The sequence below is a fragment of the Rhizobium esperanzae genome (assembly GCF_014197615.1).
GTDB classification, from domain to species: Bacteria; Pseudomonadota; Alphaproteobacteria; order Rhizobiales; family Rhizobiaceae; genus Rhizobium; species Rhizobium esperanzae_A.
Map to the genome: position 1 here is coordinate 1 of NZ_JACIFY010000022.1, position 56,047 is coordinate 56,047.

At 61.5% G+C, this 56,047-nt stretch carries 50 protein-coding genes and 4 pseudogenes (1 of these 54 cut by a window edge); 27 read left to right on the plus strand and 27 right to left on the minus strand.

Annotation, left to right across the window (positions count from 1 at the left end):
• Positions 1 to 257: 257 nt before the first annotated feature.
• Positions 258 to 641, plus strand: a pseudogene (gene dnaE2, locus GGD57_RS29320) (error-prone DNA polymerase); the annotation flags it as partial.
• Positions 642 to 674: 33 nt separating this feature from the next.
• Here the strand turns inward: dnaE2 and GGD57_RS24685 are convergent.
• A pseudogene (locus GGD57_RS24685) lies at positions 675 to 848 on the minus strand (acyl-CoA dehydrogenase family protein); the annotation flags it as partial.
• A gap of 26 nt (positions 849 to 874) precedes the next feature.
• On the opposite strand from GGD57_RS24685, the pseudogene GGD57_RS24690 reads away from it, so the two are divergent.
• Positions 875 to 1,435, plus strand: a pseudogene (locus GGD57_RS24690) (acyl-CoA dehydrogenase family protein); the annotation flags it as partial.
• On the opposite strand, the gene GGD57_RS24695 reads toward GGD57_RS24690, so the two are convergent.
• Positions 1,424 to 2,338, minus strand: coding sequence for a LysR family transcriptional regulator (locus tag GGD57_RS24695; protein ID WP_184472845.1), 915 nt, complete (start codon positions 2,336 to 2,338; stop codon positions 1,424 to 1,426). The pseudogene GGD57_RS24690 and the gene GGD57_RS24695 overlap by 12 nt on opposite strands.
• Before the next feature lie 194 nt (positions 2,339 to 2,532).
• Here GGD57_RS24695 and GGD57_RS24700 point away from each other — a divergent pair, with 194 nt between their 5' ends.
• The 4 genes from GGD57_RS24700 (at position 2,533) to GGD57_RS24715 (ending at position 5,271) form a co-directional block, all read left to right on the plus strand.
• Complete coding sequence (locus GGD57_RS24700; RefSeq protein ID WP_184472846.1) at positions 2,533 to 3,102, plus strand: flavodoxin family protein; 570 nt, start codon at positions 2,533 to 2,535, stop codon at positions 3,100 to 3,102.
• 28 nt (positions 3,103 to 3,130) lie between these two features.
• On the plus strand, positions 3,131 to 3,430 hold the full coding sequence (locus tag GGD57_RS24705) for a superoxide dismutase (RefSeq protein ID WP_184472847.1): 300 nt from the start codon (positions 3,131 to 3,133) through the stop codon (positions 3,428 to 3,430).
• Between the two features lie 89 nt (positions 3,431 to 3,519).
• Positions 3,520 to 4,569, plus strand: a complete 1,050-nt coding sequence (locus GGD57_RS24710) for an NAD(P)-dependent alcohol dehydrogenase (RefSeq protein ID WP_184472848.1) — start codon at positions 3,520 to 3,522, stop codon at positions 4,567 to 4,569.
• Between the two features lie 12 nt (positions 4,570 to 4,581).
• A complete protein-coding gene (locus GGD57_RS24715) occupies positions 4,582 to 5,271 on the plus strand; it encodes a type 1 glutamine amidotransferase domain-containing protein (RefSeq protein WP_184472849.1) in 690 nt (229 codons plus the stop codon).
• 192 nt (positions 5,272 to 5,463) lie between these two features.
• On the opposite strand, the gene GGD57_RS24720 is transcribed toward GGD57_RS24715, so the two are convergent.
• On the minus strand, positions 5,464 to 6,387 hold the full coding sequence (locus GGD57_RS24720) for a LysR family transcriptional regulator (protein ID WP_184472850.1): 924 nt from the start codon (positions 6,385 to 6,387) through the stop codon (positions 5,464 to 5,466).
• Positions 6,388 to 6,533: 146 nt separating this feature from the next.
• Between GGD57_RS24720 and GGD57_RS24725 the strand changes: the two genes are divergently transcribed.
• The gene (locus GGD57_RS24725) at positions 6,534 to 7,370 is read left to right on the plus strand and encodes an alpha/beta hydrolase (RefSeq protein WP_184472931.1); all 837 of its coding nucleotides are present in this window, start codon (positions 6,534 to 6,536) and stop codon (positions 7,368 to 7,370) included.
• On the opposite strand, the gene GGD57_RS24730 is transcribed toward GGD57_RS24725, so the two are convergent.
• The gene (locus tag GGD57_RS24730; RefSeq protein ID WP_184472851.1) at positions 7,371 to 8,006 is read right to left on the minus strand and encodes a TetR/AcrR family transcriptional regulator; all 636 of its coding nucleotides are present in this window, start codon (positions 8,004 to 8,006) and stop codon (positions 7,371 to 7,373) included.
• Positions 8,007 to 8,152: 146 nt separating this feature from the next.
• Between GGD57_RS24730 and GGD57_RS24735 the strand changes: the two genes are divergently transcribed.
• A complete protein-coding gene (locus GGD57_RS24735; RefSeq protein ID WP_184472852.1) occupies positions 8,153 to 10,615 on the plus strand; it encodes a beta-glucosidase in 2,463 nt (820 codons plus the stop codon).
• Positions 10,616 to 10,669: 54 nt separating this feature from the next.
• Here the strand turns inward: GGD57_RS24735 and GGD57_RS24740 are convergent, their stop codons facing one another.
• The 11 genes from GGD57_RS24740 to GGD57_RS24790 all read right to left on the minus strand — a co-directional run bounded on the left by GGD57_RS24740 (position 10,670) and on the right by GGD57_RS24790 (position 21,618).
• Entirely contained in the window at positions 10,670 to 11,206 is a 537-nt protein-coding gene (locus tag GGD57_RS24740) for an OmpA family protein (RefSeq protein ID WP_184472853.1), read from the minus strand.
• A gap of 12 nt (positions 11,207 to 11,218) precedes the next feature.
• Complete coding sequence (locus tag GGD57_RS24745; protein WP_184472854.1) at positions 11,219 to 11,896, minus strand: L,D-transpeptidase; 678 nt, start codon at positions 11,894 to 11,896, stop codon at positions 11,219 to 11,221.
• Positions 11,897 to 12,056: 160 nt separating this feature from the next.
• Positions 12,057 to 12,992: a dihydrodipicolinate synthase family protein gene (locus tag GGD57_RS24750; protein ID WP_184472932.1), complete on the minus strand. Its 936-nt coding sequence runs from the start codon at positions 12,990 to 12,992 to the stop codon at positions 12,057 to 12,059.
• Between the two features lie 25 nt (positions 12,993 to 13,017).
• Positions 13,018 to 13,971 carry an ABC transporter ATP-binding protein gene (locus GGD57_RS24755; RefSeq protein ID WP_184472855.1) on the minus strand — a complete coding sequence of 318 codons (954 nt, stop codon included), beginning with the start codon at positions 13,969 to 13,971 and terminating at the stop codon, positions 13,018 to 13,020.
• Positions 13,972 to 14,988, minus strand: coding sequence for an ABC transporter ATP-binding protein (locus GGD57_RS24760; protein ID WP_184472856.1), 1,017 nt, complete (start codon positions 14,986 to 14,988; stop codon positions 13,972 to 13,974).
• Positions 14,989 to 14,996: 8 nt separating this feature from the next.
• Positions 14,997 to 15,914 carry a dihydrodipicolinate synthase family protein gene (locus GGD57_RS24765; protein ID WP_184472857.1) on the minus strand — a complete coding sequence of 306 codons (918 nt, stop codon included), beginning with the start codon at positions 15,912 to 15,914 and terminating at the stop codon, positions 14,997 to 14,999.
• A gap of 19 nt (positions 15,915 to 15,933) precedes the next feature.
• Positions 15,934 to 16,812 (minus strand): ABC transporter permease, encoded by an 879-nt coding sequence (locus GGD57_RS24770; protein ID WP_184472858.1) that lies wholly within the window; start codon positions 16,810 to 16,812, stop codon positions 15,934 to 15,936.
• A 2-nt stretch (positions 16,813 to 16,814) separates the two neighbouring features.
• Positions 16,815 to 17,774: an ABC transporter permease gene (locus GGD57_RS24775; RefSeq protein WP_184472859.1), complete on the minus strand. Its 960-nt coding sequence runs from the start codon at positions 17,772 to 17,774 to the stop codon at positions 16,815 to 16,817.
• A 93-nt stretch (positions 17,775 to 17,867) separates the two neighbouring features.
• Positions 17,868 to 19,463, minus strand: coding sequence for an ABC transporter substrate-binding protein (locus tag GGD57_RS24780; protein WP_184472860.1), 1,596 nt, complete (start codon positions 19,461 to 19,463; stop codon positions 17,868 to 17,870).
• Positions 19,447 to 20,190 carry a FadR/GntR family transcriptional regulator gene (locus GGD57_RS24785; RefSeq protein ID WP_184472861.1) on the minus strand — a complete coding sequence of 248 codons (744 nt, stop codon included), beginning with the start codon at positions 20,188 to 20,190 and terminating at the stop codon, positions 19,447 to 19,449. The genes GGD57_RS24780 and GGD57_RS24785 overlap by 17 nt, the downstream gene beginning before the upstream one ends.
• A 147-nt stretch (positions 20,191 to 20,337) precedes the next feature.
• Positions 20,338 to 21,618, minus strand: a complete 1,281-nt coding sequence (locus tag GGD57_RS24790) for a GGDEF domain-containing protein (protein WP_184472862.1) — start codon at positions 21,616 to 21,618, stop codon at positions 20,338 to 20,340.
• A 408-nt stretch (positions 21,619 to 22,026) separates the two neighbouring features.
• On the opposite strand from GGD57_RS24790, the gene GGD57_RS24795 reads away from it, so the two are divergent.
• Together GGD57_RS24795 and GGD57_RS29550 are read left to right on the plus strand one after the other, a co-directional pair.
• Entirely contained in the window at positions 22,027 to 24,198 is a 2,172-nt protein-coding gene (locus GGD57_RS24795) for a TonB-dependent siderophore receptor (protein WP_184472863.1), read from the plus strand.
• Positions 24,192 to 24,340, plus strand: a pseudogene (locus GGD57_RS29550) (siderophore-iron reductase FhuF); the annotation flags it as partial. The gene GGD57_RS24795 and the pseudogene GGD57_RS29550, both read left to right, overlap by 7 nt.
• 56 nt (positions 24,341 to 24,396) lie before the next feature.
• On the opposite strand, the gene GGD57_RS24800 reads toward GGD57_RS29550, so the two are convergent.
• Positions 24,397 to 26,280 carry a HAMP domain-containing methyl-accepting chemotaxis protein gene (locus tag GGD57_RS24800; protein ID WP_184472864.1) on the minus strand — a complete coding sequence of 628 codons (1,884 nt, stop codon included), beginning with the start codon at positions 26,278 to 26,280 and terminating at the stop codon, positions 24,397 to 24,399.
• A 253-nt stretch (positions 26,281 to 26,533) separates the two neighbouring features.
• On the opposite strand from GGD57_RS24800, the gene GGD57_RS24805 reads away from it, so the two are divergent.
• A complete protein-coding gene (locus GGD57_RS24805; protein ID WP_184472865.1) occupies positions 26,534 to 27,535 on the plus strand; it encodes an AraC family transcriptional regulator in 1,002 nt (333 codons plus the stop codon).
• 28 nt (positions 27,536 to 27,563) lie between these two features.
• On the opposite strand, the gene GGD57_RS24810 is transcribed toward GGD57_RS24805, so the two are convergent.
• The 5 genes from GGD57_RS24810 to GGD57_RS24830 form a co-directional block, all read right to left on the minus strand.
• Complete coding sequence (locus tag GGD57_RS24810; protein WP_184472866.1) at positions 27,564 to 28,094, minus strand: hypothetical protein; 531 nt, start codon at positions 28,092 to 28,094, stop codon at positions 27,564 to 27,566.
• Between the two features lie 149 nt (positions 28,095 to 28,243).
• Positions 28,244 to 28,519 carry a hypothetical protein gene (locus GGD57_RS24815; RefSeq protein ID WP_184472867.1) on the minus strand — a complete coding sequence of 92 codons (276 nt, stop codon included), beginning with the start codon at positions 28,517 to 28,519 and terminating at the stop codon, positions 28,244 to 28,246.
• Between the two features lie 240 nt (positions 28,520 to 28,759).
• Positions 28,760 to 30,727, minus strand: coding sequence for a Fe(3+)-hydroxamate ABC transporter permease FhuB (fhuB, locus tag GGD57_RS24820; protein WP_184472868.1), 1,968 nt, complete (start codon positions 30,725 to 30,727; stop codon positions 28,760 to 28,762).
• Positions 30,724 to 31,557 (minus strand): iron-siderophore ABC transporter substrate-binding protein, encoded by an 834-nt coding sequence (locus tag GGD57_RS24825; protein WP_184472869.1) that lies wholly within the window; start codon positions 31,555 to 31,557, stop codon positions 30,724 to 30,726. The genes fhuB and GGD57_RS24825 overlap by 4 nt, the downstream gene beginning before the upstream one ends.
• Before the next feature lie 32 nt (positions 31,558 to 31,589).
• Positions 31,590 to 32,081 carry a GNAT family N-acetyltransferase gene (locus tag GGD57_RS24830; protein ID WP_184472870.1) on the minus strand — a complete coding sequence of 164 codons (492 nt, stop codon included), beginning with the start codon at positions 32,079 to 32,081 and terminating at the stop codon, positions 31,590 to 31,592.
• Positions 32,082 to 32,246: 165 nt separating this feature from the next.
• Between GGD57_RS24830 and GGD57_RS24835 the strand changes: the two genes are divergently transcribed.
• Positions 32,247 to 32,903, plus strand: a complete 657-nt coding sequence (locus GGD57_RS24835) for a sigma-70 family RNA polymerase sigma factor (protein WP_184472871.1) — start codon at positions 32,247 to 32,249, stop codon at positions 32,901 to 32,903.
• Here GGD57_RS24835 and GGD57_RS24840 read toward each other — a convergent pair.
• Genes GGD57_RS24840 through GGD57_RS24850 form a run of 3 tightly spaced genes read right to left on the minus strand, consistent with a single transcriptional unit; the run spans position 32,794 to position 36,396 of the window.
• Positions 32,794 to 33,981: a PLP-dependent transferase gene (locus tag GGD57_RS24840; RefSeq protein WP_184472872.1), complete on the minus strand. Its 1,188-nt coding sequence runs from the start codon at positions 33,979 to 33,981 to the stop codon at positions 32,794 to 32,796. The two genes, GGD57_RS24835 and GGD57_RS24840, sit on opposite strands and share 110 nt — an antisense overlap.
• A 10-nt stretch (positions 33,982 to 33,991) precedes the next feature.
• Complete coding sequence (locus GGD57_RS24845) at positions 33,992 to 35,410, minus strand: MATE family efflux transporter (RefSeq protein WP_184472873.1); 1,419 nt, start codon at positions 35,408 to 35,410, stop codon at positions 33,992 to 33,994.
• Positions 35,407 to 36,396, minus strand: a complete 990-nt coding sequence (locus GGD57_RS24850) for a GNAT family N-acetyltransferase (RefSeq protein ID WP_184472933.1) — start codon at positions 36,394 to 36,396, stop codon at positions 35,407 to 35,409. The genes GGD57_RS24845 and GGD57_RS24850 overlap by 4 nt, the downstream gene beginning before the upstream one ends.
• A 194-nt stretch (positions 36,397 to 36,590) precedes the next feature.
• Between GGD57_RS24850 and GGD57_RS24855 the strand changes: the two genes are divergently transcribed.
• The 3 genes from GGD57_RS24855 to GGD57_RS24865 are packed head-to-tail and all read left to right on the plus strand — an operon-like array spanning position 36,591 to position 42,169.
• Positions 36,591 to 36,809: an MbtH family protein gene (locus GGD57_RS24855; RefSeq protein ID WP_184472874.1), complete on the plus strand. Its 219-nt coding sequence runs from the start codon at positions 36,591 to 36,593 to the stop codon at positions 36,807 to 36,809.
• Between the two features lie 18 nt (positions 36,810 to 36,827).
• A complete protein-coding gene (locus GGD57_RS24860) occupies positions 36,828 to 40,817 on the plus strand; it encodes a non-ribosomal peptide synthetase (RefSeq protein ID WP_184472875.1) in 3,990 nt (1,329 codons plus the stop codon).
• The gene (locus GGD57_RS24865) at positions 40,814 to 42,169 is read left to right on the plus strand and encodes a lysine N(6)-hydroxylase/L-ornithine N(5)-oxygenase family protein (protein ID WP_184472876.1); all 1,356 of its coding nucleotides are present in this window, start codon (positions 40,814 to 40,816) and stop codon (positions 42,167 to 42,169) included. Before GGD57_RS24860 ends, GGD57_RS24865 begins: the two co-directional genes overlap by 4 nt.
• Here GGD57_RS24865 and GGD57_RS24870 read toward each other — a convergent pair.
• Positions 42,142 to 42,861 carry a 4'-phosphopantetheinyl transferase family protein gene (locus GGD57_RS24870; RefSeq protein ID WP_184472877.1) on the minus strand — a complete coding sequence of 240 codons (720 nt, stop codon included), beginning with the start codon at positions 42,859 to 42,861 and terminating at the stop codon, positions 42,142 to 42,144. The two genes, GGD57_RS24865 and GGD57_RS24870, sit on opposite strands and share 28 nt — an antisense overlap.
• A gap of 391 nt (positions 42,862 to 43,252) precedes the next feature.
• Here GGD57_RS24870 and GGD57_RS24875 point away from each other — a divergent pair, with 391 nt between their 5' ends.
• Positions 43,253 to 45,130 (plus strand): HAMP domain-containing methyl-accepting chemotaxis protein, encoded by a 1,878-nt coding sequence (locus tag GGD57_RS24875; protein WP_184472878.1) that lies wholly within the window; start codon positions 43,253 to 43,255, stop codon positions 45,128 to 45,130.
• 87 nt (positions 45,131 to 45,217) lie between these two features.
• On the opposite strand, the gene GGD57_RS24880 is transcribed toward GGD57_RS24875, so the two are convergent.
• Together GGD57_RS24880 and GGD57_RS24885 are read right to left on the minus strand one after the other, a co-directional pair.
• Positions 45,218 to 45,862 carry an NrsF family protein gene (locus GGD57_RS24880; protein WP_184472879.1) on the minus strand — a complete coding sequence of 215 codons (645 nt, stop codon included), beginning with the start codon at positions 45,860 to 45,862 and terminating at the stop codon, positions 45,218 to 45,220.
• Positions 45,859 to 46,407, minus strand: a complete 549-nt coding sequence (locus GGD57_RS24885) for a sigma-70 family RNA polymerase sigma factor (RefSeq protein WP_184472880.1) — start codon at positions 46,405 to 46,407, stop codon at positions 45,859 to 45,861. The genes GGD57_RS24880 and GGD57_RS24885 overlap by 4 nt, the downstream gene beginning before the upstream one ends.
• A gap of 186 nt (positions 46,408 to 46,593) precedes the next feature.
• On the opposite strand from GGD57_RS24885, the gene GGD57_RS24890 reads away from it, so the two are divergent.
• The 11 genes from GGD57_RS24890 to GGD57_RS24940 all read left to right on the plus strand — a co-directional run.
• Positions 46,594 to 46,842, plus strand: a complete 249-nt coding sequence (locus tag GGD57_RS24890) for a pentapeptide MXKDX repeat protein (RefSeq protein WP_184472881.1) — start codon at positions 46,594 to 46,596, stop codon at positions 46,840 to 46,842.
• Between the two features lie 88 nt (positions 46,843 to 46,930).
• The gene (locus GGD57_RS24895; protein ID WP_184472882.1) at positions 46,931 to 47,773 is read left to right on the plus strand and encodes a cytochrome b/b6 domain-containing protein; all 843 of its coding nucleotides are present in this window, start codon (positions 46,931 to 46,933) and stop codon (positions 47,771 to 47,773) included.
• Positions 47,770 to 48,546, plus strand: a complete 777-nt coding sequence (locus GGD57_RS24900) for a molybdopterin-binding protein (RefSeq protein ID WP_184472883.1) — start codon at positions 47,770 to 47,772, stop codon at positions 48,544 to 48,546. The genes GGD57_RS24895 and GGD57_RS24900 overlap by 4 nt, the downstream gene beginning before the upstream one ends.
• Before the next feature lie 171 nt (positions 48,547 to 48,717).
• Positions 48,718 to 49,476, plus strand: a complete 759-nt coding sequence (locus tag GGD57_RS24905; protein WP_184472884.1) for a FadR/GntR family transcriptional regulator — start codon at positions 48,718 to 48,720, stop codon at positions 49,474 to 49,476.
• A gap of 23 nt (positions 49,477 to 49,499) precedes the next feature.
• Positions 49,500 to 50,474, plus strand: a complete 975-nt coding sequence (locus GGD57_RS24910; protein WP_184472885.1) for a sialic acid TRAP transporter substrate-binding protein SiaP — start codon at positions 49,500 to 49,502, stop codon at positions 50,472 to 50,474.
• Positions 50,475 to 50,751: 277 nt separating this feature from the next.
• A complete protein-coding gene (locus tag GGD57_RS24915; RefSeq protein ID WP_184472886.1) occupies positions 50,752 to 51,324 on the plus strand; it encodes a TRAP transporter small permease in 573 nt (190 codons plus the stop codon).
• Positions 51,325 to 51,328: 4 nt separating this feature from the next.
• A complete protein-coding gene (locus GGD57_RS24920; protein ID WP_184472887.1) occupies positions 51,329 to 52,735 on the plus strand; it encodes a TRAP transporter large permease in 1,407 nt (468 codons plus the stop codon).
• Positions 52,736 to 52,745: 10 nt separating this feature from the next.
• Positions 52,746 to 53,780 (plus strand): L-idonate 5-dehydrogenase, encoded by a 1,035-nt coding sequence (locus tag GGD57_RS24925; RefSeq protein WP_184472888.1) that lies wholly within the window; start codon positions 52,746 to 52,748, stop codon positions 53,778 to 53,780.
• Between the two features lie 189 nt (positions 53,781 to 53,969).
• Entirely contained in the window at positions 53,970 to 54,662 is a 693-nt protein-coding gene (locus GGD57_RS24930; RefSeq protein WP_184472889.1) for a GntR family transcriptional regulator, read from the plus strand.
• Between the two features lie 133 nt (positions 54,663 to 54,795).
• Positions 54,796 to 55,683 (plus strand): dihydrodipicolinate synthase family protein, encoded by an 888-nt coding sequence (locus tag GGD57_RS24935; RefSeq protein ID WP_184472890.1) that lies wholly within the window; start codon positions 54,796 to 54,798, stop codon positions 55,681 to 55,683.
• A 1-nt stretch (position 55,684) separates the two neighbouring features.
• Positions 55,685 to 56,047, plus strand: partial view of an FAD-dependent oxidoreductase gene (locus GGD57_RS24940; protein WP_184472891.1) — the 5' portion only. It continues 984 nt past the right edge of the window; the window shows 363 of its 1,347 coding nt (coding positions 1-363); the start codon lies at positions 55,685 to 55,687; its stop codon lies off the right edge, out of view.

Genomic DNA, 56,047 nt, shown 5'->3' on the forward strand with positions numbered 1-56,047 from the left:
CCTCGGTGAGATCGTCGCCCTCTTCTCAGTCGACGAATGCCTGAATTTCTTCAGAGCTGCCGGATATGAGGCAGAATAAGTGCGACACGCTTTAGGCGAGTTCAAGGAAGGCGGTAGGTTCGATTCCTTTCAAATTCCCGCAACCACTTTGGAACAGCGGGCGGTCGGTTCAGCCACCCAGCGGCCGTGTCTCTCGAAATAAGATCGATCAGCAGGCGCAACGCGGTTGGAACCTGCAGGCGGCTGGAATAGTAAGATATAAGGCCGGCCTTGTCCTCGTCCGCCAGAAGCCAGGGGCGGCCACAGGCGTGATGATCATCACCATCGAGGACGAGACTGGTTTGGCCGACCTCGTGGTCTGGCCAGCGCTTTTCGAAAAACGATGGGTCGTCTTGATTCTTCGATGGTGGCCATCAACGGACGGATACAGCAGTAAAGGGAGGTCGTGCATCTTCTCTCGCAGCAGCTGTTCGATCTGTCCGGCGATCTTGTTGGCCTTGCTGATCGCGACAGTGAATTCAAGCTGCTGGCGGGCAGGGGTGACGAATTTGCGCACGGCGGAGGTCACGATCCACGTGATAACCCGAAGCCGGTTGTGCAGCCGCGGGATATGTGTCCGGGATCTCCACATAGATACCCTTTGGCAGGAGATATCAGCTGCTCTCATAGCCCGCTCCCATCAACCGGAACAGCTCCCGGTCGGTCGCTTCTTCGAGATAGGCGTCCTGGACGCGCGGCAAGAGTTCGGATTCTGCGAAAGCCGCAGCGGACTCGCGGATCATCCGCTCATCTTCGGTCAGCTGGTCGTCGAGCAGAAAAGGATCGTTCCAAGAAAAGGCCAAGTTCATCGTCCTCCCGTTGAGGTTTTCGGCAGGGTGGCTATCGATTGCGCGGCTCGAAGATGTGGATCTCGAACTCGCCGATCGCCGATGTCTTCGTCGTCTGGGCAAAGTCCGAGGCCCATGACAACGATATTCGCGGCTTCGTCCTCGAAAAGGGCATGAACGGCCTTTCGGCTCCGAAGATCGGCGGCAAGCTTTCACTACGCGCCTCGATCACGGGCGAAATCGTGATGGACGGCGTCGAAGTCAGCGAGGATGCGCTTCTGCCCGGCGTTTCCGGTCTCAAGGGACCGTTCGGCTGCCTCAACCGCGCCCGTTACGGCATCTCTTGGGGCGTCATGGGAGCTGCCGAAGATTGCTGGTTCCGCGCTCGTCAATATAGTCTTGCCCGCAAGCAGTTCGGCAAACCGCTCGCGGGCATGCAACTATATCAGAAGAAGCTTGCCGATATGATGACCGAGATCACGCTCGCGCTACAAGGCTCGCTTCGCGTTGGCCGCTTGATGGACGAGCACAAGATGGCGCCGGAAATGATCTCGATCGTCAAGCGCAACAACTGCGGAAAGGCGTTTGAGATCGAACTAAGAGACCTCCTGACCGAACAGTTTCGGCAATTCGCCCGCAAGAGCGTCGATGGCCAGCCGCGACCGCAGCGGCAGATGCTGCGCTGCCGGCCAGACTACGTAAGATTCTACCGCAGCGCTTGGCCGGTCCGCCCAGAGTTCGACCAGATTGCCGGCGCGTATGCGATCGCTGACGAGCCAATAGGGTTGCCAGGCAAGCCCCATGCCCTCGACCGCGGCGTCGGTGATGGCCTCCAGATCATCGAAGCGCAGCCGGGAGGTGACAGGCACATCAATGAGGTTGCCGGCCAAGTCCGGGAGCCGCCACGGCAGTGCATAGTCGTGGCGCCAATAGACGAGCATATCGTGATCCCCGAAATCGCCAAGGGAGTGCGGCTGTCCGCGAGCCGCCAGATAGGCCGGAGAGGCGCACAGCACCTTGCGCTGGCTGACGAGCCGCCGTGCGCGCAGTGACGTTCCATTGCCGAGCGTGCCGTTGCGCACGGCAAGGTCAAAACCATCGGCGATCATATCGACCTGGCGGTCATTGAAGCTGAGCTCGAGTTCAAGTTTCGGATGCTGGCGAGCATAGGCACGCAGGATGGGCGCGACACAGTAGCGGCCGAACAATACCGGCAGCGAGACGCGAAGTTTGCCGACGACCTCGCGCCGCCCGGTTTCCAACAGGGATTCGCCCGTGCGCAATTCTTCGATGGCACGCACGCATCGCTCGTAATATTGCTGGCCGTCTTCAGTCAGACATTGGGTGCGGGTCGTTCGTTGGAACAGGCGCACCCCCAGTCTGTTTTCGAGACGCGCAATGGCCTTGCCGACTGCCGAAGGTGTGAGGGAGAGACGGTCGGCCGCTCTTTTAAAGCCCCCAGCTTCGACGGCTTCGACAAAAACTTCTATCCCGTCAAATCTATCGCGCATCCCAAACCTTTTTCAGACGTTATGATGCGATTGCGGAATTTTAGGAAATAAACAAGTGAAAAACAATCACCACTGCTGAATACAATTCTACGATATTGATCAGCTCAAGCAAATGACATTTTCGGAGTGACCGGGTCAGCCCGACCAAATCGTCCTCCCGTCATGCGCAGTTTCGTTGCAGGAAGGCGATCAAGTTGTTGATTTCAATCGTATATGACAGTGGCTTTGGCCACACCGCACGCGTCGCCGAAGCCGTCGCCACCGGCGTCGGCGAAGTCCAGGTGGCTGAGGCGAAACTTATCGCAGTGGCGGACGGTCCGATGGACTGGGAGACGCTTGAGCGAAGCGATGCTATCATCTTCGGGTCGCCGACCTATAACGGTCTGATCAGCGCCAAGTTCAAACAATTCTTCGAAGATTCGACCAAGGCGGCCTGGTCGGCCCAGAAGTGGCGCAACAAGATCGCCGCCGGTTTCACCAATTCCGGAGCCCAGCACGGCGACAAACTGAACTCTCTCATATCGATGGCGCTGTTTGCCGCCCAACACGGGATGATCTGGGTCGGCCTCGATATGATGCCCGGCAATAGCAGCAGCACCGGCAGCGTAGACGATCTCAACCGGCTGGGAAGCTGGCTGGGTGTCATGACCCAATCAAACGTAGACCAGGCCCCGGACGTCGCGCTGATCGGCAGCGACTTGAGGACGGCTCATTACCTCGGCCGGCGCGTGGCCGAGACCGCCAGCCGGTTTCAGCCCGCCTAACACAAAACCCAACCTCAGGAGCCCGAACATGAAAATGCTTTGTCTTGACGTCCCGCAGTCCGGCGCCTCGCTGGAGAAATATCAGCCGTATATGCAGGACGAGGCCCGGCATGCCTGGCAGATGTACAAGGGCGGAGTCATCCGTGACATCTATTTCCGGCAGGACCGCCCCGGTGTCGCAATCATCGCTGAAGCCCAGTCCGTCGAAGCGGCCAAGGCGGCGCTTGCCGAATTCCCCCTCGCCAAGGCCGGGCTGATCGGCTGGGAGGTGATCCCGCTTGGCCCCTTTACGAACTGGGAATCGCTGTTTTCCCCCGGCAACGCCTGATTCCGCTTATGCGGTGGGCTATTGGGCGCGCCGCAAAGCCGTGTGGCCATCAGCCTGCAACGGCAGAACGACAATTCGGAGTAAGCACCATGAACGCACTGGGCTTCGCAGCTCAAGCGGCCAGCGGTCCGCTCGAACGCTTTGCCTTCGAACGACGCGCGCCGCGGTCCGATGACGTCGTCATCGACATCCTCTATTGCGGCGTCTGCCACACCGACGTCCATATGGCCCGTAACCACTTTGGTTTCACGGCATATCCGATCGTGCCGGGCCACGAGATCATCGGCCGGGTGCGTGAGGTCGGAACGGCAGTGTCCCGCTTCAAGGCCGGCGACATGGTCGGGGTCGGCTGCATGGTCGATTCCTGCCAGCACTGCAAGCCCTGCCTGAAGGGCTGGGAGCAGGAATGTGTCGAGAGCCCGACTTTCACCTATAACGGCAACGACCGGCAGGATGGCGACATAACCTATGGCGGCTACTCGGATTCTGTCGTGGTACGCGACAAATTCGTGTTGTCGCTGCCGGATGGGCTCGATCCGGCGGGGGCTGCTCCGCTGCTTTGCGCGGGCATCACGACCTGGTCTCCGCTGCACCGCTGGAATGTCGGCAAGGACAGCAAGGTCGCGGTGATCGGCCTGGGCGGGCTCGGTCATATGGCCTTGAAGCTCGCCAAGGCGCTCGGAGCCGATGTCACCTTGTTCACGCGCTCGGCGGGCAAGGAGCAAGACGCCTTCCGTCTCGGCGCCGATCATGTCGTGCTGTCGAGCGATGCGGAGCAGATGAAAGCCGTTGCCGGCCGCTTCGACGTTATTATCGATACTGTTCCTTACGATCACGACGTCAATCCTTACATGCCCACCTTGGCGCTGGAAGGCGTGCTCGTTCTCGTCGGTTATCTGGGGCCGCTCGGTACGCCGGTCAACGCCGGCGGGCTGGTGCGGGGCCGCCGGGCGATCTCGGGCTCCTTCATCGGCGGTGTGCCGGAAACCCAGCAGATGCTCGATTTCTGCGGGCGTCACGGCATCGTCTCGGACATGGAGATCATTCCTATCCAGCAGATCAACGAAGCCTATGAGCGCATGTTGAAGAGCGACGTGAAATATCGCTACGTCATCGACATGGCCTCACTTAAATCCTGAGGAGACCGAAACATGTCACATGCGATCAAGCCCGTCCTGTGTGTGGTGACCAGTCACCCGATCCGGGGCGACAGCGGCGAGCCGACCGGCTTCGCGATGGTCGAGCTTACTCATCCGCTCGAAGTGTTCCGGGCGGCCGGCATCCCAGCCGAGATCGCCTCGATCCGCGGCGGCCATCCGCCGATCGATTTTTTCGATCTCTCCGACCCGGTCAATGGCCGCTTCTGGAAGGACAAGGAATTCCGCGATGCGCTGGCGCACTCGCTGGTGCTCGGCGACCTCGATCCCTCACGCTACTCGGCGGTCTTCTTCGCCGGCGGCCACGGCACGATGTGGGACTTTGCCGACAGCTCGGCCGTGCAGAAGATCATTCGTGAAATCTGGGAAGCAGGCGGTATTGTCTCTGCCGTCTGCCACGGCCCGGCGGCGCTGGTCAATGCGACGCTGTCCGACGGCAGCTATCTCGTCGCCGGCAAGAAGTTTGCCTCTTTTACCGATGAGGAGGAGGCTGAGGTCCAATACACGAAGGTGGTGCCTTACCTGCTTGCGACCACTCTCAAGCAGCGCGGTGCAATGCATCAGGCCGCGCCCAATTGGTCGGAGAATGTCGTGACCGACGGGCGTCTGATCACGGGTCAGAATCCGGCTTCTGCGCACGGCGTCGGTAAAGCACTTGTCGATCAGTTGACCACGACTGGCTGAAGGACGATCTCCGGATATTCCGGTTCTATTGGGGGAACTTCTTATGAGAGGCCTTTTCTGGTCGGAGCGGAGCGCGACAGGGCAAAACCATAATGGCGGCTCCGCTTGGGGGTGCCTTTCCTGCGCGGTGCGTGAGGGCTGATGCGACCGCAGATCGAAATGGCGAGGACACGGAGGTACTCACGCGTCGGGTCAGCGCGACAAGCTGGCTGCCGGTCGAAAAGCATCGGGGCGGGCGGCGAGGTTCTCGACGACGAAATCGACGAAGGCGCGGACTTTCGGTGAAAGCTGGCGATTGGATGGCCAGACGAGCGAAAGCGAACCGAAGGGCACCATGAAGCCGGTGAGGACGGGGGTCAGACTACCGGCCTGGATATGGGACGCCGCGACATAGACGGGCAGATGCGCGAGCCCTAACCCATCCTGCGCCGCCCTCAGCCCCGCATCGGTATTGTTGAAGGTCAGGCTTCTCGGCAAAAGCAGCCGCTCATAGGGAGGATGGAATGCCCATGGGGCGATGCGGCCGCTGGATGGATATTTGAAGTGAATGCAGGTGTGCCGGGAGAGATCGTCCGGCGTCTCTGGTCGGTCATGACGCTTGAAATAATCGGGGCTTGCGCAAACGACGAAATGCTGATCGCCGAGATGGCGGGCGATCAATCGGGCGTCGGCGAGATCGCCGCTGCGGATGACGACATCCAGCGCTTCGGCGACGAGGTCGACGACCCTGTCCTCGAAATCCATATCCAGTTCGATCTCCGGAAAACGCCCGGCAAACATCGGCAGGATCGGCATCAGCAGGTGATGTCCGACAATATGGGGCACGCTGACCCGGAGCCGTCCCCTCGGGCGTTCCCGGCTCCGTAAGATGGTTGCCTCGGCGTCATCCATATCGTCGATGATGCGTTTATAGCGCTCGTAGAGCAGGGCGCCTTCCGCCGTCAGGCTGATGCTGCGCGTCGTGCGGTTGAAGAGCCGCACGCCCAACCGGCTTTCGAGACGCGCGACGGCTTTGCCGATCGCCGATGGCGAAACGCCGGCGACGCGAGCGGCTGCGACATAGCTCTGCTGTTCCGCAGCGTAAACAAGAGCAAAAACGCTCGCGAGGCTTTCCATACGACACCGGATTAGAGAGATTTTGTCCTTAATGTAAGGCCATGAGCCACCATTGCTCAATATTCCATAAGAAATATCCTTGTTCCCGGAGCCGCAGCCGTCACGCGATGCGCGGAAGGGCTGCCACTATCGAAGGAGAAAGCGGCATGCGGGACTTTGCGAAGGAATTGCCCGAGCACACGACGAAATTTATTGGAGAGAACGACCTCTTTCTCGAGGTCTTTTATGGGGTCGGCAGTTCGACACGGTCCGCCCGGCCGCCTCTGCTCTTTGTTCACGGCGCCTTCACCGGAAGCTGGATGTGGAGCAAATACATCCCGCATTTCATATCGGCCGGATGGACGGCCTATTGCCTCAATTTGCGCGGCCACTACAAAAGCAGATCGGTGGATTTGACCAAGGTCGAATTTGAGGACTACCTGGACGATATCCGCCAGGCGATCGCCGAAATCGTTGAGGAATATGCAGTCCCGCCCGTCGTGATCGGCTTCAGCATGGGAGGGATCCTGAGCCAGAAGCTGGCGGAAAGTTTTGGCATTGCCGGACTGGTGTTGATCGATTCCAGCATCTGTAGACAAGTGCATGACGAGGTGCCGTATGACGGTCTTGCATCAATAATACCGGGTCTCGTTGTGCCGGCGCCGGCGCGCGACGAGCAAAGCAGTGCCGATGAAACGCGCGAAGATATCGAATTTCAGCGCAAGTATCTGTCGATGGAATCTGCAAAGGCGTTCGCTGCATTTTCCTTTCATTTCGGGATGGAGGGGATTTCCGTCGAAGGCGCCAAGATCACATGCCCGAGCCTCGTCATCTCAGCCGTCAACGATACAGCCGATGATCGCCGCGGCCGGGCGACGGCAAGACATATTGGCGGCGAGTATCTGGGTCTTCAGGGGACGACCCATACGGGTCTGCTGGTCGGGCAAAGATATTGCGAAGCCGTCAGCCACATGATGATTTGGCTGGGGCGTTTCGAAGAGTGATCAGCCTTCCAGGCCGAGGCTTGCCAGCAACCGGCCGACATAGGCTTCCAGGCCGCCGACCATGTCGAAGCGATCGGGGTCGCGCAGCCAGAGCATTTGCAGCCCGTCCATCACGGCGATCAGTTCGGCGGCCAGCGCCTTGCCGTCGATCCCGCTATCGATCGAGCCTTCGGCGACGGCCCGTTCGAAGGTCGAGGCGAAATTATCCTGCATCTCGGTGGCGCGATCCAGAAACCATGCCTTGGCAGGGTGGTCCTTCATCAAGCTTTCGGCATTGAGAATGGCGAAGGCTCTGACGACCTCGATCATATCGGCGTTGCGGCGGAAGATCGCGACCATACCCTTCAGCAGGCGGCGGAGATCGGAACCGTGCAGCCCGATGAAATCCGCGCTGTCGAGGTCGCGCTTGGCGAGGATCGCGAGCAGCAGATCGACCTTGGTCGGGAAGTGGTGCAGCAGGCCGGGCAGCGACAGGCCGACATCGCGGGCGATGTCGGCGATCGCCGCATTCTGGTAGCCGTCTTCGGCAAAGCGCCGCATCGCCGCCGTCAGGATTTCCGCGCGGCGTGTCTCACCCTTGCGGGATCGGCGCCCTCGCTTTTCCTCTCCGGCCTTCTGTTCTGACAATTCTGCCATCGTCTCCTCTGCCCTTTGGAGCGGCGATCGGCACGCGCCTCGGCCGATTTCTCCCATGCTCTCCATCCATACATCAGGCCTGCCCGATTGACATCTTAAAAATACCGAGTAATCGGTAGGTTTAAGGGTTTCCTTGGGAGGTGTGCATGATCGATTCCATTCTCGACCAGATGACCCTCGAGGAGCAGGTCTCGCTGCTGTCCGGCGCCGATTTTTGGACGACGGTTCCCGTCGAGCGTCTCGGCGTGCCGAAGATCAAGGTGACGGACGGACCGAACGGCGTGCGCGGTGCGGGTTCGCTGGTCGCCGGCGTCAAGGCGACCTGCTTTCCCGTCGCCATCGCGCTCGGCGCCACTTGGAATCCCGAACTCGTCGGCCAAATGGGCGCAGCCCTTGCGCGCCAGGCCAAGAGCAAAGGTGCCGCCGTGCTGCTGGCGCCGACGGTGAACATTCATCGCTCCGGCCTCAACGGGCGCAATTTCGAATGTTATTCCGAAGATCCGATGCTGACATCAGAACTCGCCGTCGCCTATATCGAGGGCGTGCAGGGCGAAGGGATCGCGGCAACCATAAAACACTTCGCCGGCAACGAATCCGAGATCGAGCGGCAGACCATGTCGTCCGATATCGATGAGCGGACGCTGCGCGAAATCTACCTGCCGCCTTTCGAACAGGCCGTCCGCCGCGCCGGCGTCATGGCCGTCATGTCCTCCTATAACCGTCTCAACGGCACTTATACGAGCGAGCATCACTGGCTGCTGACCGAGGTGCTGCGCCAGGAGTGGGGCTTCGATGGCATCGTCATGTCCGACTGGTTCGGCTCGCATACGACGGCCGAAACGATCAATGCCGGTCTCGATCTCGAAATGCCGGGTCCGGCGCGCGACCGCGGCGAGAAACTGGTTGCCGCCGTGCGCGAGGGCAAGGTCGAGGCCGCGACGGTGAAGGCCGCGGCGCGGCGCATGCTGCTGCTGCTCGAACGGGTCGGCGCCTTCGAGAAGACGCCTGACCTCACGGAGCGGGCGATCGACCTGCCGGAAGACCGGGCGCTGATCCGCCGCCTCGGCGCGGAGGGCGCGGTCCTGCTCAAGAACGACGGTATCCTGCCGCTTGCCAAGACCTCGCTCGACCGCATTGCCGTGATCGGACCGAATGCCGCCACCGCGCGCGTCATGGGCGGCGGCAGCGCCCAGATTGCGGCGCATTATACGGTGAGCCCGCTCGAAGGCATCCGCGCCGCCCTTGCCAATGCCAACAGCATCAGCCATGCGGTCGGCTGCAGCCATAACCGTCTGATCGACGTGTTCAAGGGAAAGATCACGGTCGAATATTTCAAAGGACGCGGCTGCAAGGGCAATCCGCTTCATGTCGAGATCGTCGACAAGGGCGAGTTCTTCTGGTTCGAGCTGCCGTCGGGCGATCTCGACCCCGCCGATTTCTCGGCTCGGATGAGAATGCAATTCGTGCCGGCGGAGAGCGGCGATCATGTCTTCGGCATGACCAATGCCGGCCTGGCGCGGCTCTCCGTCGACGGCGCGCTGACGGTCGATGGCCATGATGGCTGGACGCGCGGCGAAAACTATTTCGGCACGGCCAATGACGAGCAGCGCGGCACTGTCGCACTCGAAGCCGGCCGGGCCTATGCGGTCACTATCGAATATGAGCCGTCCATCGCGAGCGCGGAGGGCATCAACCTCATCGCCGTTCGTTTCGGTGTGGAAAAGCCGCTCGGCGAGGCCGATATCGAGGCGGCCGTCGAAACGGCTCGCAATGCCGATGTCGCGCTTCTCTTCGTCGGGCGTGACGGCGAATGGGATACGGAGGGGCTTGATCTGCCCGACATGCGGCTTCCGGGCCGCCAGGAAGAACTGATCGAGCGGGTGGCCGCCGCCAATGCCAATACCGTGGTCGTGCTGCAGACCGGCGGTCCTGTGGAAATGCCCTGGCTCGGCAAGGTCCGCGCCGTGCTGCAGATCTGGTATCCAGGGCAGGAGCTCGGCAATGCCGTCGCCGACGTGCTGTTCGGCGACGTCGAGCCCGGCGGGCGCCTGCCGCAGACTTTCCCGAAGGCGCTGGCCGACAATTCCGCCATCACAGGCGATGCCGCCGTCTATCCCGGCAAAGACGGGCATGTGCGCTACGCCGAAGGCGTCTTCGTCGGCTACCGTCACCACGACACATGCGCCGTCGAGCCGCTCTTTCCCTTCGGCTTCGGCCTCGGCTATACCCGCTTCAGCTGGGGCGAGCCGCGGCTTTCGGCCGGCGAAATGGGGCCTGACGGCGTGACCATCAGCCTCGACCTGACCAATATAGGCGACCGGGCAGGCTCGGAACTGGTGCAGCTCTATATCCGTTCGCCGAAGACCAAGGTTGAGCGGCCGGACAAGGAACTGCGCGCCTTCGCAAAGCTTTCGCTGCAGCCCGGCGAGACCGGCACGGCCGCAATGAAGATCCGGCCGCGCGATCTCGCTTATTTCGATGTCGAGGCCGGCGCCTTCCGGGCCGAGCCGGGCGACTACCAATTGGTCGTGGCGGCGAATGCGGCGGATATCAGGTTCATCGTCGACCTGCCGTCGCCATCGGGCTATCTCCTGCCGCCTTCTTCCTGAAGGCGGGTTGGCGCGACCGCATCGTCGGCGCAAGCGTTGAGGTTCGAGCGGCGATCAGACCGCGTCGGGCTGGGTGCGCAGATTGGTGACGACGCGCCTGTTCTGCACCCGGCAGGATCGATCCGTGCAGTCGCGGACTTCGCGGTCGTTGCCGTAGCCCTTGGCCCACATGCGCTTGGCGTCGACGCCCTTCGAGGCGAGATAGGCCATTGCTGCGTCGGCGCGCTTCTGCGACAGCGTCTCCATTTTGGATGCGGAACCGGAATCGTCGGCAAATCCCTGCAGCTTGAGCAGCCAGGTCGGATTCTTGTTCAGCCAGGCGGCCTGGTTGTCCAAGGTTGCCATGGCGACGGAATCGAGCGCAGCGGAGTCCTGCTTGAAGTAGATCCGCCGGCCGACATTGAGGATGAAATCCTCTTCGCTGCCCGCCGCGACATTCTCGAAACCGGGCGCGGGATCGTTGGTCTGGCCGGTCATCGGCGCTGCGGTGGGTTCTTCCAGGGAGGCGACCTCCGTGGTGGAGCAGGCGGCAAGCGCCAGGAGCATGGACGCGGCGAGAAGCCGCCTTGTAAATTCGGTCGCAGCAGACATCAGGGTGATTTCCTATTCGACCGGGGTTGTTGTTTGGCTGACCTGCGCGGCGCTTTCGGCCTGGTCGGCAATATGCGGCAGAACCTGTACCGCCGTACCGATGGGGCAACGCTGATAAAGGTCGATGGCATCCTCGTTGAACATGCGGATACAGCCGCTGGAAGCATCCTTGCCGATGCTCCATGGCTCAAGCGTGCCGTGGAAGCGATAGCCGGTGTCGACGCCGTCGCGATGCAGATACATGGCGCGGGGACCGAGCGGGTTCTTCGGCGAGCCTCCCTCCACGAATTCGGGCAGTTCGGGATGGCGTTTGCGCATCTCCGGCGGCGGTGTCCAGCGCGGCCAGAGAGATTTGGCGTCGATCGTGGCGCGGCCGAACCATTTGAACCCCTCGCGGCCGACGCCGACGCCGTAGCGGATCGCCGTCTTGTTCTCCATGATCAGGTAGAGGAAATGGTGCCTGGTATCGACGACGACGGTGCCGATCGGCTCGCTGCTGAAATATTTGACGACCTGACGGTGCCACTTCTTGTCGATCTTGGCGAAGTTCGTCGCCCGAAACGTGACGCCGTTGTCGACGGCGATACCGGCAAAAAAGGAAGACGCCTGAGCCAAAGCCGGCCTGCCGACCGCGCCGGCGCCAAGTAACGCCAATCCACCAAGCACAATATCTCTGCGGGTCCACGGCATCGGCAATATCCCCCTCAAAGCCAAGCAGCGAGGCGTCAGTAAAGCAGATTTTTCATTTGCGACAACAGAAAATTATTCTCCTGCTCTTGCCGTTACTCCAGGAGGGTAATGTTGGCCCAACAAACCCCAGGTCATTTGTCTCCGCTCGGCCCGAGCAAATTCAGGGGAAAAGATCGGGGAGCAGGGAGTGTGCGATGGGTCGCAACCTGACCGCTTCCGCCGCGTCTATCGAACGATAGGGAAAACGCAAACGGGTGCCGACGGGTCCCCAATTGCCGATGGCGCTCAGAAGCTTGTCGAGAGCGGCGTTCGAATAGCCGAGGTCGCGGCGGAAGGGGACGATATGCGCGTCCATAAACGCACAGATGCGTCTTTCCAGATCGAGTGCGGCGTCGATGTCGTTTCGCATCGAGGCCGTCCAGATCTGAGCGCCGCGCGGACTGAGGCAGGCCACATTGGAAAAGGCGCCTGCCGCGACGCCTTCTCTGATGCCGGTTGCGAGATGATGGCCGGGAACGAAGAGCGAAAGCCCGGACAGATGCCGGCGCGCCTCGGCATACCAGCTGTCGTCGCCGTCGGCGAGCTTGATGCCGATCACTTCAGGCACTCCGCCGCAGACCGCGCCCAGCTCCTGTGGCGCCAGCACCCGTTTTGCATGCGGCGGATTGTAGAGGATGAGCGGAATTCCGTCGGCAGTGTCGGCCGCCCGTTTCAGGAAGTCGACGGCCTCGGCATCGCTGAGCGGCCACCAGTCCGGCAAAATGACCTGAATGGCGCGGGCATCGAGGGCGGCGGCGCGGCGGACGCGATTGAGCATGATCAGCGGGTCGGGCTGGCAGGCGCCGATGACGAATGGGGTAGAGGAAACCTTGCAGCGCTCGGCCAGCATCGCCTGGATCCTGTCGAACTCCTCCTCCGTCTGATTGTGGAATTCGCCTGATGTGCCGTTCGAATAGATGCCGTCGACGCCGGCCTCGACGAGGATGTCAATCTCTTCACCGAGCTTGTCGAATTCGATGCCGTCATCGGCTGCGATCGGCAAAAGCAGGCTCGCCCAGTTTCCGCCGATGGCGGGATGCGGCGTCTTGTCGGTCATCATCTCGTCCCCGATGGATGGCGTATCAGTTCAGGTCGTCGCGGATGCAAGCCATGAGGTGGCCGGGCGCCACTTCCCGCAATTGCGGAACGGCGCCGGCGCAGGCCTCGAGCGCGCTCGGACAGCGCGTGCGAAAAACGCATCCGCTCGGCGGATTGGCGGAGCTCGGAATATCGCCCTTCAGGATCTGCCGATTGCGGCGGGCACCCGGATCGGGCGACGGAATCGCCGAGAGCAGCGCGCGCGTATAGGGATGCTGCGGCCTCGCATAGAGATCGGCGCTCGGTGCGATTTCCATGATGCGGCCGAGATAGAGCACGATCACTCGGTCGCAGATATATTCGACGACGGCGAGATCATGCGAGATGAACAGCATGGTCAGGCCGAGCCGCTGTTGCAGGTCGCGCAGCAGGTTGATCACTTGTGCCTGGATCGATACGTCGAGCGCCGAGACCGGCTCGTCGGCGACGATGAATTCGGGCGACAATGTCAATGCCCGGGCGATCCCGATGCGCTGGCGCTGGCCACCGGAAAACTCATGTGCGTACCGATTGATCGCGTCGGCGGGCAGATCGACCTCCGCCAAGGCCGACCGCGCCCGCTCCAGCCGGTCGCGGGTGGTGCCGATCCCCTGGATCTTCAGGCCCTCCGTCAGGATTTCGCCAATCGTCATGCGCGGCGACAGGCTGGCGAACGGGTCCTGGAAAATATACTGCATGCGCGGCCGCTGGCGTCTGAGCGCCGAGGCGGACAGCGCCGTCAGTTCATTCCCGTCGAAGCGGACGCTGCCGGACGAAGGCTCGACGAGGCGCAGGACGGAACGCCCGATCGTGGTCTTTCCACTGCCGGATTCGCCGACCAGCCCGACCACTTCCCCCTTGCCGATATCGAAGGAGATGCCTTCAAGAATGTTCAGCCGCCTGCCGCGGGAGGTATAATGTTTCGAGAGGTCGCGGACGGAGAGCAGCGGCGCGCTCATCTAGATCTCCTGCCATCTAATGCAGCGGCTGCGGTGCTGCGGATTGACCTGTTCGAGCGGGGGAGTTTCGCCGCGACAGGCATCGATTGCGAATTTGCAGCGTGGCGAAAAGGCACAGCCGCTCGGCATGTTCGTCAGGCTGGGAACCATGCCGGGAATGGCAGCGAGCTTTTCACCGGCCTGCTTCATCCGCGCGGCGTCGCCGAGGCGCGGCATGGAAGCGAGCAGGCCCATCGTGTAGGGATGTTTCGGATGGCGGAAAACCTCGCCGACCGGCCCCTCTTCGACGATCCGGCCGGCATACATCACCGCGACGCGATGGGCGATTTCGGCGACCACGCCCAGATTATGGGTGACGAAGAGCATGGCCATGCCGCGCTCGCGCTGCAGCTTGAGCAGCAGATCGAGAATCTGTGCCTGAATCGTTACGTCGAGCGCCGTGGTCGGCTCGTCGGCGATCAGCAAAGCCGGATCGCAGGCGAGCGCCATGGCGATCGTGGCGCGCTGCCGCATGCCGCCCGACAGTTCGTGCGGATATTGGCCGGCACGGTGCCGGGCGTCCGGGATGCCGACGCTTTCAAGCAGCCTGACGGCCGCGTCGATCGCCGCCTTGCGGTTTGCGCCGCGATGGATGCGGATCGGCTCGGCGATCTGGTCGCCGATGGTGAAAACCGGATTGAGGCTCGACATCGGCTCCTGGAACACCATGCCGATATCGTCGCCCCGGATCCTGCGCATGCTCTCTTCGTCGAGGGAAACAAGGTCCCGCACCGCGCCGCCCCTCGTCGTCAGGCGGATGCTGCCTGCGGCGATCACACCGATATTGCGGGTGAGCAGCCGCATGACCGACAGGCTGGTGACGGACTTGCCGGAGCCGGATTCGCCGACGAGCGCGACGGTCTCGCCAGCGGCAACGGTCAGATCGATATCGTTGACCGCGGTGATTTCGCCGCCGCGGAGGCGGAAGATCGTTCGCAATCCCCTGATGTCGAGTACGGGTTCGGCGGTCTGTTCCATCCGACGGCTCAGTTCAAAAGGCCGGTTGCACGCAGGATCTCGTCGATCCGCGCGGTTTCCGCATCGTTCAGGCAGGCGCGCGGTCGCGGCATGACGGCGGTGTCGATGATGCCGAGGCTCTGCATGGCGGCCTTGAAGGCACCGATGCCGGCGGCACCGCCGCTGACGCGGCCCTGCGCCACCCAAACGATTTCGAAGAGGCGGCAGAGGCGTTCCTGTTCCTTCTTCGCGGCGGCCCAGTCGCCGCGCTGGGCGGCATTCCAAAGCCTGACATAGCCGTGCGGATCGACATTGGCGATGCCGGGAACGACGCCATGGGCGCCCATCAAGAGGGCGTTGTCGACGACGATCTCGGAGCCGGTCATCAGGAAGACGTCCTTGTGTTCGGTAAGGTCGAGCAACGCATAGCGGAAGTTGCCGTCGTCGCCGCTGGAATCCTTGAGGCCGATGATGGCGCCTTCGCTCGCAAGGGTGACGATGGTCCGGCGCTGCAGCTTGACGTGAACGCAGACCGGAATGTCGTAGGCAACCAGCGGAACGTCCACCGCGTCTCTGATATAGCGGAAATGATCGAGGATCTCGGACTGGCTGGTGACGGTATAGAAGGGGGCCGTCACCACGACGGCGTCGGCGCCGGCCGCCTTTGCCACCTTCGCATGGGCGATGACACGATCCGTGGTCGGGTCGATGACGCCGACGATCAGCGGCACGCGGCCATTCACCACCTTGGCGGAGTGTTCGATGATTTCGCGCCGAGTCTTGTCGTCATGGAAGATGACTTCGCTGGTCGAGCCGAGCACGAAGACGCCGTGGCAGCCGGCATCGATCAGATGTTCGAGCACCCTGGTATAGGAGGGATAGTCGACGGTGAAATCCGGATTGAGCGGTGTTACGACGGGGGGAACGACACCCTTGAATTTGGCCATTTTCGCTTTCTTTCGATTGTCAGTTCAGTTCGGCACGCGGGTCGAAGGCATCTCTGAGTCCATCGCCGATGAAGTTGATTGCCAGCACGGCAATGATCAGCGCGGCGCCGGGGAAGAGCCATTGCCATGGATATTGTTCGAGCACGGCGGTGGAGCGGGCTGCGTTCAGCATGTTGCCCCAGCTTGCCGCGGGCGGCGCGATGCCGAGACCGAGGAAGGAGAGGCCCGCCTCGAGCAGGATGGCATTGGCGATCTGCAGCGTCGCATAGACCACGAGGATATCGATCGAGTTCGGCAGGCCGTGGCGCAAGAGCAGATGTGCGATGCCGGCGCCCATGCCGCGGGCGGCCATGACGAAGTCGCGCTCACGCAGTTCCAGCAGCCGGGCGCGGATCATGCGCGCCAGCAGCGGCCAGGAGAGCAGCGAGATGACGAGCACGGTCGGCCAGATGCCGGTGCCGGCAATCGAGGCGAGCACGAGCAGGAAGATGACGGGCGGCAGGGTCATCACCAGATCGACAAAGCGCATGGAGACGGCGTCGGTCCAACGTCCCGCAAGTGCGGAGATGGCTCCGAAAAGAAAGCCGATGACCGCCGAAAGCGCGGTCGATGCGACGGCGACCAGCAGCGAAATCCGGCCGCCTTCGAGCACACGCGCAAAGACATCGCGACCGACGCCGTCGGTTCCGAACCAGTGCGTTGCCGTCGGGCCGCTATTCATCGCCAGCAAATCGATGTCGTTCGGCTGGAATGCCCACCATAGCGGATAGGAAAGGATCAGCAGCAGCATCGGAATGGCAATGCAGACGCCGGCAACGGCTGCGCGGTTGAGCAGAAAGCGGCCGAAGGCACGGGTGAGCGGCCCCGGGCTGCGATGTCGGGGGGAGCGTGCCAGCATGGTCAGCCCACCTTGATGCGTGGGTCGACGACCGCATAGGTTATGTCGGTCAGAAGATTGACTGCGATGACGCAGGTGCCGATGACGAGCGTTGCACCCATGATGACGGGGTAGTCGCGGGTCTGAACGGCATCGACGAGCAAAAGACCCATGCCCGGCCAGTTGAAGACGCTCTCGATGAAGATTGCGCCGCCGATTGCAAGCCCGATGGTGGAGCCGATCAGGGTCACGATCGGAAGAAGCGCATTGCGCAAGGCGTGTTTGGTGATGACCCAGAACTCGAGAACGCCTTTGGCGCGGGCCGTGCGCACGTAATCCTGGTTCAGGACCTCGAGCAGCGAAGCGCGCATGTAGCGCATGATCAATGCGGCTTGCGCGACGGACAGAAGGGCGGCCGGCAGGATCAGATGGTGGAGCAGGTCGCCGACCGAAAATTCCTCGCCGGGCGTCAGCATGCCGCCTGACGGCATCCAGTGAAGGCGGACGGAGAAAACATAAAGGCCGATCAGTGCGCTCAGGAATGCCGGGCTCGAAATGCCGGCAAGTGCTGCGACCGACAAGGAGAGATCGGCCAGCGAATTGCGGCGGACGGCGCCGATCACCCCGCAGGCGATGCCGACGACGATGGCGAAGGCAAGCGCGGTGCCCATCAACAGCACCGTCGGCCCGATCCGCGACAGCACCAGGGCCAGAACCGGCTGGTCGAGACGCTTGATCGAATAGCCGAGATTGCCCGTCAGCGCCTGCTGCAGCCAACCCAGATATTGTACCGGCAACGGCCGGTCGAGCCCGAGGCTTTTGCGCAGATCGGCAAGATCCGACGGCGACATCGGCAGGTTCGGATCGATATAGGCATCAATCGGATCGCCGGGTGTCAGGCGCAGCAGCAGGAAAATCAGCATGCTCAGGGCGACGAGCATGCCCATTCCTATGATCAGGCGTCTAAGGCTGTATCGGAGCATCGTCAAATCCGTCGGTCTGGCCGCCTATCTGGCCGTCGGTCTGGCCGTCTCGTCAGGGTGGCCGAAGCCACCCTCGAGGCTTTGCGTAAACGCCTATTCGGCGATCGACCATTTCTGCGGGCCGGCCTGGTAAGGGCCGCCGCCCGGCGCCGGCGTCCAGACGAAATCCTTCAGCTTGGTCGAGACGATGCCATAGCGGTTTGCCACCCAGAGTGTTGCCCAGGGCAGCTCAGCGTTCATCACCTTGCAGACGTTCTGATAGGCCGCATCCCGCTTGGCGCTGTCGGGCTCGGCAAGCGCGCTGTCGAGCGCCTTGGTCAGATCAGGCATGCGAACTCTGGCGACGTTCGGTCCGGCCGGAGGGATCTGCTTTTCGTTGAGGCCGACATTGATGCTGCCGGCATCCGGCCCGTTCTGCAGCCCGGCGTAAACCATCTGGAACTGGGCAATATCCGGCGTCGCACTGAGCACGATGCCGTTATAGGTCGGCGCATCGACGGCGCGCGGGACGATGTTGATGCCGACCTGGGCAAGCATCGCCTGGACGGCGGCAAGCACGTTGGTGGCAAGCGGCGTGGTGTAATAGGTCAGGAGCGTGATCGGCTTGCTGCCGTTGATCTGGTCCCAGCCGGCTTCCTTCAGCAGTTGCTTGGCCTTCTCAGGATCGTAGGGGTAGCTATCGATGCCCTGCGGTACCAGCTGTTCGGCGACATAGGCGCAGTTGGCCGGCTTGGCGGCGCCGCCATAGAGGCTCTGGATGATGGCGTCGCGATTGATCGCGTACATCACCGCCTGGCGGACGCGCAGATCCTTCCAGATCGGCGAATCATGGTTGAAGCCGAGATAGTTGACGACGAAAGAGTTGCCTTCGATGACCTTGAAGTCCTTGTTGTCCTTGAAGGTCGGCACGTCGTTGGAATCGACATAGGTGAATTGGATCTCGCCGGATCTGAGTGCCGCAATCGCTGCGGCCGGGTTGGCGAAATAGCGATTGATGACGCGTTCGAGTGCGGGTTTGCCGCCGCGGTAATCGGTGTTTGCGGCAAGCTCGACATACTGATCGGAGACATATTTGGTGAATTTGAACGGGCCGGTGCCGATCGGCGCAGTGGACCACCACGTGCTCTTTGCCAGCTGATCGGCCGGTGTCGAGGCAAGTGCATGCTCGGGCAGCATCATCACCTTGGTCATCGTGTCGGGAAAACTGCTGCTGGGGGCGCTGAGCTTGATGACGACAGTGCGATCGTCCGGCGTCTCGACGGATGATATGCCCTTCAGCCGGGCCGCGAGCACCGAGCCGGTCTTCGCGTCCATCGCCAGGCCCATGGTGAACTTCGCGTCCTTGGCAGTGAACGGTTTGCCGTCATGCCATTTGGCGTCGGCCAGCTTGAAGGTGTAGATCATCTGGTCCGGGCTGACCTCGTAGGAGCTTGCCAGCGCGCCCACGACCTTCTGAAGCTTCTCGTCATAGGTGATCAGCGGCTCGTAGTAGATGCTGAGCCAGGTGAAGCCGGCGGTCGCGGCAAGCGGATTGAAGTTGCCCTGGAAACCGCCGGGGCCGACATCGAAACCGCCGGACAGCGTGGCTGCCCGGGCCTGGATTGCAACGCCCGGCACGAGAGCCGGAACGGCGGCCGTCGACAGCAGGGCGCCAAGCGCGATTGCGGATAATCTAGACAGTCTTTTCATGTGTTCCTCCCATGTTTGAGCTTGTCTTGTTGTTGGCAATCACCCGGGCAATACCCTCGTAGTGACGATCCAGGCGCCGGCGCGCCTCCTCCAGATCCTTTGCCTCGATCGCATCGACGATTGCGGCGTGATCGCGCCACGTCGCCATCGGATCGGTATTTTCAAGATTGACGAAATCCGAGGCCTTGTAGAAGGCGAGCCAGAAGACATCGATCAGCCGCACGAGCGTTTCATTGTCCTGGCAGCGAAACAGCAGCCGGTGGAACAGCTGGTCGTCGGCCGCAAAGGTTTCACCCCGTTCGGCATGGGCGCGCATTCGCCCGACCGTGTCGCGCAATTCGGCGATGTCTTCTTTGCCGATCACGTCGATCGTCTTGCCGATCAACCCCACCTCCAGCGTGCGCCGGATTTCGAGCACTTCCTCGATCTGCCGCAGGGCGCCGCCGAGACCGTAAGCGAGGTTGTCGAGCAGCGGCTCGAAGGAAAACGCCTTGACGAAGATGCCGACGCCGCGCCGCGTCTCCAGCACGCCGAGCGATTCCAACGCCTTGATGCCTTCCCTCAGCGAATTGCGGCTGACGCCGAGCTGGGTGGCAAGCTCTCCCTCCGCAGGAAGGAGGGTTCCGGGCGCAAGGCCATTGTCGTCGATATAGGCGCGCAGGCTTTCCTGCACGGAGACATGCAGCAGCGGCGCGCGCGTCAGCGGCTTCATCGATTTCAAGGCCATGCCGGTCACTTTCTAGCGTCGTCAATTAGATGCGCCTTACATATAGACTTGTAGGATATCTGTCAAATGGTCAAGTTGGATGTGACGTCGCCCCGGCTTGTAGCCGCTTAAGGCGCTCGGTTCCGGGCAGAATTTTGCAGGGTTGCTTCAGCCGGCCAGACCGGCTTCCGGAGTGTGAACCACCACGCGGTTGCGGCCGGTCTTTTTCGCAAGGTAGAGTGCCGCATCCGCCTGGTGCTGCATGCGCTCTGCGGACACGGCGTCGCCATCTTGCAATATCGCTATTCCGATGCTGACAGTGACCCAGGGAACGACACGCGAGGTGGGATTTGGAAGAGAGGCGGCTTCAACTCGGCTGCGGATTCTCTCGGCGACCGCCCTGGCCTCCTGTTCATCGGAGCCAGGCAGAAAGACGAGAAACTCTTCGCCGCCGTAGCGGGCGACCTGATCCTGCTCATCTCTCATACTGCTCTGAATGATGCCGGCAACTTTCACCAGGCAGCGGTCGCCTTCGGCATGCCCGAGATTGTCGTTGAGATGCTTGAAGTCATCGAGATCGCACATCAGCATCGCCGCGCCGCTCGTCCGCATCAGCTTCTCGTTCCAGAAATGATGGAGCGTTTCCATCATCGAACGCCGGTTGGCGACACCCGTCAGCGGATCGGTCCGCGCCAGCAATTCCAGCTGCGAGTTGGCGTCGGTCAGCTCTGCTAGGCGGCTTCGATCGCGTAACTCGAGCAGGAAAGTCTTCTGGGCGAAGATGTTGGTGGTGCGGCGGGCAACAACGGTCGCGGCCACACCGCTCGCGAAAAACAGCGTCCCGGCGAGAGCGCTTCCCGCTTCGATGCCTGGATTGCGCAGCTGAAACACAAGGTAGAGACCGAGGGCGGAAGCCCCGATCGCCATCGCCCAACCGAGCGGAACGGGAAAGATGATGATGGCGGTGACGGCAACAAAAAGCATGATGGTCAAATGCCGCTCATAAAACTCGCCGCCGCTGTTCACCCCCACCAAGGCGACGGACAGCAGGATGAGAAAAACCGCCGGGAGGATGAAAACGCCCTGCAGCCACAAAGCGTGCGGCCGCCGGAAGACCATCACGGCGACAAGGGCGGCGGGGGGAAGGATAGAAGCCGGCCAAAGCATCGACATGACGGTTTCGGCCGGAAGCAGGATCGCGTTGAGGCCCAATGTCAGGATGTCGAGCACGATAACCCAAACCATCCACGCGCGGATGATCTTGGCCGTCCGCGGCCAGGAGCGTTCGCGAAAAAGCTGAGCCAGTTCCCCATGCAGGCGGATATCGCGCGTGCGCCCCCCGAGCAGGCGCTCGACTTGCTCCATAATGGCCGGGCTCAACCTCTGCAGAGGTTTTCGCGAAGACGCGCTTATCGATTTGATAGGAGCTGTGGTTCGCTCGGTATCCATGCGTCGAATTTAGGAAGAAGGTGACCGGAGACAAGACGGGCTGCGGAGTTCACCCGAAAAGAGGATGTACTTGCCCTAATGATTTGTGCCGGTTGAGAACAGCCTGTCGTCAACATGCGTCACATCGGGTCAAGCTTACCGATGCCGTGCGCTTTAAAAACCGCGATTGCCGAGCAAGGCTAACAGCGTCTCCGTCCGCACTTGGCCTCACGCACGACAAAACCGCCCCTCCATCGGCAATTACTCGGCGGAGAGCGCTGCGGACTTCCATGTTGCGTGCAACCTGCTCGGGAGAGGCAAGCGCGGAGATTTTATCGGCTAAAAGATGACTAAAACAATCACCTTATGTTGACAAGGGCAAATTCGCTCCATAGGTTCCGCGCGCATCTGTGACGTAGGGACCAAGTGATGGCGCGTGTTTTTTTGAATGTTTCTAATAATCTACCGCGAATTTATAGAGAGAGCCTATTTGCCACGACGGCAGTCGTTCTGATCGGCATTGCAGCATCGCCGGCTTCCGCCCAGAGCGCCTCCGCAGGCGATACTTCGACGACGCTGGAACCAATCGTCATTCAGGGTTCAGCTTCTGATAGCAAGACCGACCGGACGTCGGTCACCGCCAAGAACAGCGCGGGCGCGACCAAGATCAGCACGCCGCTCGTCGAGACGCCGCGTTCGATCTCCGTCACTACCGAGAAGGAAATCGAGCAGCGCGGCGCGCAGTCGGTCATCGAGGCGGTGCGCTACACGGCCGGCGTGACGACAGGAACGAGCGGTTTCGATCCGCGTTTCGACCAGATCTACATTCGCGGCTATAACGCCACTACGGTCGGTGACTATCGTGACGGATTGCGCCAGCCCTACATCAATTACGGCACGTTCCGCACCGATCCCTATCAGTTGCAGCGTGTCGAGGTGATCAAGGGGCCGGTCTCCGTTCTCTACGGCTCGGGATCGCCGGGCGGCCTCGTCAACAAGATCTCGAAGCTTCCGACTGAAGAGCCGATCCGCGAAGTCGGCATGTCCTATGGCACCAAGGACCGGGTGCAGGGAATGTTCGATTTCGGCGGGCCGATCAGCGAAGACAACGACGACTTTCTCTACCGCATCGTCGGCCTTGCCCGCCGCGGCGATACCAATTTCGATATTGCCGACGACCGCTATTTCCTGGCGCCGTCCTTCACCTGGAAGCCGGACGAGGGCACGTCTCTGACAGTGTATGGTCTGGCGCAGTCCGACGAGACCGACGCCAATGTCGGCGCGATCACGACGGTGGACGGCAGGATTCTCGATATCAGACAGAGCGACCCCGACTATGACTACCAGAAGGTCAAGCAGCAGCAGGTCGGCTATCAGTTCGAGCATGAATTCGACAACGGCCTGACCTTCCGGCAGAACCTGCGTTATTCGCATCTCGATCTCAGGGCCCGCTACCTCGGCATTACCAGCTGGACCGGGACCGTCGCGCATCGCGGCACGAATGCGATCCGCGACGAAATGAACGTTTTCCAGGTCGACAATCAGCTCGAGGCGAAGTTCGATACGGGTCCTGTTGCGCATACAATGCTGTTCGGGCTCGACTACACCAATCTCAAGTCGAGCTTTGGCTATGGCTTCGGAGCCGCCGATCCGGCATTCGACTTCGATATCGCCAATCCGACTTACGGAGTCTCGGGCTCAACGCCGGACTATAATTTCCTGGCTTCCGATGCCGATATGCGGCAGGTCGGCATCTACGCCATGGACCAGGTCGAGGTCGGAAACTGGCGCTTCAACTTCGGCGGCCGGCAGACCTGGGTGGACCAGACGCGGGATTCGACCTTGCCCACCGTCAGCTCGGAGGATGTCGACAAGAACGCCTTCTCCGTACAGGCCGGCGCGCTTTACCTCTTCGACAACGGCATCGCGCCGTTCGTTTCCTACGCGACCTCCTTCGATCCGGTCACCAACCGATCCGCAACCAACACAATTCTTCCGCCGACGAAGGGCGAGCAATACGAAGTCGGCGTGAAGTACCAGCCTCCCGGCTCCGACATACTGCTATCGGCGGTCGCCTATCACATCGTCGAGCAGAATAAGCCGAGGCTCGCCGACCCGCTGACCTTTGCCTATGACTCCCAGGGCGAAGTGACTGGAAAGGGTATCGAGCTTGAAGCCCGTGCGGCAATCGCCGACGGTCTCGATATCATTGCGGCCTATACCTACAACGACTCCGAAGTAACGGGGGGCAACAACGTCGGAAATACTCCCGCCGTCACCCCGACCCATATTGCAAGCCTGTGGGCGAACTACACCTTCCAGGAAAGCAATCCCTTCAATGGTCTGTCGGTTGGCGCCGGCGTGCGCTACATCGGCGAGACCTGGACGGATGTTGCCAACACCTCGAAAAATCCTGCGACTTTCTATGTCGATGCATCCGCTTCCTATGATTTCGGCGCGGTCGACAAGAAATATGAGGGCCTGACGGCAGCCTTCGCCATCCGCAATATCGCGGACGAGCGAGAAACGGTTTGCGAAGAGGGCTTCTGCTATCTCGGTCAGGGCCGCAACATGACCGGCACACTGAAGTATCGGTGGTAAAGGCATGGGCCGCCGAGACGAACAGGACGTCTCGGCGCCCGACTTCGATTGCTGATCGTCCATCGCCCACCAGGCCGCCTATCTTGACGGCCTGGTGGGCGATGACCCATTCTCCTATTGCCAAGGCAAATTACTTACCGCAGACGGGCATCGTCACCCTTCGGCTCCGCCAGATTCGTTCCCCAAGGCATTGAGCGCCTATGCTGCGTACCCGCGGCCGAAGGCGGCAGCCACTCTGTTGCCGAGCGTCTGCACTGCCGATGAGGATGGCGCGGTGGGCTCACGTCGCAGATCCTGCCGATCACCATTCAATTTGAAACGCTCGACCAACTGAGTGAGCATCTTGGCTTCATTTGCCAGAGATGCGCTGGCGGCAGTCGTTTCTTCAACCATGGCGGCGTTCTTCTGAGTGACTTGGTCCATTTGGTTGACTGCGACATTGACTTCGCTCAGGCCCACAGATTGCTCTCGTGCAGAGGTCGCAATAGCCTCGATATGATCGTTGATCGTGGCGACATCTATCTCGATCGTTTTGAGAACCTCGCCGGTCTCGCTGACCAGCTTGACGCCATCGCCGACCTCGGCATTGGAGGTTCGGATCAGCGCTTTGATTTCCTTGGCAGCCGTCGCCGATCTCTGCGCAAGCTCCCGCACCTCCTGTGCCACGACGGCGAAGCCTTTGCCAGCCTCGCCCGCCCGCGCGGCTTCCACTCCGGCATTCAATGCCAGGAGATTTGTTTGGAAGGCGATTTCATCGATCACTCCGATGATGTTGGAGATTTGGTTCGATGACTCTTCGATCCGGCTCATGGCGTTGACTGCCCTTGCAACGACCTCTCCGGATCGCAGCGCACTGGCATTCGCCTGGTTCGCCACCACTCGCGCTTCCTCGGCGCGGTTCGATGAATTGACAACGTTCGTGGTGATCTCGTCGAGTGCCGCAGCCGTTTGCTCGAGCGAAGCAGCCTGCTGCTCCGTTCGCGTTGAAAGATCGTTGGCTCCCTGGCTGATTTCGCGCGTGCCGCCGTCAATGGTCACGGTAGCCATTGAGATTGCCGAGAGAGTGGCGGCCAGTTGTTGAACCGAACTGTTGAAGTCGTGACGCAGAGCTTCGAAATCGGCCGCAAAAGCGTCGTCCAACTGAAATGCCAGATCCCCGGATGCCAGGCGCTTCAGTCCTACCGCCAGGCCAGACGTTGCTATACGAAGCCTTTCGGCCGCCTCGGCCTCGGCCTGCTGCTGAGCGGTAATGCGATCTTTCTCGGCTTGCGCCCGAGCCTGTTCTGTTTCGGCTTCCAACTGGCTGTTGGCGATGAGGGCCTGGCGGAACTTTTCCACAGCGACAGCCATGTCGCCTATTTCGTCGCTACGCTCGCGTCCGGGGACCTCGCGCGCCGTGTCCCCACCCCGCAATGCGTTCATATAAGTGGACATCCGGAATAGAGGCGCAATAACACGCAGATGGCTGAGGACGATCGCGGCCACACCAGCTGCGAATGCAATCGCAAGCGCAACGATGGCAGAGGTGACGCTGAACTCGACAGCCGCGTCGGCCGTCGTCAGGTTGCTGTTGTTGTCGGCTACATTTATGTCGACGTCCTTCTGGATCAGGTCGCCGGCTGCGTCATAACTCGTTCTGCCCTCGCCGAGCAGCAGCGCCATCGCATCGTCAGGCTTGCCGGTGTCTGCGAGCGTCTTGGCTCGCCGCCATATCTGCTGATAGGCCGCGTCTGCGCTTACGAAGTTCTGGTAGATCGTCCGCTCGGCGTCGCTCGTGATGGCTGGCTGATAATCCTGCAGGTCTTTGCTGATCTGCCCGGCCGTATTGCTCAAATCGGAAAGAATCTCCTGGCGCGTTGCGTCGCGGGCGAGGACATAACCGAGATGCGCGACGCGCATATCGCCGTAGTCGACGTTGAGTTGGCTGAGCGTCAACATGGAAGGAACCGTATCGAGGGCGATCGACCGGCTGGCGGTCTTGATCGTGGATAGGGATCGCAACCCCAGAATACCTTGTCCAAGTGAAATGGCGACCAGAGTTCCAAAAAGTCCGAACAAAGTAAATTTGAGGGTTATTCGCATGATGTGCTGCTCCTTAGTCTTGCCGAGATAGCCTCGTGCGAGAACGGGAGCATCGGGATCCGTAAATTTTTATTAATCATGCGGCTTCCTCGTTTCAGCCGCTCTTTCCGCATTCGGAATGTGGATAGGCGTTCGCGTTGGGGATAGTTGCAGTGCGCCTCTTCTGTATTAGCCAAGCAAGACATGTTGTATTCAGTTCGGCGGTGACGTTGCCGGCGGCGGCGTGGGGAGTTGGCCGATCAGGGAGGAATTCATGGAGGATGATCAGAGCTTGCCCCTCACCTTTCGGTATCGAGGCGCCTCATTCGATAATATGATCGAAACCCTTGGCAGCGCATTCGGCACATTCTCCGCCGAGCCGGCGGGACGCAGCAAAGAATTCAGCTGGGGGATCGATCTTGCGGTGACCAAGAGCACAATTCTGGTGCGAGGCTCACACCAGGATCAATTCACATTTCGGGTCGAGCCGATTTCGGAAACGGCTCAATACTTGTGCATTATCGTTCCGCGCAGCGGTGGCATGGGTATCACTCGCGGCTCGCGTTGCGGTCAGGCTTCCGCAAGCCAGCTTCTTCTCTACACCAATTATGAAGCTGGCGAAGTCGCGATGTACGGTCAGAACAGTCTGATCGATGAGCTGTTGATCGACTGGTCGGTCATTCGTCAGACCGTGGCGCAAATTTTCGAAAAGCCGTTGGATGGGTCGCTGGAATTTCTGTTCGAATTGGAAGGGGCGACGGCGTGCGGCGCGACGATACAAAGACTCGCCGAGACGATCATCGACGGTATGAATGAGGATGGTCTCTTGATGAGCTCTCCAATTGCGATGGCGAATCTCACCCAGGCGATGGCCGATCTCGTGGTTCGCCAGGTACCGCACCGCCTGACGCCGTTTCTCGGCAAGAAAGTGCATATGATCGCACCGCGGCATGTTCGACGGGCGATCGAATTCATGCATGAGCATATCGATCAGCCGATCACCATGCCGCTTGTGGCCGAATTCGCCGGAGTTTCAACCCGAGCCCTCGAAACCGGCTTTCGCATGTTCAAATACGTAACCCCGGCAGGATACCTGCTTGCCTTGCGCCTGCAGGCAGCTCGACGAGATCTTCTCAATCCTGCAAACGATGAAAGCGTCAAAGCCATTTGCTTGAAATGGGGCTTCTTCCACTTCGGGCGCTTTTCGGCCGTCTACGCGTCGACTTACGGAGAAAAACCGTCCCAGACGCGACTGCGCTCCCGAGCCTTAAACTAGCATGCCTGCCAGAGAGGGCGGCAAGAGGTCAGAAAGCACGAAAAAGCCTGTCCCACAATGCTCGAGCCGGTGATGCCAGTGGTTTCGACTCGTCGTTCGCAATCTTGATATCCGGGCCGCTCCTTTCTGTCATGAATGTCGCAGTCATCCGGGCAAAATTAGTCGCCACCTCGGCAAAACGCATTGATCCGCTTTCGCCCAACACTTTCCGGAGCGTCGCTAAAGTCAGGTCGAAGTTCCTGTAAATCTGCTCGAACCGTCCGCAGCTTCTTTTTTCTACGCGCACGGCGAGATTGCCGTCCGCGAGCGCCGAGACGATCCGGCTGATCTCGGAATAGCTTTCCTGCAGGACGGCGAGCAGTTCGTTGAAAGTTTCGGCACTTCGATTGAACTCGGGATCTTGAAAGTTCTGCCGCATTCGTCGCGAGAAATCTCCGTGGGCAGCAGCGCTGGCCGCAGCATCGAGTTCCAAGCGGAATCGACCGGCTTCTCCGTCCGTCCGGAGCCCTTCAGTTTCCAATACTTCAAGTATATTGGCGCTCGTGTCCTGGTTGTTCACTGGGCCGATCTCCTATGAAGCCCACGATTGCCGGACTGCGGCTTAAAATCGTACCTGATTAGCATGTCTTGGAACCGCACAGTGATGTTGGCTTCTCATATTCACGTTCGCGCGAACCGGCGTTTTCCTGCCGCTTTGGCAGGTGCGAGCTAGGTTACGATCAACGGCTTGGCCCGATGTCCGTCCAGCGCCTCATCCTGTCGATCCACGCATTGGCTCTCCCGGGCTGCGGTGTATGCCGTATCGGATTCTGTTCGCGCTGCATGGGCGAGCCATGTCAACTTCTCGAACATGGCGACCAGTTGATCCATCACCGCTGCGATATTTGCCCGGGCTTCTTCCAATTGCGCTGCCGGCGAACCCGGCTCCTTTGCATGGCCTGACGGATTTGCTTGCTTCTCGGGGAACGTGATTATGTTGCTCATGGAGCTCCCTATGAAATTGGTGGCAGATGAACTGCAAGCGTGCCTGATCATCTGGGTGCCCATGCCTCGTGCAGGGCCTGCCTCTGCATTGATGGAGCTATGCTTTAGGTTGGATGAAGAACAAGCGGTGCGAGCAGATGACTTCGGAGATCGGATACTGTTTTGCGCATTTCTGCGGATTGTTGAACGTCGCAGGAAATGAGACTGGCGGTGACTGGCCGAGCTTGGTCCGGCCGCCCCTCACCTCCGCCGGCGCAGAACGATCAGCAGCATCGGGGCTCCCACAAGAGCCGAGATCAAGCCGGTCGGCACCTGATAGGGAAAAGCAATCATGCGCCCAGCCCAGTCCGCGATCACGAGCAGGGCCGCCCCGATGAGGGCGGCGGCGAGGAGTTGGGTGGAGGGCCGACGAAGACCGAGCCCCTGGGCAAGGTGCGGCGCCATCAATCCGACAAAGCTCAACGGGCCGACGACGAGCGTCGCTGCTGCCGTCATGATCGCGGAGAGCCCGAACAAGACCGCGCGCGCGGGAACGATCCTGAGGCCGAGTTCGCTTGCCGTCTCGGTTCCAAGTTGCAGCAGGGCAAGCCAGCGGCTGGCGAGAAAGGCGGCGATCAGGCAGGCGAGTGCAATCAGCAGGGCGCTTGCCGCCACCGCATTATCGACGAAATAGGTCGAGCCCGCCATCCAGCGGATCAGCGCCAGGCCGCGCGGATCGCCGCTCGCGGCAAGGACGCCGATCCCGGCGTCGAGGATCGCGCCGAAGGCGATGCCGGCGAGCAGCACGCGGTTCGGGCCGAAGCCGGAACGGGCGCTCAAAAGGAAGATCAGCGTCAGCACGATGAGGGCGCCGCCGCCGGCGCAGGCAAGCTGCAGCGGCAGTCCCGGTGCGGCAAAGGTAAACATGGCGGTCGCAACGCCGAGCGTTGCTCCTGCCGAGACCCCGAGCACTTCCGGGCTCGCCATTTCGTTTCCGGTCAGCCGCTGCAGGATCAGTCCCGTCACGCCGAGCACGGTTCCGGCGCCGAATGCAGCGGCGACCCGCGGCAGCCGAAGGGGAAGGATTTCATCCCATGCGGCGGCCGGCAGCCACGTCCAGGCTCCGTCGGGTGCGCGGCCGAAGAAGATCGCGGCGATCGCCAATGCGATGACGCAGGCGAGCAGGATGGCGAATGATGTCGTTCTGTTGCCGATCACAGGCCGGGGCAATGCAATAGCCGGCAGCGTGCGCGAGATTGTGGCGAGACGGGGCAGGAGAGCGATCAGGATCGGCCCGCCGAGCAGCGCGGTCACCGCCCCGGTCGGCACGAAATCGCCGGGTGCAAGAAGCTTGATCGCCTGATCCGTCAGCAGGAGAAGGCCGGCACCGGCTACCGGCGACCAGATCAACTGGCTGATGATGCGCCTTGCGCCGGCGAGCCGCACGATCTGCGGGGCGACCAGCCCGATGAAGCCGATGACGCCGACGGCGCTTGTGACGAGGGCGCAAAGGGCAATGGCAATCGCCAGGATGAAACTCCGCGCCCATTTGATCGGCAGGCCGAGGCTCGTTGCGCCGGCATCGCCGAGTTGGCTGAGAGCGAGCGGTCTCGTGGCGAGAAGCGCAAGCCCGCAGAGCAGCGCCACCTTCGGCAACAGCGACGTCGGGATCGCCCAGCTTTGCTGCGACAGCGATCCGGCGCCCCAGATGAAAATCCCCGAGAGATATTGGTCGTTCATCAGCACCAGGATGGCTGCCGCCGCCCCGCACCAGAGGCCGACGATCATGCCCGACAGGATGAGAGAAAAGGGCGAGAAGCCGTGCCGGGCGCTGATCGAAAAAATGGCGAAGGCAGCAAGCGCACTGCCTGAAAGCGCCACCGCGTCCCGGCTCCATCCAGTCAGTGAGGGAAAGGCGAGCATGGCGGAGACCAGCGCCAGATTGGCGCCCGTGGAAATTCCGAGCGTCGTCGGTGAGGCCAGCGGATTGCGCAGCACCTGCTGCAGGATCGTGCCGGAGAGTGCGAGTGCGGCGCCTGCTATCAGCGCCGTCGCCATGCGCGGAAGCGTCGAATAGAGGAGGAGAAGGCGTTGCGCATCATAACCGCCGGTCGCAGCCTCAAGGTGAGGCAGCGCCGGCAACACTTCCAATAGGGCAAGGCCCAATCCGGAAAGGAGCAGCAGCACCGCAAGTGCGGGCGCCCCGAGATGAGAAAATCGAGCCTTCATCGGGCGGCAGTCTCCAGGGTATCGACGACGAGGGTCGAAAACCGCAGCGCCTCCTCGACCATACCGAACATCAGAACGCCTGGAATGACCGAGATTCGCCGCTGTCTGACGAAGGGAAGGCTGGTCCAGAGTGGGCTGTCGGAAAGCTGCGTGAGGACGTCGGGAGGAAGCAGCGGCGAAACGACGATCAGATGCGCCTCTTTGTCGAGTTCGGCGAGCTGTTCCAGGCCGATCGTTTGAAATCCCCAGTAACTGGCCTCGCCCTTCCAGGCATTCTCGAGGCCGATGCGCTTCATGGCACCGCCGAAAAGCCCGGGGCCGCCATAGATGCGTGCATGCCTGCTGTCGATGAAATTGATGACGGCTACCGGAGGCGCAGACAGGCTTTTTGTCCGCTCCCGCAACCGATCGAATGTGGCGTCGGCATCGGACAGAAATGCCTTTGCTTCCTGTGGTCGCCCGATCATCGTGCCGAGCCGCAGCGTTTCGGCGTAGGAACAGTTGAGCGCCTCTGCGTGCTCGGCGTAGACGGTGAACCTCTCCACAGGCGCGATCCGCGCCAGTTTTTCATCCAGTGCGGCAAGGAAAGGGGTGCTGAGAATGAGCGACGGCCGGATGCTGGTGAGCACTTCGAGGTTGATCTCCGACGTGGTGCCGAGATCGACGACATCAGGCGGCATGGCCGGCTCGACGACCCATTCCGCCCAGTTTCTCAAGGAGACGACAGCGCGCGGTATCTCGCCGAGCGCAAGCATCGTCGATGCCAGTCCATAGTCGAGCGAAACCACCCCGCCGCCGCCAGCGCGCACGATAGCGGGTGCGCCGGTCAAGGCCAAGGCGCCAAGCAGAAAGTCTCGTCGTTTCAAAATGCGGTCTCACCTGCCTGGACCGCAGCGAGCGGCTTGACCATGAACAGACACGGATGATCCTCGTGCCAGAGCGTTGCAAAGACCTCTGCCCTGACGAAGCCATTGCGATCATAAAACCGCCGCGTCGCCTCGAATTGCGGTTCGTCGAGGCCGCGCGGGGCGAGCGTCTTGACCGTCAGCAGCCGGGCACCCGATTGATGGCCGAAGCGTTCGGCCTCGTCGAGGAGATGGCGTCCGGCACCGCGACCGTGATATTCGGGGCGCGTCGCAATCAGCGCGATTTCGACGGCGCCGGGCAGATGCGGCTTCAAGGCCATCAATGCCGTCACGACATCCGCTTCGACATAACCGAACACCGGCAGATCCTCGACCGCCGCCGCACTCGCTTCGATGACCTCCGGTTCCGAAAACCAGTCGGGCAACGCCCCCATGATCGAGCGGCAGAGCTCCGCCTTGCCTGTCAGGATCTCGACTGTTCTTCCCATTTTTTTCTCGCCTTCACCTGGTCGATTTAAACTTGACTCTTGTTATCACCTTAAAATAGACACTGCAATCAAATCGTGCACTTTCGCTCAAAATAGGAGCGTCAAGACTGAACCGACCAGCAACGACAGAGCCTGATTTTCCATTTGTAAAAAAGGTACAGGACTATGCGAGCATCGCATCGTGATGTGAACGGAAATGCCGTGGTCAACGCTATGATCGAAAACAAGGAGAAACTTCTCAAAACGATTGAAAGCGTTGTCAAATCAAGATCATATTCAGAGGATATCTTTCAGGACGGGGTGATTAAGGCCTATGGGGTGAAAACCGACGGCATTCGTTGCCCGATCGGCTATGCCTTTCGCATGGTTTATAATCTCGCGCTCGACGAGAGCCGCCGGCGGCGCCAGCGGCTGAACAACTATAGGTCGATCGATCAGGTTCAGGAGATAACCGCTCCCATCCCCACCGTGCTCGACCAGCTTGTCGCTGCCGAAACCTTGCGCGATGTGCTGGCCTCACTCGAGGCCCTGCCGAAGCGGACCAACGACGCCTTCATCCGCCACCGCCTCAACGGCGTGCCGCAGAAGGATATCGCCGCCGAACTCGGCGTCTCCCGCACGCTCGTCAATTTCATGATCAAGGCGGCGGAGCAGCATTGCCATTCGGCGATCACCGAACCCGCCGGCCCCGATCATGAACATCGCCGGGATACTACCGCCGTGCGGCGTGCAGCGCCTGCTGCAGGTCGCTCCACAGCAGTTCCGGCTCTTCCAGCCCAACGGCGAAACGAATTGTCTGTTCGCTCACGCCGAACCGGATGAAGGTGGTCATCCGGTCAGGGATCTGCAGCGCGATCTTGGCCGGAACCACGAGCGTTTCCGGTCCTCCCCAGCTGACGCCGAGGCGGATCTCGCGCAGCCCGTTGACGAAGCGCGCGACATCGATGTCGGGCGTGAGGTCGAAGGCGAAGAGCCCGGCATAACCCGACAGCGTCGCCCGGCCGGGATGATCCTGAAAGGCCGGGTGGCGGACGCGGGCGATGTCGGGATGCTGTTTCAGCCGCTCGGCGAGCAGAAGCCCGCTGCGCTCATGCTCCTTGAGACGGACGCGCAGCGTACGCATGCCGCGCAGCAGCAGCCACGCCTCGAACGGCGAAAGCTTGGCGCCGACATAGGGATAGGAGGTCGAGTTGATCCTGGCGATCGCTTCCTTCGAGCCGACAACGACGCCGGCGACCGTATCGCTGTGGCCGCCGAGATATTTCGACGCGGCGTGAACGACGATATCGACGCCGTGCTGGATCGGCTTCTGGAAGAGCGGCGTCGCCCAGGAATTGTCGATGACGGAGGTGACGCCGGCCTCTTTCGCCATGGCCGACAGCGCCACGATGTCCTGAAGTTCGAAGACGAAGGAGGAGGGGTTTTCGAGATAGAGCAGCTTGGCGCCGGGCAGCGCCTTGCGCACCTCGTCATGGTCGGAGGGATCGACGAAATCGACGGTGACGCCGAGCCTGCCGAGCAGCTTCACGAGAAGGCGATAGACATCATTATAGAGGTGGCGGACGGCGACGACCCGGTCGCCGGCCTCGACGAGGCTGAGGATCGTCGCGGTGATGGCGGCCGTTCCGCTCGAAAAGGCGCGTCCGTCCTCCGCGCCCTCGAGGCGGGCGACTAGCAGTTCGAATTCGCGAACGGTCGGATTGTCGCCGCGCGAATAGATGTAGTTGCGCGCCCGGCCGGCAAAGACATCCTCCATCGCTTCGTAGCTGTCATAGGTGAAGAGCGACGTCTGGAAGATCGGCGGTGAGACGGCGTTGAATGCCGCCGGATCGACAGGCGTAAAGAGATCGTCGGCGATCGAATGGGCGCCAAGGTCGTGCGGGTTGATCGACTGGTTCATGGTCATCCTCTCATGGACAAAAGCTGGGGTAGGGACGGATCGAGGCCGGATGCTCGGCAGAACGCTGCCGGAGCGCTCTGAGCGTCCTCATCAGGCAGACGGCCGACATCAGGCCGGTCAGAGCGGAAGCGAGGAACATTGCTCCGAGCAGGCCCGCAAAACCGAAGAAGGGCGGCAGGAGCGCAAGCAGCGGAAAGAGCAGATAACCATTCTGCGCCAGGCCGACGACCAATGCAGCTTTCGGCTTGCCCTGCGCCTGGAAGAGGACCAGCAGCGTTTGCCGCAGGCCGAACAGCAGAAAGGGAAGATGGGTCGCGACGATCGCTTGCCCCGCGATCGAAATCACGGCCTGATCCCTGGTGAAGAACGAGGCGAGCTGTTCGGAAAAGACGATCGCCGCCAGACCATAGGCGCCGCCGATGGCGCTCGTGACGGCCGTCAGGATGCGGGCTGCCGAAAGCACCCGTGATATATCCTCTCGGCCCCAGGCAAAGCTCAGGATGGACTGGGCTCCGAGCGAAATGCCGATGACCGGGAGCGTGCCGACCGCAAGCAGCCGCAAGGCGATCCCGACGCCGGCAATGCCGTCCTCGCCATGATAGGTGCCGGCGACCGACAGCATCGCGGCGATTGCGCCGGCCGTCGCAAGGCTCGTCAGCGTCGTCGGCGCGCCCACGGCCAGCACCGGCCTGAGATGCCTGAGATCACCGAACCGCCAGCCCAATCTCAGTCGGATCGTGCCGAGCCGTCTCGCGTGATAGGCGCCGTAGATGGAGAGCGCCACGAGCTGGGAGAGGATCGTTGCGATCGCCACCCCCTGCAGACCGACGCCGAAGCCGAAGATCATGATCGGATCGAGGACCATGTTCAGCGTGAAGCAGGCGACCAGCGTCCACATGCTGAAGCGGGCATTGCCCTCGGCGATCGCTAGGAAATCGAGAATGATCTGCGCCATCGTTAGCGGGATCGAGACCGCGATGATGAGGAGATAATGCTGGGCAAGCGGCTGAAGGGCGGGTGTGGCGCCGACCAGCAGGAAAGATGGAAATGCGACGATGGCGATCGCGCTCGCCGCGCCGAAGACGACGCCGGCGGCAAGGCTGACCGAAGCAAGCGTGCTCGCCCGCGACCGATCGCCGGCGCCGAGTGCCCGCCCGACCTCGGTCGCCACGCCGACACCGATGCCTTCGCCGAAGGCGGCGACGAGCATCAGGATCGGCAGCACGATCATGATCGCGGCGATCTGATCTTCGCCGATCATGCCGACGAAGATCATGTTGATCGTGTGATGCGCGGCATTGATCGACAGGCCGAACATGGCGGGCAGGCCAAGCCGCAGCAGCAGCCGGAAAAGCTGCGGGCTGGCAAGATCTTCCGGGGCAAGCCGCCGTTTCCGCAGGCTGCCGCTCATCTCGCTCATGTCGTTCATGATGCGGGCACCCAGAGATGATCGCCGAAGAAGCGCTCGCGGGTCAGCATGACGAGAAGCGCCCGCTTGTGCGGAAAATCGAAATGCTTGACCTTCGCAAAGCCCGAGCGGTCGAGATTGCGGATCTGCTGCTCGTGGCTGGCGCGCGGCTCGCCGACGATGCGCCTGGTGCGGGGATCGTCGAGGAAGATGAAATGCATCAGCGAGGGAAGCCAGGCGCTGATCCATTTCTTGCCGCGATAATCGGGCTCGCCGATCGCGACATGCCATCCACGATCGTAATCGTCGGCATCATAATAGGGACCGAGCCTGTTTTCCTTGGCCCAGTAGACCTCGAAATAGCCGAAGGGAATATCGGCGAAACTGCCGATCAGCGGCAGGACTTGCGGATCGGCGATCCTTTCCTCCAGGATCTCCCGGTGCTTGTCGATCGAGCCCGCATCCTCCCAGATCGTGTTGACCTGCTCGTCGTTCATCCAGCGATGGAAGGCTGCAAGATCGGTTTCGGGATCGGCCACCCTGAAGCTGATATCCCGCTCCAGCCATGGGATGAAGCGCTGGTAGACCGTGCCCTTCGGCTTCGCCGGCCGGCGCGGATGATAGCGGCCTGCCGTCATCTCCTGCACGGGCGGCAGCGGATAGGACATCTGCGGCAGCCACAGCGACGGCCATTGCCAGAGGATTGCGGAATCGAGCCTTCCGTCGACGCCTGAAATGTGCCGGGGAAGGCTTGCCTGATGGCCTTCGAAAGCGACCGATTTGATCGAGCGGTCTTGCGCCGTCACCGCTTCGGCGGCCGCCATGAGAAGCTCCGCCGATTGCACGGGATTTCCCTCGTAGAAGGTCAGCGAGGCGATGCCGGCTTCGACTTCGAGGGCGACTTCGTGATTGCCGTGTGCGGTCTTGAGATGGACGATATTGGGGGCAAGCCTGACATAGCTGCGCGCCTGCAGAACCCGCCTCTGTTTGGCGGCGTCGAAATCCATGATGTTCTCCTTGATCGGCAGGGCTTTTGATGCTGCGGGCATGAAGCCCGCTCCTGCGCCGATTTGGTAGAATGACGATCCATCCCTGGGCGGATTTAGGGGTAAACGAAGAAAAAAATACTCAGCAATTTTCTAAACTCCAGCAGGGGGGATCCGTCATTTGCGCATGACGACAATCTCTGCAGGAGCTTCGAATGGACAATCTTGAGCCCCGCGACGATCTCTGGATCGTCGTCCTCGACACCGAGCATCACTACTCGATCTGGCCGCAGGACAAGCGGATTCCGGTGAGCTGGCAGGCGGCGGGTTTTGCCGGTTCGCGCCAGGAATGCCTTGCCCATATCCGTGACGTCTGGGCCGATCCGCGCCCGCTTTCCTTGCGCTCGGCCATATCAGCCGATGCGCGTCTCTGAAAAGGTCTGGATGGCAAGATGAGTAAGCAGATTACCAATTTCGCCGATGCCCGCCCGACCGATGCTGTGGACGCCGTCTTCGAGAGCTTTCCGCTGACGATCGCGCAGAAACGCATCTGGTCGCTGGAGCAGATCGGCAACTACACCGTCTTTCCCGACCAGGTCATCGGGCTGCGGTTGAGTGCCGCGACCGACGTCGAGACGCTTACCGGCGCCTGCCGCGCGCTCGTGGCTGAGAACCCGTCGCTGGCCACCCGCTTCCGCCGGCTGGCGGGCGGCCGCATCGAGCAGTATCGCGGCGCGTCGAACGCCGTGCCGATCGAAATCCTCGGCAAGGAAGGAGCCGCTCTTTCAGAGGCTGAAGCCTTGGCCGTGCGAAAAGCCTTCCGCGACAAGCGCTTCGATCTGCTGGAAGGCCCGGGTGCACGCATCCAGATCATCCCGCTTGCAGATGGACAGTCGCTGCTGACGATCGTGCTGCATCCGATCATCTCAGACGACCGGGAAAAATCCGTTCTTGCCGCTTCGCTGGCGCGCATTCTCGGCGGCGAATCCGCCGGTGACATGCGCCCGGCGGAAATTTCGGCCGGAACGCGGGAGGAAGAATGGCTGGAGACGGATGCGGCGCGCGAAGCGCTCGCCTATTGGCGCGAGACGATCGGTCTCGACTATGCGGCCTCGACCTTTCCCACCCGCTTCAATAGCGGCGGCCTTGCCGGCGTGGCGCGTGCCGAGCATCGGTTTGCAATCGAGCCCGAGCTGTGGGGCAGGCTCGAACAGCATGCGCAGGGCAAGGGATATCAGGTCGAGCGCGTGCTGCACGCCGCCTTCTGCGCGCTGCTGGCGCGTTACAGCGGCAACTATGCTTTGCTGACCGGCCTCCTTGTTGCGCGCGCCCGCAACGAGCATTTCGCCAGCCGCGGCCGCGCCGAACAGGTGCTTCCCCTCGTCCTGCCGCTCGCCTCCCGGCATTCGCTCGCCGATGTCGTCGCGGCGATCTCCTCGGTGACGGAGGAGGGGCTTCGCCGGCTCGTGCCGCTGGAGCGCATCACGCAGGAGCTGGTCGTCGACGAGGCGGCCGCTCAGGAAGCCGTGATCAAGGCGCTGTTCGAATTCCGCGAACCCTATCCGGTGCCGGGAGATGCGACGAACCTGGAACCTATAGGCGCGCGCGCCGACAGCGAGCTTTCCCTGGTCGTCGAGGCGCGTCCGGAAGGCGGCGCATTCGGGCTGGTCGACTACGCCCAGGATCTTTACGACGGCGCGCTAATCGCCCGCGTCGCCAAGCATTTCCGCCTGGTGCTCGAACAGATCGTCGCGCAGCCAAATCTCAGGATTAGGGATATCGAACTCGTCGGTAGCGACGAGCTCGACTGGTTGTCTGCCCCCTACGAAGACGATGCCGTCAACGACGACCGGCCGGTCCACGAACTGATATCGGCCCATTCGCGCCGGACGCCTGAGAAGACGGCGATCGTCTATGGCGACGAGGAGTGGAGCCATGGCTGGCTGGAGGCGAGCACCAACCGCCTCGGGCATCGGCTGCGGCAGCTCGGCGTTCGCGCCGAGGTGACGGTCGCGATCTTCATCAAGCGTTCGCCGGAGGCGATCGTCGGCATTCTCGCCACGCTGAAGGCGGGCGGCGCCTATATTCCCGTCGAGCCCGACCATCCGCCGGCGCGCAACCACCACATCCTGCGCGACGGCGGCGTCAAGATCGTCCTGACCCACAGCTGGCTGCGCCATCGCCTGCCGGAGGAGCTGGATGCGATTATCCTCGAACTCGACAAGCTCGATCTCGACGGCGAACCGGATACGCCGCTCTATCTTCCCACGCATAAGGATCAGCTCGCCTATGTCATGTACACGTCGGGATCGACCGGATTGCCGAAGGGTGTGGCCGTCGAGCATGGTCCGCTGACGCACCATCTGCAGAATACCTCGCGCGTCTACGGCATGAGCTCGGAGTCCCGCGAACTGCCCTTCCTGCCCTTCAGCTCGGACGGCGGCCATGAGCGCTGGATGAACCCGCTGATGGAAGGCGGCAGCATCATCCTTCCCGACCAGCCGCTCTGGACGCCGGAAGAGACGCTGACGGCGATGCGCAAGCATGGCGCCAACAATGCGAGCATTCCGACAACCTATCTGCAGCAACTGGCGGAATGGGCCGACATTACCGACGGCGCGCCGCCGATGCGGCTTTACTCCTTCGGCGGCGAGGGGCTGGCGCAATCGACCTTCGACCTCCTGTCGCGGGCGCTGAAATCGGAATGGCTTATCAACGGCTACGGTCCCACGGAAACCATCATGACGCCGATGGTCTGGAAGGTGAGGGCCGGCACCAAGTTCCAGGGCGTCTACGCCCCGCTCGGCCGCGCCGTCGGGCTCCGGCGCGTCTATGTGCTCGACCCCGACCTCAATCTGTGCCCGATCGGCGTGACCGGCGAACTCTATATCGGCGGCGAGGGCATTGCGCGGGGTTATCTCGGCAAGCCGGATACGACGGCGGACCGCTTCATCCCTGATCCGTTCTCGAAAGAAGGCGGCCGGCTCTACCGCTCCGGCGACCTCACGCGCTGGCGCGAAGACGGAACCGTCGAATTTGTCGGCCGCGTCGACCATCAGGTGAAGCTGCGCGGCTACCGCATCGAGCTCGGCGAGATCGAAGCAGCGCTGCTCCAGCAGCCGGGCGTCGGCGAAGCCCTGGTCGTGCTGCGCGACGACGATGCCGGCGAGAAAGCGCTGGTCGCCTATGTCGTTCCGAAGAAGGACGAGAGGCTCGATGTCGAGACTGTTCGATCCGGCCTCGAACGCAGCCTGCCGTCCTACATGGTGCCGGCGGCTGTGGTCGAACTCGAAAAGATGCCGACCAATCCGAACAGCAAGCTCGACCGTTTCGCGCTGCCCGCACCCCAGCCGGTCAAGCGCGCCATCGTCGAGCCGGCGACCGCGCTCGAAGAAGAGGTGCGGGATGTCTGGCGCCAGGTTCTCAAGCTGGAAGCGATCAGCGTCGAGGACAATTTCTTCGCGATCGGCGGCAATTCGCTGGGCGCGATCCGCATCCTGTCGCAGCTGCGGCAGCGCCGTCCGAAGATCCCGCTCACCGTCGCCGATATCTTCAACAACCCGACCATTCGCGCCTTTGCCGGCGTGATGGAACAGGGGGAGGAGCGGGATCTTTCCGAGGTGATCGTGCTGCGGGCATCAGGCGCCAAGCCGCGGCTCTATTGCTTCCCCGGACTTCTCGTCAGCACCCGCGAATATGTGAAGCTCGTCGATTATCTCGGCGCAGACCAGCCGGCGACCGGCTTCATTTGCCATTCGCTGTCCGAGAAGAAGGAAGTCGGCGCGCCTGTCGAAGAGATCATCGAGAGCTATGTCGACTATATCAGGAAGCACAGCGGCGGCGCGCCCTGCACTTTCCTCGGCTGGTCCTGGGGGGGGCTCCTGGCCTATGAAGCTGCCCGCACGCTTGCCAACGAGGTCGACGTCAGGATGATGGCGATGGTCGATGTTTGCGACCTCGGATCGGAATTTGCGATCGGCGCCAAGCCGAGGTTCCGGCCGGGCGAGCGCGACGCGCTTCACCGGGACGTGCAGGCATGGCTGCAAAAGACGGCGATGCGGCCCGAATGGGACCGGCTGCTGTCGACGATGGATGCGGATACCTATGAGCAGTTCCTGCGCTTCGTCGGCGATGAGAAGGACCCGCTTCCCACAGACGGGCCCGATATCAGCAGCCGCGAGCATACGTTCTGGGTGCTGATCGATAATGCCCTGATCTTCCGCAAGCATCGGCTCGTTCCCCATGACGTGCCGATCTATCCGTGGGCGGCCGACGACAGCCTCAACCGCGGCCTCAACCTGATCGATTGGCGCCGCCTGTCGCCGCGCGCGCATGCGGCCGAGATCATCACCGGCACCAACCACCTGCACATGATCGGGTCGCCCGCCTTCCACTCAAGGCTTGCCCTGCGTCTCAAGGAAACAGAGAAGGATAACGCATGACCGTCGCTTTTACCCGCAGGGATGCCCTGAACGAGCCGCTCGATCTTGCCGGCATCGGCATCGGTCCCTCCAATCTGAGCCTTGCCTGCCTGCTGGAATCCGTGCCCGAGGTCCGCAGCCGCTTCTTCGAGCGGCGCGGCGCCTTCGACTGGCATCCCGGTATGATGATGCCCGGCGTCGAGCTGCAATCGTCCTTCCTGAAAGACCTCGTCACCCCGGTCCTGCCGACCAGCCGCTGGTCGTTCATCTCCTATCTGGTCGCCCATAAAAGGCTCTACGCCTTCCTGAACGCCAATTACGAGGCCGTTCCCCGACAGGAATTCGCGCGTTACCTCGCCTGGGTCGCCAAGGGCGTGGAGGGCTTGCGTTTTTCGAGCGAGATCCGCGATGTCGAACACCGCGACGACCGCTTCGTCCTGCGCTTCGACAACGGCCAGGAAGAAGCGCGCAATCTGGTGATCGGCACCGGGTCTTCGCCCTTCGTGCCCGACTGGGCGAAACCCTTCCTCGGCGCGGATTGCTTCCACAACAGCGAGGCCAAATCGCGCCTCGGCGATCTCGGCGCTTCCCGCATCGTCGTGGTCGGCGGCGGCCAGAGCGGCGGCGAGGTGGTGGAAGCGCTGCTTGGCGATCCCGGTTCGATGACGGAACTGACCTGGATCAGCCGGCGCCACAATTTCGAGCCGATCAACGACACGCCGTTTTCGAACCAGGTCTTTTCTCCGGAATATGTGCAGGCCTACCTGAAGCTCAGCGGCGAGCAGAAGCAGGCGGCGCTGAAGAACTCGATCCTGACCAGCGACGGCCTGTCGATTTCGACGATCCATTCGATCTACCGTCGCCTCTATGCGCTGCGTTACCTCGAGCCGGGCACGCTCAACGCATCGCTGTCGCCGAACCGCGACGTGATCCAGATGGAGCGGAACGGCAATGCCTATCGGCTCATCGTCCGAAACCATTTCGACGGCGGCATAGAAGTGCTGCATGCCGACGCCGTGGTTCTGGCGACTGGCTACAGGTTCCGGCTGCCGGATGCGCTCGGCTCGCTCAGCGAAAGGATCAGTCTCGACAGAAACGGCTATCCCACCCTGAACGACGATTACACCATGCAGTGGACGGGGCCGAGAACCAACCGGCTGTTCGCGCAGAATGCCGGCCGATATTCACACGGCATCGCCGACTCGCAGCTCAGCCTCATGGCCTGGCGCAGCGCCGCCATCGTCAACACGCTTCTTGGCCGGCAGCATTTCGATGCCGAACCCGACAATGCGCAGCTTGTCTGGGCGACGGAGGCTGCGGCGATGCCGCATCAGCTGCGCGCCGGCTATTCGGAAGGCATGCTGTCGTCCTGAAACAGGCGTGTATGAATGCCGGGGAGCCCGGATCGGGAGCAGACGGCCAGCGCGACGACGTGCTGGCTGCCGCTTTCGATCAGGCGGTGAAACCAACGCCGGTCGCGCTTTCCGTCGTGGGCCGCAACGGGCAAGCTGTCCTCCCAGGAAAAGGTGACGTTGCGAGGGTTTTCCCGCAGGCCCACGCCAATCGCCTTGAGATGGCTCTCCTTGAGCGTCCAAAGTTCAACGGCGGCTCGCGCACGTTCATGCGCGGGCAATTCATCGAGCCAGCGTCGCTCATCCACGCTGCAATAGGCGTCCAAAGTCACCTCTTCGATCTCGGTGTCGGCGCGCTCGCAATCTATTCCGATGCGCTCGCAGCCCGACGCAACCGCGACCGCCACCAGCCCGTCGGCATTGGACAGGCTGAATTGCGGCCTGTCGCGACCCTCAAGGCTCAGCTTGCCGTGTTCGTCCGCGACCAACACGACCTTGCTCGGCGCTGTCGCGACATACCCGCTCAATAGCCGCCGCAAGAGATAGCGGCCGGCAATGAACGAAGCTCGATCCCGGTCGAACCGATAGGTCGCCGCCCGATCCCGTTCATCCGGTGAGAGCGACTGCACCCAGCGGTTCCGGTCACGTTCATTCATGGAATACTGCCAGAGAGAGATTTCGATGCCGGCCGGTTGGTTTTCTGATAGCTGCATGGATCCAGTATGTGTTCCCGGGGCCGATTGGCAAGCGCGCAACTGCCTGCCGACCTTTCGGACGGCAGGCGGCGGCCTCCCATTCCCTGGCGGGTGCTACACAAGTTAATTTCATGACCTCTTTTGGCTCAGCTCCACGGCCGACGATCGGCGCCGTGCCGATCTCGGCCAAGAGGTATTTTCACTCGCGGTGGCTGTTTTTTCCCAAAGTTTCCATGAACTTATGGTCGTGCTTCGGCTGTGACTAATCGCAGAAGTGTCGGTCGACGCAAAGTTTTCTAAAAACGACACCGGCGCCGCTGTTTAGTTAATACTAAATTATCGAATCCGGTGCGAGATTTTGCATCAACCGGAAAGCCGGTCGTCCCAGTAAACCTTCGAGGAGACCCGCATGAAGCGCCCGAGTATCAAGCAGGCCCTGATCTTAAAGCTGACAATCATCAGCCTGTTCATGATTGGGCTATCCTATGTTTCGCTGACCACGATGTCGACGCTGAGAGCCAATGCCGAACAGATCGGGACCTTCTGGATGCAGCGGCTGGTGACGGCTCGTGAGATCAAGGACAACTTCCTCGATCTGAAATTGAGCTATGCCCAGTATCTCCTGGAGGACACGGCCGAGGAGCAGAAAGCCGGAAAGCACGAGATCGACGCCGCCGGCATCGCGCTCGACAAAATTGTCGCCGAATATGAAAACGGCGTCCGCACGGCGCGTGGGCGCGAACTGATCAATCAGATCAAGCCGGAACTCAGCAAATATCGCGAACTGGCAGATCACATGATTGCGCTCCAGACCAGCGGGAAGACCCCTGAAGCCGTTCGGTTCTTCAAGGAAAATATGGAGCCGCAAGCTGCGCTGGTGAACAAGGCGGTAGCGGATCTGGTTGCTTTCATTCTTAGCCAGGCCGAAGGCTTCGTCGCCGCAAGTGGGACTTCTGCTGATTCCGCTTTCATCTTGACGGCAGCAATTGCAGCAATCGCCGTGCTCGTTGCCGTGGCGGGTATCGTGTTTGCCATATCAGGAATTGCCAACCCGATCCGAAGAACCGCATCCGCCATGAAGCGTTTGTCGGATGGTGACCTCGACAGTGATATTCCCTATGCCGGCCGCGCCGACGAAGTCGGCGAAATGGCCAGCGCGGTCGAGATCTTTCGTCAGAACGCCCTCAATGTCGTCAGGCTTGAGAAGGAGGCCGCCGACTCCCGCAGTGAGAGCGAGGCGGCGCGTAAGGCCGCCCAGCAGCGCGCCGAACGCGAGGCTGAACAATTGCGCTTCGCAACCACGACATTGGGCGGAGGCCTGCGTCGGCTTGCGGCAGGCGACATATCCTTCCAGCTCTCGGAACAGTTTGCAGCTGAATACGAGACCCTGCGCGAAGACTTCAACGCTTCGCTCCGGCAGTTGGGTGCGACGATCGGTGCGGTGCTGCAGACCGTACACAGCATAGACAATGGCACCGGTGAAATTGCATCTGCTGCGCAGGACCTTTCCAAGCGTACCGAACAACAGGCAGCTTCTCTTGAGGAGACGGCCGCAGCCTTGGACGAGATCACGTCGAATGTGACGATGGCGAGCAAACGCACCGATGAGGCACGCCATGTGGCCGTGGAAGCCAATATCAGCGCTCAGCGGTCGGCAACCGTGGTAGCGGAGGCCGAGCAGGCCATGCGGCGTATCGAGGACAGTTCGGAACAGATTTCGAACATCATTGGTGCAATCGATGAAATCGCCTTTCAGACGAACCTCTTGGCGCTGAACGCCGGCGTCGAGGCTGCCCGTGCGGGTGAGGCTGGCAAAGGTTTTGCCGTGGTCGCACAGGAAGTCCGTGAGCTTGCCCAGCGCGCCGCTCAAGCAGCCAAGGAAATCAAGGGCTTTATTCAAAAGTCGTCAACCGAAGTGCAAAATGGCGTGAAACTGGTTCTCGAAACCGGAACGTCGCTCAAGTCGATCGGCGAGTATGTCGTACAGATCAACCAGCTCATGGACGCGATTGCCACTTCGGCGCGCGAGCAGTCAACCGGGCTTGCCGAGATCAACACCGCCGTCAATCAGATGGACCAGACGACCCAGCAGAATGCGGCAATGGTCGAGCAGTCGACGGCTGCCGCCGCATCTCTATCCTCCGAGGCAGGCCGTCTGCGGGATCTGGTCAATCAGTTTCAATTGGACGGCGACAAAGGCGCGGCGGACGCGCAGCGCGGCGGACGGGCTTTCGAAGGCGATAGGCCAATCCGGTTGGTCACTCCGCGCCGCGCGATGCAAAGGTGACGCGCGACTGACGCCAGGAGAAAGGGGGCTGAGGCCAGCGCCCATATCGATCTCTGTGGATCGCGAATTGTCTCGCCGGAGAAGGATCTACCAGCGGAGCAGGCGAGGACCAGTGAAGACTCCAAACGCGCCGGTCAGCAGGATGCCGAGGGAATACCATATCAGCACAAAGGGCATGCCGTTTTCGGTGCAGAACCACGAATAGACCCAAGCGCCCGCTGCTCCCGCGGCAATGCCGGCGACGAAGCCGGTGAGCCTCAGATCCGAAGGTGCTGCGCGACGCAGCGCCCAGACCACGCCGGCATAGACCGGCAATGCGAAGCCGATGATCAGCAGCGGGCAATGGAGCGCCGAGGAGCCGAGGATCAGGACTCGGAAAGACCCCGCGGGAGCCATTATGAGCTGGATGGCTGCGACTCCAGTCATCGCGGCAAAGATCGTGAGAAGCAAACCGAAAAAGCGTCCTTCGGAACCGTCGGGGCGGGAAAGCCGAACGACGGCGAGGAGAGCCGTGACGGCAATCAGGGCATTATAGGCCGATTTGATCCAGAAGACCGGCAGCATCAGCACACCAGGCATATCGACCCTGAGGCCGAGTATGGCCAGCATCAGCAGCAGCGAGAACCCGAGGGCAGGCAACAGACCAAGCGCAAAGCGACGGCACAGCGCATTGCGCGGGACCGGCTTCAGGTCGCTGACCAGGCTTTCGATGATGTCGTCCGTCTTGCTCACGATGCGCCTCGCAATCTCTCTCCGAGCGCCTTCAGCGCCCGGTGGATGCCGACTTTCACCGCCGATTCGGACTGGCCGGTGCGGGTTGCGGTGTCGGCGACCGATCGGCCTTCGAGTTTTACCTGTCGGATCAGTTCCTGCTGTCTCGGTGGCAAGCCGTCGAGTAGCCGCTCGACATCCATGCGGGCCGTCAGCGTGTCCTCGCTGAAGTCGCTTTCGATTTCCTCGCCAAGCTCGATCTCGGCCAGCTTGCGTCCGCCGTGGCCACGGTGATGGTCGATCAACTTGTAGCGGGCGATCGAGAAAAACCATGCCGTGAAGGGTCTGTTTCGGTCATAGGTGGATCGGCGGGAATGCAGTGCCAGCAATGTCTCCTGGACCAGGTCTTCCATGTCCGCCTTCGTCGCCGCAGCCATCCGGCGGCTGTAATAACCGACAAGCAGCGCCCGCAAAATCGTCAGCAAACGCCGATAGGCGGCCTCGTCCCCGTCAAGGGAAAGAAGCATCAAGGCTTTCAGGGCTTCTTCCGAACGGGCTGTTGTCATGCTGTCGGAGAGTTCATTCGGAAAAGCAGCCAATCGGTTACAGGGAAGATCAAAAACAATATCGGCATCACAGTCCTATCACATGCGCGTGAGGCTGTAACGCATCCCGTCGTTGCCTCGAATGGATTGATGTGAGCCGTCGGCAGACCGCCGGCGGACACGACAATCCCATTCCAGGAGAGTTCCATGACCAAACTTGTTTCCAGCCTTGCAGCCTGCGCCTTCATCGTCGGCCTTTCGCTCGCCGGTGCGGCGTCGGCTGAAGACGCGATGAAGTCCGATACGATGAAGAAGGACACGATGCACAACGACGCAATGTCGAAGGATGCCATGAAGATGGCGGGCACCAAGAAGGACTGCATGCACAAGGCCGGCATGGAAAAGGATGCGATGAAAAAGACCGATATGATGAAGGCTTGCGACGCGATGAAGTAGGCGTTTCAGATCGGCGCGGCCGCTGAAACTTTATCCGCGGCGGCTGCGTCTTCTCTTCTCGAAATGTCCATTCCTCCGGAGAACCATCATGGCGACGATCGATGCCGGAACGAAAACCGGCCGCATGCTTGTCTACCGCCACAGCCTTGCCGTCCGTCTGTCGCATTGGCTGAACGTGCTGTGCCTGACCGTACTGCTGTTCAGCGGCCTGCAGATATTCAATGCGCATCCCGCACTGTATTGGGGCCAGTATGGCGCCGACAACGACCCTTCCTTCATTGCCATGGAGGCTGTCGAAGACGGCAATCGGGTGAAGGGGGTGACGCATGTCGGTTCACTCACCTTCGATACGACAGGTTTCCTCGGCCTGTCGAACGTCGACGGCGAGGCGACGGCGAGGGGTTTTCCGAGCTGGCTCACGGTTCCCAGCTATCAGGACCTGTCGACCGGCAGGCGCTGGCATTTCTTCTTCGCCTGGCTCTTCGTCTTCAACGGCCTCGTTTATTTCTTCTACGGGCTGTTCAGCCGGCATTTCCGCCGGGATCTCGCCCCGGCCGGCAACGAACTCAGGCTCGCCCATCTCGGCCATGAGGTCGTCAACCATATCAGGCTGCGCTTTCCCAAGGGAGCCGAGGCCCGGCATTACAACACGCTGCAGAAGCTGACCTATCTCGTCGTGATCTTCCTGTTGCTGCCGTTGATGATCGCCACGGGGCTGACCATGTCGCCGGGTTTCGATGCCGTGGCGCCCTGGCTGCTCGATCTCTTCGGCGGCCGGCAGTCGGCCCGCACCCTGCATTTCCTCACGGCCTTTTCACTCGTCGCCTTCGTCGTCGTGCATGTCGCCATGGTGATCCTGTCGGGTCTCTTCAACAATTTGCGTTCGATGATCACCGGCTACTACGCCATCGAACGGGGAGACGAACAATGAGCCGCCTGATCACCCGCCGCCGCTTCCTGATCGGCTCGACCCTGACCGCCTCCGCATTGGGACTGAGCGGCTGCGACGCATTGGTCGAAAACGACCGGACGAAATCGGTCCTGAAGATCGCCGAGGGCTTCAGCATGAAGGCGCAGCGCTTTCTGCTCGGTGACGATGCGCTGGCCCGCGAATTCAGCGAGGCCGACCTGTCACCGGTCTTTCGCTCCAACGGCACCAGCATGCCCGATAACCCGCAATATCTCGACTGGATGAGCCGGCAGTTTTCGACCTGGAGGCTTGATGTCGGCGGACTGGTGGAAAAGCCGTCGCAATTCTCGCTGGCGCAGCTGAAGGCGATGCCGTCGCGCACCCAGATCACCCGCCACGACTGCGTCGAAGGCTGGAGCGCGATCGGCAAATGGGCAGGCGTGCCGCTCGGTTCTCTGCTGCAATCGGTCGGATTGAAACCGCAAGCGCGCTACATCGTGTTTCACTGCGCCGATGAATACGAAAAGACGCTGGATAGCAGCGGCTGGTATTATGAGAGCCTTGACTTAGTCGATGCCTTCCATCCCCAGACCATCCTCGCCTATGCGATGAACGGCCGCGACCTGGAGGTGGCGCACGGAGCGCCACTCAGGCTCCGGGTCGAGCGGCAGCTCGGTTACAAGCAGGCGAAATATCTGACCCGCATCGAGGCGGTGGCGGATCTCGGCCAGCTTTACGGCGGCAATGGCGGCTTCTGGGAGGATCGCGGCTATGAATGGTATGCGGGGATATAGCGGCTCTCCTCCCGCCGCAGATCCCACGAAGGATTTCCCATCTCCCGGTCTTTCCCGTTTAACGTTTATGCGGCGGATTGACGCATAACCCTAGCGATGATACCTATGCGCCAATTGGTCAGGCCAGTTGACCAGATGCGTGCTTGAGGAGAAGCCGCCGGGGAGGCCATCATGTTTTCGCCTGTTGAATCACGCCGCCTCTATCGCCAGGTGGCGGACCAGATTCGTTTGATGATCGCGAGCGGTGAGCTTGCCGTCGGCCAGAGACTGCCGGCCGAGCGTGACCTGGCCGAGCAATTGTCCGTTTCGCGTCCGACCGTGCGCGAGGCGCTGATCGTTCTGGAAGTCGAGGGTCTCGTCAATATCCGCATGGGATCCGGCATCTATGTTGTGCGCCAGCACGCAGCCAATGCGCCGGCAAGCGAGCGCGAGCCGGTGGAGGGCCCCTTCGAACTGCTGCAGGCGCGCGCCATCATCGAATGCGCCATTGCCGAGGAGGCCGCAGGCTGCGCCGAGCCGGAAGGCATCGCGCTGCTCGATGACGCGCTGACCCGCATGAGCGGCGGCGTCAACGATGCCGGCGCGGTCATTGCCGCCGACCGCGCCTTCCATACCGGCATTGCCGCCATTGTCGGCAATGCGACGCTGATCCGGGTGACCGGCGAGATGTTCGACATGCGCATGAGCCCCTATTTCGAAAAGCTCGCGAGCCATTTCGAGGGCCCGATGACATGGCGTAGTGCCGTCGACGAGCATCGGGCCATTCGTGATGCGATCGCTGCCGGCGATGCCGCGGGCGCCAAGGCGGCCATGCGCGTCCATCTCACCATGTCGCAGAAAAGATTTTCCGAGAGCTTCGGGGAGGAGTTTTCGGGAGAGGAGGAGCGCGGCCGCAGCAGACGGCCCGCGAAAGGAACGATCAAGACTTAAACATGAGCTCGGAGGAGAGAGCGATGAAGAGCAGACTGGCAACGATATTCTGCGCCGCAGCCGCGATCATGGCGAGTACGGCACTCGCCCAAGCCCAGACCGTGCTGAAATGGGCGCATGTCTATGAAACGTCCGAGCCCTTCCACACGGATTCCGTCTGGGCCGCCGAAGAGATCGCCAAGCGCACCGGCGGGCGCTACAAGATCGAGGTCTATCCGGCCTCGCAGCTCGGCAAGGAAGCAGACATCAACCAGGGTCTCAAGCTCGGCACCGTCGACATCATCATCTCGGGATCGAGCTTTGCGGCGCGCGATTACAAGCCGATCGGTGTCACCTATTTCCCCTATATTTTCCGCGGCCCCGATCACCTGATCGCCTATACCAAGAGCGACGTCTTCAAGCGCCTCGCCAAAGGTTATGAAGACAAGACCGGCAACCACATTGCCGCCGTCAGCTATTACGGCACGCGCCATACGACATCGAACAAGCCGATCGCCAAATGCGCTGACATGCAGGGCTTGAAGATCCGCGTGCCCGACGTTCCGGCCTATCTCGCCATGCCGCGCGCCTGCGGCGCCAACACGACGCCGATCGCCTTTGCCGAAGTCTATCTGGCGCTTCAGAACGGCACCGTCGAGGCGCAGGAGAACCCGCTGACGACGATCGAGGCGAAGAAGTTCTACGAAGTGCAGAAGAACATCATCCTCACCGGCCACATCGTCGATCACTTGAACACAGTGATCTCGAAGACGCGCTGGGCGAGCCTGTCCGACGAGGACAAGAAGATCTTCGGCGAGGTCATGCAGGAGGCGGCCGAGCGCACCAGCAAGACGATCGCCGGCAAGGAAAACAGCCTCGTTGCGACCTTCAAGGAGAAGGGGCTCAACGTCGCCGAGGTTGATAAGGCCGACTTTGAAAAGAATGTGATGGAGAAGGTGAAGTTCGAGGACTTCGGCTACGAGAAAGCCGATTGGGAAGCGATCCGGGCGATTCAGTAAGCGTCCGCTAACAGACGATTGCCCCTCGCCCTCTCCCGGTAAAAACGGGGAGAGGGGACGTGCCAAACGCAACGTCGAGGTGGAGGAAGCCGGCGCGGCATCTCCCTTCTCCTCGCCTGCGGGGGTCCGAAGGACGGGTCGAGACCCGTGGCTCGACCCCGGTGGGTGGCGGCAGCCGGATGAGGGGCAGGCGCCGCCGAACAACGAAGAGATCTGTCGACACATAAGGGCGCCCCCACGCCGCCGCCCTTCTTCCCCAACCGCAACAAGGCCGATCATGTCGCAAGAAATCCACACGCCAATCACGGCCGAAGAAATCGGTCACGAGTTCGAAGGGCACGCGCCGACTGCAAACGTCTCGGACTACGCCGTCGAAGACTGGATCACGCTGGTCGTCTTCTGGCTGATGGCCGGTTGCGTCTTCCTGCAGTTCTTCACGCGCTATGTGCTGAACGACAGCTATGCATGGACCGAGGAGATCGCCATCAACTGCCTGATCGGCGTCGTTTTTCTCGGTTCCGTCATGTGCGTGCGCACGTCGCGGCACATCCAGGTGGATGTGTTCTATCATTATATGCCTGCAGGCCTGGCGCGCGTGCTTGCCACCTTCGTCGATATCGTCCGCATCGTCTTCTTCGCCTATGGCTGTCATCTGATGTGGCGCTATGTCGACATCGTCGCCGACGAGCAGATGGTCACCATCGACCTGCCGCGCAACATCGTCTTCTACGCCGTTCTCGTCGCTTTCGTGCTGATGCTGATCCGCGCGGTCATCGTCTTCACCGCCAATATGCGTCGCGGCTACTCCGTTCTGGAGCGCCCCGAAGAATTCCAGACCGTCGAGGAGTGATCCCATGCTGCTGCTTCTTGGTTCGTTTCTGGTGCTGATGCTGGTGGGCTTGCCCGTTGCCATCTCGATGGCCGTCGCCTCGGTGCTTTACATCGTCCTCTATGGCGTTGCCCCCGACATCATCGTCGCCCAGCGCATGATCGCCGGTGTCGAAAGCTTTCCGCTGCTGGCCGTCCCCTTCTTCATCCTCGCCGGCAATCTGATGAACTCGGCCGGTGTCACCGGCCGCATCTATTCCTTCGCGGTGGCGCTCGTCGGCTGGATGAAGGGCGGGCTGGCGCAGGTCAATATCATCGGCTCCGTCATCTTCTCCGGCATGTCCGGCACCGCGCTTGCCGATGCGGCAGGCATCGGCACGATCGAGATCAAGGCAATGAAGGATCACGGCTATCCGGTCGAGGCGGCGGTCGGCGTGACGGCGGCTTCGGCAACGCTCGGGCCGATCTTTCCGCCGTCGCTGCCTTTCGTCATCTACGGCATGATGGCGAATGTCTCGATCGGCGCTCTTTTCATGGCCGGCATCCTGCCCGGCGTCGTCATGACGCTGCTGATGATGATCACCGTCGCCGCCTTCGCCTATTGGAAACGCTGGGGTTCGGACGCGCCGTTCGATGTCAGGCAGCTGCTGTCGGCGGGAATGGAAATCGTCGTCGTCCTGGCGGTGCCGCTGGCGATCTATCTGCTGATGCAGGCTGGTGTATCGATGAATGCTGCGGCTGGCATTGCCCTTCTCGTGCTTCTCGTTCTCGACTGGTATTTCCGCTTCTCCGCGGTCATGGCGCTGATGACGCCCGTCATTCTGATCGGCGGCATGACGATGGGCTGGTTCACGCCGACCGAGGCCGCCGTCGCAGCCGTTCTCTGGTCGCTGTTCCTGGGGCTGGTGCGCTACCGCACGATGACGCCCTCGACGCTCGCCAAGGCAAGCTTCGATACGATCGAGACGACGGCCTCCGTTCTCTTCATCGTCACGGCGGCATCGGTCTTCGCCTGGTTGTTGACGGTCAGCCAGGCAGCACAGCTGCTGTCCGATGCGATCCTGTCGATCACCGACAACAAATGGGTGTTCCTCATCCTGGTAAACCTGCTGATGTTGTTCGTCGGCTGCTTCCTGGATACGATCGCGGCGATCACCATCCTCGTGCCGATCCTGCTGCCGATCGTCGTCAAGTTCGGGATCGATCCGGTCCAGTTCGGGCTCATCATGACGCTGAACCTGATGATCGGCCTGTTGCATCCGCCGCTCGGCATGGTGCTTTTCGTGCTGTCGCGGGTGGCGAAGCTCTCGGTCGAACGCACCACCATGGCGATCCTGCCTTGGCTGGTGCCGCTCTTCCTGGCGCTGATCCTGATCACCTTCGTGCCCGCCATATCGCTCTGGCTGCCGCAGCAGCTCGGGTTGCTGAGGTAGGAGCGGGGTCATGCAGACACGTCTGGCACGGCTTTACGAAAAGGGCGATCTCAGGGTCGAAACCGCTATGGTCGCGACGCCCGGTCCGGGTGAGGTACTGCTCAAAATGGCAGCCGCAGGGATCTGCGGTTCCGACCTGCATTATTATCAGGATGGCGGCTTCGGGCCGGTCAGGGTTCGCGAACCGATCATCCCGGGCCACGAGGCATCGGGAATTGTCAGCCAGGCCGGAGAGGGTGTTGATCTTGCGACCGGCACGCTGGTGGCGGTCAATCCCAGCCAGCCCTGCGGGCGTTGCGAATATTGCCGGCGGGACATGCCGATTCATTGCCTGGAAATGCGTTTCATGGGCAGTGCGATGCGCCTGCCGCATGAACAGGGCATGTTCCGGGAGTGGCTGGTGGTGCCGGCCAGGCAGTGCTTTGCGGCAGGAGCAGCAACGACGGCTGCGGAAGCGGCCTGCAGCGAGCCGCTCTCCGTCTGTCTGCACGCTGCATCACGCGCAGGAGATTTTGCCGGCAAACGTGTCCTCGTTACCGGGGCCGGCCCGATCGGGGCCTTGATGGTTGCCGTTGCCCGTTATCACGGCGCAAGCGAAATCGTCGTGACCGATCTTGCGGACGCGGCGCTGGACCGAGCCAAAGCGATGGGTGCCGATCGCACGATCAATGTTTCCCGGGATGGCGCAGCACTTGCGGAGTTCGAGGCGGGAAAAGGGTATTTCGATCTCGTCTTTGAATGCTCGGCCGCCGTCCCGGCGATCCGCGGCGCGATCGCCGCCATCAGGCCGCGCGGCACGATCGTGCAGGTCGGCGTCACAGGCGAGATCCCGATCCCTCTCAACGCCATTGTCGGCAAGGAACTCCACATTCACGGAACGCAGCGCTTCCATGAGGAATTCGCCATCGCCGTGGAGCTGATTTCCAGCCGCAGGATCGACGTGCGTCCGATCATCAGCCACAGCCTGCCGCTCGAACAGGCCGACGCGGCTTTCATTCTCGCGGGCGACCGCGCTGCCGCCTGCAAGGTGCAGCTTATCTTTTAAGCCATGCAAATCAGGTGAGTTCGGCGGAAGGTCGGCGAGCCATTCGCAGGCCGGGTTGCCGCACCATGCCGGCGACTTTGCACGCTTCCCCCACAACTTAAGGCTCGACGGGACAGGTTCTAACTCCAAAGGAGTATTGACGCCTATCTTATGTCTACATATTGTCTTCTAAAAGTAGGAGGCAATGAGATGGATGCCGAGACCAACCCTGACCGCAAAGGCAATCTTGGCCTTATGCTCCGCAGGCGCATCTTGACGATGGAACTGCCGCCGGGGGCGGTGCTGGATGAAGTGGCGTTGAGTGAAGAGTTCGGCCTGTCCCGTCCGCCGGTTCGCGAGCTGATGCGCCAGATGGCCGGCGAAGGCTATATCGAGCTGGAAGCCAACCGCGCTGCGCGCGTGAGTTCGATGAGCTACCAGTCGCTTCGCGACTTCTTTCTTCTTGCGCCGATGATCTACATCACCGCCAACAAGCTGGCTGCCGAGAACGGAACGCGTGGGCAGCTCGACGTGCTCAAGCAGATTCAGCAATCGTTTCGGCAGGCGGTCGACAATTGCGATGTCGAGGGTCGCGTCTTCTACAACGACCAGTTCCACCGCCAGATCGGCGAGATGGCGCACAATGTCTATCTGGTTCCGAGCCTGCGGCGGCTGCAGATCGACCATGCGCGCATCGGCAAGGTTTTCTACACGCACCCGAATACGCCTCGCATGCAGGAAGAGCTCGAGCTCGCCGCGCAACAACATGACGAGATGATCGAGGCCATCGGGAAACGGGACCCCGACGCAGCCGGAGAGCTGGCGCGGATTCACATCGAACTCTCACGACGAAACATGGCCATGTACGCGGCCCCCGAGGGCCTGGAGACGCCGACCCTTTAGGGCCGGTGTTTTGAAGAAACATCGGATCGCAGCCGCAAAGATCAGCGAGCGAACTTTCGAACAAACAGGAATACATCAGGCTGAAGCCCTTGGAATTCCACCCTGGGCAGCCTAACGCGGGACTAGAGAAAGAATGTCTGACTTCCCATTTCAAGGCCTGAACCTTGCCATCACCACGCCGTTCGACGCTGCCGGACGCATCGATTACGACAGGCTCGAACAGAATGTCGAGCGCTACCTTGCCGCAGGCGTCAGGAGTTTTCTGTTCAGCTCCGGCACCGGTATGCACGTCTACCTTTCCAGGCAAGAATCCGAGGAACTGATCCGGCGCGGAGCGCGGATGGTCAACGGGCGGGCGAAGGTGATCGCCCAGACGTCCGCCCTGCTTGTCGAGGACGTCGTCGAGCGCACCAGCCGCGCGCGCGATGCCGGCGCCGATGGTGTCATGGTTCTTCCGCCCTTCTTCGAAGGGCCGACCGACGACCAGGGCATCGTCGATTTCTACAGCGAGGTTGCCAAGGCAGGCCTTCCGGTCATCGGCTACAACGTCCCGCAGGCAGTCGGCGTCGCCGTCACGCCCGACCTTCTCGAACAGCTGAACCAAATCCCCGGCTTCTGCGCCGTCAAGGACAGCAGCGGCGATCTTGCAAAGCAGGCAGCCCTTATCCGCACCGGCCGCTTCGTCATGAACGGCGCCGACCCGCTGGTTCCCTATGCGCTCTATGCCGGATGCGACGGTCTGATCTGGGGTGGGGCGAACTTCGCTCCGAAGACCTGCGTCGCCCTCGTCGAGGCCGCTGCCGAGCGCAAGTGGGATGAGGTACGCGCGCTCTGGAAGATGCTGGAGCCGTCGATGGGACTGATCTGGGAAGGCGATTACGTGCAGTCCGTCTACGCTGCCGCCGATCTCATCGGCTACGGTGCGGGCGTTCCGCGCAAGCCGCTGCGCGCGCTCGCCCCGGAAAAGCTTCCCGTCCTGCGCCGTTCCCTCGAAGCGCTCATGGAGCGGGAGGCGATCTAACGTGGCCCAGACCGCAAAGAACGTCTTCGTCGCATCCAGGCTTCCGAAACGCGCAGGCGTGTCGGGTTGGGTGGCCACACTTCAGCCGCGCACGCCGCGGCCCGCGCTGAACGGGCCGGTCATTGCGGATGTCGCCATCATCGGCGGCGGTTTCGCGGGCCTTTCCGCGGCGCGGCGCCTATCACGCCTCGACCCGGCCGCCAAGGTCGCCGTGCTGGAAGCGGGTGTTGTCGGCGAGGGGCCTGCGGGCGCCAATTCCGGCTTCATCATCGACCTGCCGCACGAGGTTTCCTCCGACGATTTCAGCGGAGAGTCGGAAGCCAAGTTTAGGCAGTCCGTGTTCATACAGCGCTCCGCCATTGCT

What these genes read in the sequence shown, in the direction of transcription:
- GGD57_RS24885 (WP_184472880.1), bottom strand. Translation starts at nt 46,407, where the DNA reads ATGACAACAGCCCGTTCGGAAGAAGCCCTGAAAGCCTTGATGCTTCTT.
- GGD57_RS24935 (WP_184472890.1), top strand. Translation starts at nt 54,796, where the DNA reads ATGTCTGACTTCCCATTTCAAGGCCTGAACCTTGCCATCACCACGCCG.
- GGD57_RS24795 (WP_184472863.1), top strand. Translation starts at nt 22,027, where the DNA reads ATGGCGCGTGTTTTTTTGAATGTTTCTAATAATCTACCGCGAATTTAT.
- GGD57_RS24740 (WP_184472853.1), bottom strand. Translation starts at nt 11,206, where the DNA reads ATGTCTGCTGCGACCGAATTTACAAGGCGGCTTCTCGCCGCGTCCATG.
- GGD57_RS24865 (WP_184472876.1), top strand. Translation starts at nt 40,814, where the DNA reads ATGACCGTCGCTTTTACCCGCAGGGATGCCCTGAACGAGCCGCTCGAT.
- GGD57_RS24765 (WP_184472857.1), bottom strand. Translation starts at nt 15,914, where the DNA reads ATGGCCAAATTCAAGGGTGTCGTTCCCCCCGTCGTAACACCGCTCAAT.
- GGD57_RS24695 (WP_184472845.1), bottom strand. Translation starts at nt 2,338, where the DNA reads ATGCGCGATAGATTTGACGGGATAGAAGTTTTTGTCGAAGCCGTCGAA.
- GGD57_RS24920 (WP_184472887.1), top strand. Translation starts at nt 51,329, where the DNA reads ATGCTGCTGCTTCTTGGTTCGTTTCTGGTGCTGATGCTGGTGGGCTTG.
- GGD57_RS24815 (WP_184472867.1), bottom strand. Translation starts at nt 28,519, where the DNA reads ATGAGCAACATAATCACGTTCCCCGAGAAGCAAGCAAATCCGTCAGGC.
- GGD57_RS24710 (WP_184472848.1), top strand. Translation starts at nt 3,520, where the DNA reads ATGAACGCACTGGGCTTCGCAGCTCAAGCGGCCAGCGGTCCGCTCGAA.
- GGD57_RS24770 (WP_184472858.1), bottom strand. Translation starts at nt 16,812, where the DNA reads ATGCTGGCACGCTCCCCCCGACATCGCAGCCCGGGGCCGCTCACCCGT.
- GGD57_RS24930 (WP_184472889.1), top strand. Translation starts at nt 53,970, where the DNA reads ATGGATGCCGAGACCAACCCTGACCGCAAAGGCAATCTTGGCCTTATG.
- GGD57_RS24715 (WP_184472849.1), top strand. Translation starts at nt 4,582, where the DNA reads ATGTCACATGCGATCAAGCCCGTCCTGTGTGTGGTGACCAGTCACCCG.
- GGD57_RS24925 (WP_184472888.1), top strand. Translation starts at nt 52,746, where the DNA reads ATGCAGACACGTCTGGCACGGCTTTACGAAAAGGGCGATCTCAGGGTC.
- GGD57_RS24735 (WP_184472852.1), top strand. Translation starts at nt 8,153, where the DNA reads ATGATCGATTCCATTCTCGACCAGATGACCCTCGAGGAGCAGGTCTCG.
- GGD57_RS24725 (WP_184472931.1), top strand. Translation starts at nt 6,534, where the DNA reads ATGCGGGACTTTGCGAAGGAATTGCCCGAGCACACGACGAAATTTATT.
- GGD57_RS24750 (WP_184472932.1), bottom strand. Translation starts at nt 12,992, where the DNA reads ATGACCGACAAGACGCCGCATCCCGCCATCGGCGGAAACTGGGCGAGC.
- GGD57_RS24875 (WP_184472878.1), top strand. Translation starts at nt 43,253, where the DNA reads ATGAAGCGCCCGAGTATCAAGCAGGCCCTGATCTTAAAGCTGACAATC.
- GGD57_RS24785 (WP_184472861.1), bottom strand. Translation starts at nt 20,190, where the DNA reads ATGGCCTTGAAATCGATGAAGCCGCTGACGCGCGCGCCGCTGCTGCAT.
- GGD57_RS24905 (WP_184472884.1), top strand. Translation starts at nt 48,718, where the DNA reads ATGTTTTCGCCTGTTGAATCACGCCGCCTCTATCGCCAGGTGGCGGAC.
- GGD57_RS24835 (WP_184472871.1), top strand. Translation starts at nt 32,247, where the DNA reads ATGCGAGCATCGCATCGTGATGTGAACGGAAATGCCGTGGTCAACGCT.
- GGD57_RS24745 (WP_184472854.1), bottom strand. Translation starts at nt 11,896, where the DNA reads ATGCCGTGGACCCGCAGAGATATTGTGCTTGGTGGATTGGCGTTACTT.
- GGD57_RS24850 (WP_184472933.1), bottom strand. Translation starts at nt 36,396, where the DNA reads ATGGATTTCGACGCCGCCAAACAGAGGCGGGTTCTGCAGGCGCGCAGC.
- GGD57_RS24705 (WP_184472847.1), top strand. Translation starts at nt 3,131, where the DNA reads ATGAAAATGCTTTGTCTTGACGTCCCGCAGTCCGGCGCCTCGCTGGAG.
- GGD57_RS24760 (WP_184472856.1), bottom strand. Translation starts at nt 14,988, where the DNA reads ATGGAACAGACCGCCGAACCCGTACTCGACATCAGGGGATTGCGAACG.
- GGD57_RS24790 (WP_184472862.1), bottom strand. Translation starts at nt 21,618, where the DNA reads ATGGATACCGAGCGAACCACAGCTCCTATCAAATCGATAAGCGCGTCT.
- GGD57_RS24775 (WP_184472859.1), bottom strand. Translation starts at nt 17,774, where the DNA reads ATGCTCCGATACAGCCTTAGACGCCTGATCATAGGAATGGGCATGCTC.
- GGD57_RS24890 (WP_184472881.1), top strand. Translation starts at nt 46,594, where the DNA reads ATGACCAAACTTGTTTCCAGCCTTGCAGCCTGCGCCTTCATCGTCGGC.
- GGD57_RS24780 (WP_184472860.1), bottom strand. Translation starts at nt 19,463, where the DNA reads ATGAAAAGACTGTCTAGATTATCCGCAATCGCGCTTGGCGCCCTGCTG.
- GGD57_RS24830 (WP_184472870.1), bottom strand. Translation starts at nt 32,081, where the DNA reads ATGGGAAGAACAGTCGAGATCCTGACAGGCAAGGCGGAGCTCTGCCGC.
- GGD57_RS24870 (WP_184472877.1), bottom strand. Translation starts at nt 42,861, where the DNA reads ATGCAGCTATCAGAAAACCAACCGGCCGGCATCGAAATCTCTCTCTGG.
- GGD57_RS24840 (WP_184472872.1), bottom strand. Translation starts at nt 33,981, where the DNA reads ATGAACCAGTCGATCAACCCGCACGACCTTGGCGCCCATTCGATCGCC.
- GGD57_RS24800 (WP_184472864.1), bottom strand. Translation starts at nt 26,280, where the DNA reads ATGCGAATAACCCTCAAATTTACTTTGTTCGGACTTTTTGGAACTCTG.
- GGD57_RS24895 (WP_184472882.1), top strand. Translation starts at nt 46,931, where the DNA reads ATGGCGACGATCGATGCCGGAACGAAAACCGGCCGCATGCTTGTCTAC.
- GGD57_RS24910 (WP_184472885.1), top strand. Translation starts at nt 49,500, where the DNA reads ATGAAGAGCAGACTGGCAACGATATTCTGCGCCGCAGCCGCGATCATG.
- fhuB (WP_184472868.1), bottom strand. Translation starts at nt 30,727, where the DNA reads ATGAAGGCTCGATTTTCTCATCTCGGGGCGCCCGCACTTGCGGTGCTG.
- GGD57_RS24900 (WP_184472883.1), top strand. Translation starts at nt 47,770, where the DNA reads ATGAGCCGCCTGATCACCCGCCGCCGCTTCCTGATCGGCTCGACCCTG.
- GGD57_RS24730 (WP_184472851.1), bottom strand. Translation starts at nt 8,006, where the DNA reads ATGGCAGAATTGTCAGAACAGAAGGCCGGAGAGGAAAAGCGAGGGCGC.
- GGD57_RS24915 (WP_184472886.1), top strand. Translation starts at nt 50,752, where the DNA reads ATGTCGCAAGAAATCCACACGCCAATCACGGCCGAAGAAATCGGTCAC.
- GGD57_RS24720 (WP_184472850.1), bottom strand. Translation starts at nt 6,387, where the DNA reads ATGGAAAGCCTCGCGAGCGTTTTTGCTCTTGTTTACGCTGCGGAACAG.
- GGD57_RS24845 (WP_184472873.1), bottom strand. Translation starts at nt 35,410, where the DNA reads ATGAACGACATGAGCGAGATGAGCGGCAGCCTGCGGAAACGGCGGCTT.
- GGD57_RS24855 (WP_184472874.1), top strand. Translation starts at nt 36,591, where the DNA reads ATGGACAATCTTGAGCCCCGCGACGATCTCTGGATCGTCGTCCTCGAC.
- GGD57_RS24755 (WP_184472855.1), bottom strand. Translation starts at nt 13,971, where the DNA reads ATGAGCGCGCCGCTGCTCTCCGTCCGCGACCTCTCGAAACATTATACC.
- GGD57_RS24860 (WP_184472875.1), top strand. Translation starts at nt 36,828, where the DNA reads ATGAGTAAGCAGATTACCAATTTCGCCGATGCCCGCCCGACCGATGCT.
- GGD57_RS24805 (WP_184472865.1), top strand. Translation starts at nt 26,534, where the DNA reads ATGGAGGATGATCAGAGCTTGCCCCTCACCTTTCGGTATCGAGGCGCC.